Source organism: Shinella sp. M27, from assembly GCF_049199905.1.
GTDB lineage: Bacteria > Pseudomonadota > Alphaproteobacteria > Rhizobiales > Rhizobiaceae > Shinella.
The window spans coordinates 1-57,671 of the sequence record NZ_JBLZPK010000012.1; the positions used below are offsets into that span (position 1 = coordinate 1).

Genomic DNA, 57,671 nt, shown 5'->3' on the forward strand with positions numbered 1-57,671 from the left:
CAGGAAAGGCCCTTCGTTGACCATCTGGTATCGCGTCGGCATGACGGCAACGGTGCGATAGCCACAGGTACCCATCGCCAGCGGCAGCGAATTCTTGATGTGCCCTTCCATGAAGATCGGCAGATACGGCCGCATCCAGCCAAAATCCGTCGCCGGCAGGCCCGTCATCAATGAGAGGGTTGTGGTCCAGGATGCGCCCGCGAAGGTCTCGACGCGCAGAGGCTTCCAGCTCGCGGTTTCGCGCCCGAGGTAGCCGTCCGGTCCGCCGTATTTCCAATCGGGATAGAGCGATAGCGCAAACATCGATTCCATATGAACGACATAGAGATCCGGTGCCGAGGTCATGTCACCACAGTTCTGCGCGGGGTCATATTTCGTGGACACCTTCCGAGCGGCGACTTCGCGATTTAGGTCGATATCTTCGAACAGGAATGAGACGTCGGAAAGGGAGACGAACAGAGACGAAGCGAAATGGCCCCCCATGTAATAGCCATGGTCGTTCGGCGCACGAGGATAAGTCAGCGGCAGCAGGGGGAGGGTTGCGGCAAGTCCTGCCAGCCGCCAACCACCAGCAAGATGCAGCGGCTTTTCAGCACGAAAAAGGCCCCGCACGACCCAACCTGTCAGCAGGAGCGCGACCGGTAGCGGGATAAGCGTCTTCCAGTAATTCCCCAATACGAAAAGCATGCTTTCGCCGTCGCCGGCAAATGCCAGTAAGTCGAAGATATGCGCGTTGAAGCCCATCAGCCGCTGTTTTGTCAAAGACACTGCGGCAACGAGGAAGGCGACGTACCACGACATCAACACTGATGCAGCGGCCCGCCGTGTGAAACTGAAAAACAATGAGGCCATTGTCAGCACAACGGCAATTGCAAAAGGAACGCTCGTAGGGTCGCGTTCGAGGACGTAAAGCGCGCCAACTCCCAGAGAAGATAGAGCGAAAACAACGGGCGTGCGCGTCAAGAAATGGAACATTTTGGGATGTTCTTCCGTATGTAATATTCAGAATCTATACATTACAGAAATTTTCTAAATTTTCGAATCTATTATATTCTAGGTTAATCTCGGAAATTGCGCACAAATTTGAATGATTTCTACATTAGTATTTTCAAAAAATACTCATGCAGCGCAACTGCCTCCTGGGCATCCGGGGGCCGCATAGTTCCTTCGCAATAGGCTTCGCTTTCTCCCGAAAAGTGCATTTACTATGTTGATTCGACGTGATTCGGCAGTATCTAGTGCAACTAGGTCCTCCGGTTCGTCATCAGTCATACCGGCATGCAGTCTGGCCTTGCCGAGCGATTTCGCAGCATCCTGAACATTCTGCAAAACGGTGGGGAACTCTCAACTAAACTCATCCAGACACGTTGCCAGCGCGGCGCCGAGATCGCTCGACAGATGCGGTTTTCGGAAGGAGTAGCCCAGGGAATCCTTGCACTCGACGAGCATTGGAACGGGGGCGGAAAGCCGGATGGGCTCGCCGGCGACCAGATACCTCTGTTTTCGCGCATCACTCTTCTGGCTCAGGTGATCGACATATTTCATGTCAGTGGCGGCCGGAAAAGTGCGCTCACTGAAATCAAGAAGCGCAAGGGCGATTGGTTCGATCCCTCCTTGGTCAAGGCCTTTCTCAGCGTCTCAGAGAACCGCGTTTTCTGGCATGCCTTGTCATCCTCCGATTTGGAGGCAATCGTATTGGTCTCCGAACCGGGGCAACATGCCATTATGGCTGATGACGACTATCTCGATGACATTGCCGCCGGCTTCGCCAAGGTGATCGACGCCAAGAGCCCTTACACGTCCGGCCACAGTGATCGTGTGGCGCTCTTCACCGATCTGATCGCGGAGGAAATGGGCATCGGTTTCGAGGCCCGCCGGCTTCTCAAGCGGGCTGCCTTGCTGCACGAAATTGGCAAGCTCGGTGTCAGCAACAGCGTACTCGACAAGCCCGGCAAGCTTGACGAGGATGAATGGCTCAAGATGAAGAGGCATGCCGAATTTTCAGAGCATATCCTGTCTACCGTCGGGGCGTTCTCCGAGGCGGCACTTATCGGGGGTGCACACCATGAACGGCTGGACGGGAAAGGCTATCCGCGTGGTTTAGTGGCGGACATTATTCCGATGAAGGTCCGAATCGTTTCGACGGCGGGTGTCTTCGATACTCTGACCGCAGATCGACTCTACAGAGCCGCTATGCCGATCACCAAGGCACTTGCGATCTTGTGGAAGGACGCAGGCAGGTCGCACAACCCCATCTGCATCGAGGCCCTTGAGCGTGCGTTGGCCAGGGTTGAGTTGGGAGGCTGAAGCGATCCGTCTGGTTCGGAGCCGTTGCGCACTAAGTCGCGTGCTGCGTAGCTGCTTACATAGACTAAGCTCGGCTCGGGGCTTGTATCTGCCGTTCCAGAGAAGCGATGTGTTCATCTCGTAAAGGTGTCAGTCTCATCAGCCATCACCGCAAAACCTCGGATGGGTCATTCCATACCGGACGAAGCGCTCATTCTAGATCGTTGCGCCGTTTCAGTTTGGCGTCCGCGCAGCCAAAAGTTTCAGAGATTTAGCTGGCAGTTTCTTGAGAATGGTTCGCTTGCTTGGCAAGCATACAATGGGAGCCTAGACAAAGCCGGGAACTCGATACAGCAAGAACGGCCTCGGCTCGTCTGCCTTCGTGATCGACAAGCCTACGTGATTTCCCAGTTAATGTTCGTTGCCAGTTCATCAGTAGGGTGTGCTGGTCTTTCTGCCTGATGTCGCGCGGTGGTACCGTCTGGACAGAACGAAACCAGCTTTCGAAGTAGCTTGCCACAAAACTTCGAAATATGTCAGTCATGGCAATTTGTAGCGGCTGTGGCGTTCAAAGGTCATGAGAAATGGCATTTGCATACCGCACTAAGCAAGCTGTCGGATGATTGACAGTCTCAGAGCGCGCCATGGTGTCGGGCCTTTGGGGCACATTCGGCGCGGCTGGTGCTGCCATGGGCCCTTTGATCGGAGGGTCTTGCTTGAGCACCTCTGATGGCGACGGGTCAAGGTTCCGGGAACTACCAGGGAACTGTCGCATTAGAGGCATGCCCGTAGTTGGGGAGGACCCGATGGACAACAAGGACCGACTGATCCTAGCACTGGCTGCTTTGCTTCGCGCCGAACGCGAGACGCGCGGCGCGCTGATGGAAGCTCTGGAGGAGGACGCCATCTCGCGTGAAACGCTGCTTGCCATTCTCTCCGACCCCATCCCCATCGTCACGCAGGAGGACATCGCGTTCGCGGAACGCTTCGCCTTGTCGAAACACCTGCCGCTCGAAAGGAAGGGCTGATGGCGCCGCGCGCGTTCTGGAAAGGTTATCTCAAGCTCTCGCTGGTGACGTGCCCCGTCGCCATGTCGCCGGCGATCTCGCAGGAGGACAAGGTGCGTTTCCGCACACTCAACGGCAAGACGGGCAACCCCGTTGTCAGCCGCTATGTCGACGCCGTCACCGGCAAGGCGGTGGATGAGGACGACGAGGTGAAGGGCTATCCGCGCGGTGAGGACGACTATGTGATGCTCGAGGACGACGAAATCGAGGCGGTGGCGCTGGAAAGCACGCGCACGATCGATATCGAGACCTTCGTGCCGCGTGAAAGCATAGAATGGATCTGGTACGACTCCCCACACTACCTGGTGCCGAACGACACGGTCGGCGAGGAGGCGTTTTCCGTCATCCGGGAAGCCATGGCCTCGACGGGCACTGTCGGCATCTCCCGGCTGGTGCTCTACCGCCGCGAGCGGGCCGTGATGCTGGAGCCGCGCGGCAAGGGCATCGTGCTGTGGACGTTGCGCTATGGCGACGAGGTGCGCGACGAGAAAGATTATTTTGCCGGTCTCAAGCAGGTGAAACCGGATTCGAAGGCTCTGGGCCTGGTCAAGACGCTGATTAAGGAACGCACGAAGGCGTGGAACCCGACGATGGCGGGCGATCCGGTGCAGGATCGGTTGCTCGACATCATCGCCGCCAAGAAGAAGGGCCGCAGGCGTCCCGCCAAGGCCAAGACACCGCCGCCGACCTCGGGCAATGTCATCAACATCATGGATGCGTTGCGCAAGAGCATCAAGGCGGAAGACAAAGGGAAATAGCTCAGCTCTTAGCCTTGGGGGTCTTCAGCGGCGCTGCCGATTTCTGGAAATCCGCCCAGGGATCGGCGGCCAGCGCCTGCAGGCGTGTCGGTGTATTGTCCACCGTGAAATAGGCAGGGCCGATATCGGCGCTGAGCTCGCTCCAGGCGAGCGGCATGGAGACGGCCGCACCCGGCCGGGCGCGGGTGGAGTAGGGTGCCACCGCCGTCATGCCGCGTTGGTTTCGCAGGTAATCGATGAGGATCTTCCCGCGGCGCTTCGACTTGGTGATGGTCGAGACATATTTGTCGGGGCTGTCCTTAGCCATCGCATCGGCGACGGCCTTGCAGAAAGTCTTGACCGCCGGCCAGCGTGCCGAAGGTTTCAGCGGCGCGCAGACATGCAGGCCCTTGCCGCCCGAGGTCTTGACGAAAGCCTCAAGCCCGGCTGCTTCCAGGCGCTTGCGCGTTTCCTCGGCCGCGTCGATGATCGCCTGCCATTCGACGCCCTCGCCGGGGTCGAGGTCCATGATGATGCGGTCCGGCCGCTCCCAGTCGGCAAGCGTCGAGCCCCAGGGGTGAATTTCCAGCACGGCCGACTGCACGAGGCTTATCAGGCCATCCAGATCGTTGATGGCGACATAGGGCTCGTCATCCTTTTCGGCGGGGTCCTGTACTTCAATGATCTTGGCGTTGATGCCTTTCCAGGCGTGTTTCTGAAAGAAGGTCTGGCCGTCGATGCCGCTGGGCGCGCGCAAAAGCGCAAGCGGCCGACCGACAATATGCGGGGCGATATAGCGCCAGACCTCGGTGTAGTAGTCGGCAAGCCCTTCCTTGGTGACGCCCGCGTCGGGCCAGTAGAGCCGGTCCGGATGGGTGAGGCGCACGGTGCGGCGCGGCGGCTTTTCGCTTGTCGGTTCGCTGGCTGACTTACGTTTTGGCATCTCGGCAACGACCTCCTTTGCGGGCTTGTCCTCCCTGAGACCGCGGAAGGAAGCATGGCGCAAATGCCCGTCGGCCGTCCAGGCGCGGAATTCCACTTCGGCAACCAGCTCCGGCCGCACGTAGCGCGCCTGCCGTGCTTCCTCGGCCGTTAATTTCCGGCCGAATGGGCTCTCGTCCGTCCGTATGCGCGAGAGGCGCTTGAAGAGATCGGCGGCGACGGGGGCGGAAAAGCCCGTGCCGACGCGGCCGACGGGCTCGAGCTTGCCGTTCTTGTAGGCGCCGAGCACGAGCGAGCCGATGGCCTGGCGCGAGACGGTGGACGGGGCGTAGCCGCCGATGACGAATTCCTGCCGGGCCGAGCACTTCGACTTGATCCAGCTCTTGCTGCGGCCCTCCCGATAGGGCGCATCGCGCAGCTTCGACACGACGCCTTCGAGGCTGAGGCGGCAGGCATGGCGCAGCACCAGCGCGCCGTTTTCGTCGAAATGGCCGCTATAGCGCAGAATCCCGTCTGTCCCCGGCACCAGTTTTTCGAGCAGCGCCTTGCGTGCGTCCAGAGGAAGGCGCGTCAGGTCATAGCCGTCGAGATGGAGCAGGTCGAAGAGGTAGAAGGTGAAGCGGTCGTCGCGCCTTTCGCTGAGATCGGCCTGAAGGGCGGAAAAGTCGGATGCGCCGGCGCCCGTCTCGACCACGAGCTCGCCGTCGAGCAGCGCCGTGCCGACAGGCAGGGCGGCGAGGGCGGCGATCACGGCCTTGCCGAACTTCTTCGTCCAGTCCAGCCCGCTGCGGGTGAGGAGTTTGACCCGGCCGGCCTCGATGCGGGCCTGCAGCCGGTAGCCGTCGAACTTGATCTCGTGCAGCCAGCGCTCGCCGGCCGGCGGCGTCGTCGCGAGTGTCGCCAGCATCGGGGGCAGAAAATCCGGCAGCTTCGCCTTGCGCGCGCCCTTGATGTCAGAGGGATCGGGCGCCTTCACGGCCGGCTCCTCCTGCTTTTGCGCCTTCGGCTCGGTTTTTTTCTTCGCGGATTTGCGGATGGGGCCTGTCTTCGAAGACCTGCCGGGCTCTTCCCCGGCGACGTCGGCAATCTCCCGGCCCGTCTTCACCGATTCCGGCCGCTCGTCGAGCAGATCGTCCTCGCCTTCCGGCATCGCAAATTCGTCGTCGCCCTTGATCAGCAGCCAGTTCTCCCGCTTTTCGCCGGGCTTGCCGTGCATGCGCACGAGATGCCAGCGACCGTGCAGTTTCTCGCCGTCGAGCGTGAATTCCAGATGCCCCTTGGCATAGGCTTTTCGCGCGTCGCCGATCGGTTCCCAACTGCCGCGGTCCCAGACGATGACGGTGCCGCCGCCATATTCGCCCTTGGGGATCGTGCCCTCGAAATCCCCATAGGCCAGCGGATGATCCTCCACGTGCACGGCCAGCCGCTTTTCGCTCGGCACCAGGCTGGGGCCGCGCGTCACCGCCCAGCTCTTGAGCACGCCGTCCATTTCGAGGCGGAAATCGTAGTGCAGGCGTGTTGCGTCGTGTTTCTGAATGACGAAACTCTGGCCGCTCTTGCGCGCCTTGCGACCGCGTGGCTCAGAGGTGGACTTGAAGTTCCGTTTCTGCCGGTAAGTGTCCAGCGTCGCCATGCTCATCCTGCCTTGCGGCGGCCCGCCGCCGTCCTGCTTGCCGCCGCGGGTTTCTTCGCCTTGCGCCTGGCGGGCTTCTCATCCTTGCCGGCGCTCTGGCGCAGGGCCTCCATGAGGTCGACGACCTTGCCCTCGGCCTTCGGCTTGACGGGCTTGATCTTCCGGCCCTCGATCTTGGCCTTCACCACCTCGGCCAGTGCCGCGTCGTAGCGGTCGTCGAACGTCTTCGGGTCGAAGCGGCCGCTTTTCGTCTTGATGATGTGTTCGGCAAGCTCCAGCATCTCGCCCTTGAGCGTGATGGCGGGGATGTCTGCGAAGGCCTCCTCGACAGAACGGACCTCGTAATCGTAATTGAGCGTGGTGGCAATGAGACCCTCGCCTTCCGGGCGTATGAGGAGGGTGCGCACCCGCCGGAAAAGCACGGTCTGGGCTACTGCCGCCACCTTTTTCGTCTTCATGCCCTCGCGGATCAGCGAGAAGGCGTCCGCGCCATGCCGGTCGGAAGGCGCGAGATAATAGGGCTTGTCGAAATAGAGGTCGTCGATCTCGTCGCAGGCGATGAAGGCGTCTATCTCCAGAGTCTTGTCGCTTTCGGGCACGGCGGCGGCGATTTCCTCGGGATCGAGCGCGATATAGTCGTTCTCGCCCGCCTCGTAGCCCTTCACCTGGTCTTCACGCTCCACCACTTTGCCCGTCTCGCTGTCGACGAACTCCCGGTGCAGCCGGTGGCCGGTCCTGCGGTTGAGCATGTGGAAGGCGATGCGTTCGCTGGTCGATGCGGCGGTATAGAGGGCAACCGGGCACACCAGTTCACCCACCTTCAGGAAACCTTTCCAGTTTGCTCTCGGCGCCACGCTCGTTCTCCCGCTTCAACGCGGAGGCAATGCCGGCCGTCGCCAAATGTTCCGATGCCGGCGCGAGATAGGGAACCAAAGCCAGTGCCGCGAATTTCCGCGCTGCAGAGGCAAACCAGACAAGGCGGCAGACAGTGCGAAACGAAGGATCCCCGTTGCTCGTTCCGGATATTGATACAAATGCCCCGATCATCCGGCCCGGCCAAAACGCCTGGCGCACGGCAACGGCGAGCCGCCTCGACGTGCTCGTCGACGGGCAGGCCTATTTCCAGATACTGGAGGGCGTCCTTGAACAGGCGCGCCGGGAGGTCTGGATCGTCGGCTGGGATTTCAATCCGGATATTCCGATGCAACCCGGAATGCCGCGGTCCCCGACGCTCGGCGCCTTTCTGCTCAGGCTTGTGGAGGAGCGGCCGGACCTGACGATCCGCGTGCTCGTCTGGGGCATGGGGCCGGTTTATTCCGGCAAGTCGCTGAAGATGTTCCGCAAGCGGCGCTGGTCCTCCCATCCGCGCATCGTGCTCGCCTTCGATAATCGTCACCCGATCCGCGGCTCGCATCACCAGAAGTTCGTCGTGGTGGACGATGCGGTCGCCTTCGTCGGCGGCATCGATCTCACCGCCAAGCGTTGGGATACGAGCGATCATCTTGTCGACGATCCCAGGCGCAAGCTCCCTTCCGGCAAGCCCTACGAACCGGTGCACGACATGCAGGTGGCGCTGAAGGGCGAGGCGGCGCGGCTTGCGGGCGATATTGCCCGCCGCCGCTGGCTCTTCGCCACGGACGAAACCATCCCTGCAATGACGACGCCCGCCGAAATCCATCTCGGCGGCACAGCGGGCATGATGAGGAATGTGGAGATCGCCTTCGCACGCACGGAGCCGGCAATCCGTGGCCGTACCGCCGTGACGGAGGCTATGGACCTCACCGTCGCGGCGCTCAAGGCGGCGCGGCGCCAGATCTATATCGAGAGCCAGTATTTCGCCTCGAACCGGGTCTGCGACGTGCTGTGCGAGCGGCTTTCCGAGCCGTACGGGCCGGAGGTCGTCATCATTTCGACGCTGAGTTCGCACGGGACCATCGAGCGCCTCGTGCTCGGCGCGAACCGCGACCGTTTCATCCGTCGCCTCGGCCAGTGCGACAAGCATGGCCGCATGCGGGCCTTCTATCCCGTCGTGCCGAAGTCCGATGGAACGGAGCAGGAGATCGTCATCCACTCCAAGTTGGTGATCGTGGATGATGTTTTCCTGCGCATCGGCTCTTCCAACCTCAACCAGCGCAGCGAGGGTCTGGATACCGAGCTCGACATCGCCATCGAGGCGCGTACCGATGCCGAGCGCCACGGCATTCTCGCGCTGCGGGATCGCCTGCTCGCCGAACACCTTGAGACCGATCCGGCGACCTTCGCGGCTGCGGTTCGCACGGAAGGGGCGCTTGGCCGAGCGATCGATGCGTTCAACACGCGTCAGCGCGGGCTGCGGCCGTTCCGGGATGCGGCGGGCGAGGGCGCGATCGCCCCTGTCATGGGAACCGGCATCGTCGATCCGATCGCCCCCTGGTGGCCGATCTCGGCCTGGGCGGGGGCTGCGCGGAGATTTCTGCGCCATCAGCTTGCGCCCTTGCGCAAACCGGCATCGGCGTTCGAGCCGAGCAAGGTTTCGCTGGCGAGCAGCGAGACCAGCCCGAGCGGCAGCGGAATGAAGAAATAGACGAGGCGGAAGGCGATCAGCGCGCCGATGGAGGCCGAGCCGCCGAGCAGGAATCCGATCGTCGCCTCCAGCACGCCGAGCCCGCCCGGTACATGGCTGACCAGCGCCGTGAGATTGCCCACCACATAGGCGGCGGTCGTTTCCATGTAGCCCGCTTCTCCGTTCAGAAGCTGGTGCAGGCAGGCGGCGACGCAGGCGAAGTTGACCGTTCCGACGAGGATCTGCAAGGCGGCAAGGCGCAGCGTCGGCAGTGCGAAACGCCAGTTGCGGACCTTCAACTCGCCGCGCACGAAGGCGGCAAGCGCCAGATAGCCGGCTCCGAGTCCAAGGCAAGCCATGCCGAGCGTGATGGAGGCGGCGGCTCCAAGCCCGGCGATCTTTCCCGCGGTGCCGGGAAGCAGGATGAGGCAGAGCCCGGCCAGCGTGATCAGTCCAAGCCCCACGGTCACGCCGCAAAAGAGGATCAGCTTGGCTATCTCCTCCGCATCGAGGCCCCAGCGGGAATAGAAACGATAGCGCACCGCACCGCTGCTGAGGGCCGCGACGCCCACATTGTGACCGATGGCAAGGCTGGTGAAGGAGGCAAGCGCGGCGCGCGGATAGGAGAGCGGCTTGCCGACATAGTGCAAGGCCAGAAAGTCGAAGACCGTGAGGCAGAGATAGGAGCAGGCCGCGAAGGCGAGTGCCAGGGCGAAATTCCTCTTGGGAATAGCGGCGACGGAGTCGCGGATCTCGTCCCAGGAATATTGCGCCAGCGTCCGGTAGAGCAGCCAACCCGCGACGAGCACCGCAAGGGCGATGAGCGCGTGGAGGATATGGGTACGTTTCATGCGGCAGGTCCTTCCCGGTCTGTCGGGCCCGTCTGTCGGGGTGGAACGAAAACCGGGCTTTTGTGTTCCCGAGACTGCAGACATGACAAGAGGAAGGCATGGGCAGGCGGCTGAGGATCATGACATACAATGTGCACAGTTGCTTCGGCACGGACCGGAAGCTCGATCCCGGCCGCATCGCCGAGGTGATCGCCGAATGCGAAGCCGACATCGTCGCGTTGCAGGAGGTGGACGTCGCGCGGGCGCGCAGCAACAGCATCGACCAGGCGCAGACCATCGCCAACCATCTCAACATGGCCTCGCACTTCCATCCGGCGCTGCATCTGGAGGAGGAGCGTTATGGCGACGCGTTGCTGACGGCATTGCCGACGCGCCTCGTCAAGGCCGATGGGCTTCCCTCGCGCGGCGAGCCGCGGGGCGCGCTGTGGGTGGAGGTGCCCGTCGATGACGTCATGTTGCAGGTTTTCGTCACCCATCTCGGCCTGTTCGGCGCCGAGCGCGTGCGCCAGACCGAAGCCCTGATCGGGCCGGGCTGGCTCGGGGCGCCGATGCCTGACAATGCACGCATCATCCTTGCCGGCGACCTCAACGCCATCTCCCGCTCGCCATCCTATCGCATGCTCGCGCGCCGCCTTCGGGATGCGCAGGCCGATGCCGGCGGGCGGCCTGCTGCGACCTTTCCCTCCCGCCTGCCGCTGCTGCGCATCGACCACATCTTCATTGGCGAGGGAATTTCCGCCAGCCGCACCTTCGTTCATGACACGCCGCTCGCCCGCCGGGCATCCGACCATCTGCCGCTCTGTGCGGACCTGGAGATCGTGTGATGTGGCAGAACGGGCCTTTCATCGCAACGGCGGCCTGGTCGATCCCGAAGACGGTCGCCGCCCGCTTTCCCGAGATGGGCAGCGGTCTCGAACGCTATGCCGCCGTCTTCAACGGCGTGGAGATCAACTCGACCTTCTATCGCCATCACCAGGAGAAGACGTTCGAGCGCTGGGCAAGCGCGGTGCCGGCGCATTTCCGTTTCGCGGCGAAGATACCGCGCGAAATCACGCACGGGGCGCGCCTGCAAAACATCGGCCCGCTCTTCGATGTCTTCATGGATGAGATCTCGGCGCTGGACGACAAGCTTGGTCCCTTGCTGTGCCAGTTGCCGCCGAGCCTCAAATTCGATGCCGCCGTAGCCGAGGAGGCTTTGGCAGCCATTCGCCGCGTTTTTTCGGGCACCCTCGTGATCGAACCGCGCCACAAAAGCTGGGCGTTGCAGCCCGCACACGCGCTTCTGCAGGAATATGCCGTCGATCGTGTTCTGGCCGATCCCGCACCCGTCTGGCCCATGTCCGGTTTTCGTGAAACGCCCCGATATATCCGGTTGCACGGCACACCTAAGATTTATTACTCCCGTTACAGCGATGCCGAAATCCGCGCTTTCGCGGAGCGCCTCGGTGAAGAGAGCTGGTGCGTCTTCGACAACACGGCCTCCGGCGCCGCCATCGAAAATGCGCTGACGATGCGGGATCACATAGCGGGCCGGCAGGATGGATGAACGTTTCTTCGCGCGCGACGTGGTTGCCGTCGCGACGGATCTTCTCGGAGCCCGCCTGCTGGTCGATGGCGTCGGCGGGCTTGTCGTCGAAACCGAGGCCTACCGGCAGGACGACGAGGCATCGCACAGTTTTCGCGGGCGGACGGCTGGAAACGCGGTGATGTTCGGGGAGCCGGGCCGGGCCTATGTCTATCGTTCCTATGGCCTGCACTGGTGCTTCAATATCGTGTGCGAGCGCGGCAGCGCCGTGCTCATCCGCGCGCTGGAGCCGACGCACGGGCTCGACACGATGATGGCGCGTCGGGCGGCAGGCGAGGGGCGCAAACTGTGTGCCGGGCCGGGCAATCTGTGCAAGGCGCTCGCCATCACCGGGGACATGAATGGATTGTCGGTTCTCGCCGACCCCTTTTCCCTGGAGTCGCCATCCGAAGTGCCGGCGTCGGCAAGCGGCGTGCGCATCGGCATCAGCAAGGCTGCCGAACGCCCGTGGCGCTTCGCCGTCAGGGGATCACGCTATCTGAGCCGGCCGATCTGACCCGTGCGGCTCAACGATCTCCAACTCGGCGGTGAAGGTCGTTCCATCGCTTCCGTCGAAGGTGTGGGTGCCGTTCAACTGGTTGACGACGCCCCGGATCAGGCGGCTTCCCATGCCTTGCTGGATGGTCTGCGGGTTGAAGCCGACGCCGTTGTCGCGCACGGTGAGCCGGGCGCGGCGCTCTCCGATGGTCTCGAGTGCAATGGAAATTTTTCCTTCGCGGCCATCGGTAAAGGCATATTTCAGGATATTGGTCAGAAGTTCGCTCACCAGCAGGGCGAGCGGGGTCGCATTGTCGGTCGAGACGGCGATCTCTTCGATATCGTAGTCCACAGTCACGGCCGCGCCATAGGCGCTCACCAGCTTCTCGACGACGGAGGTGAGGAGATCCCGCGCGCAGAGGCGGGAGAATTCATCGTGCAGGTAGATCTGCTCGTGCACGGCGACCATGGAGGAGATGCGGTCGGCCAGCGACTGCTGGATTTCCGCAGGCAGGCGCTGAAGCTGAATGATGCTCTGGACGGCCTGCAGGTTGTTCTTGACGCGGTGGTGGATCTCGCGAAGCAGCAGCTGATTGTCCGCAAGGGCGTTGCGCAGCAGCTGGGATTGCGCCGCGTCGCGCTGCCGGAGGTGGCGGATCCACTGGCCGGCGGCGAGCAGGCTGACGCCTGCCAGGACTAACACCGAGATCGCCACCGTCATATCCCGCCAGAAGCGCTTGATGCCGAAATCATAGTCCGCCGATGCGAGCGCGATCAGCCCCGTGCCATCGACGGCTCGATAGGCGACGATGCGATGGGCGCCGTCGACGGGCGAAATGGCCTCGTAGGTGCCCTCCGGTGCCTTGGGCAGGTAATCCGTGAACAGCACGTATTTGCTCATGTCGAGCGGCCCGTCGGCGAGCGGATAGCGCGCGACGAGCTGGCCGTCGGCGCGGACGAAGCTGACCGTGGAATTCGGGCCGAGATCGACGGCTTCCCAGACGTCGGCGAGCACCCTGACCTCGAAGGAAACGACGGCCGCGCCGGCAAACCGGCCATTCCGTTCCAGCCTGCGGCTGAAGGCAAAGATCTGCTCGCCGTTGAGGCGGCTGATCAGGAGGCTTGAAACGTATTGCTTGGCGCCCTTTGCCAGCTCAGAGAAATACGGCCGGTCGACAATGCTGATCGGTTTCACCATCGGATCGGTCGAATAGAGCGTCAGCCCCGCTTCATCCACGACATAGGCCTTGACCTGGCCGGGCAGGTCCGCGACCGCCTCGTTGATGTTCGCCACCTTGGCGGAAGCGGGCGGCACGATGTTCTCACCCAGCGTATCGTCGATGCGCTGAAGGGCCTGATGCGCCAGGGAATCGAGCAGGGATACATTGCTTGCGACGATCTTGGAGGCCGCGATGGCCCGCTCCTCGGTGCGGCGGACCGCATCCCGATAGCTCGTGTTGAGCCATAGGCCGAGCATGAGGACAAGCGAGACGAACATCGCAACGATGATCATCGCAGCCGCTCTTGCCAGCGTGAAGTGCACGTTCAGCCTGCGCAGCACTGCTATCCCCCAAGTGCGTTGGAAGACTTTAACCAGAAGGATGCGTCATGTCGCTCGTTTTCGTCAAATCCACCGCGATCGGTCATCTACCGGATCTATCGCCTTGATTGATGGGCATCGCCAGATAGCGCCCATTTGATGATATCCTCCAACTGCGCGTGCTTCCGGCGGCAGTTCGGAGTAACCTGTGGCGAGCACGATGGGGATGCCAGACCAAGGTTCGCGCACGACATCGGCAAGCTTCGGACCGGTCATCTGCGGCATGGCCTGATCGGTGACGATAAGGTCGATCGCCCGTTCGGCGTGAAATGCTAGAGCCTTGGTGCCCGAGCCGGCCTCGCAGACGGTATGGCCCGTGCCTTCCCGATGCCCTTTGTTGTGAAGAAAGGCGAGATGGCGTTTTTCAGCGTGTCCGGGTCCACGCCATGCCCCTCATTCTGAATATAGAGGCAGAGATAGTCCTTCTCCTGTCGCTCGGGATGGGCCTTTCCCGCCTCGGTCTCCAGCCGCGCGCCCTGCGGTGGCTCTCTGCGCCAGCGGGGAACATCATACGAGATATCTAGTTGGTATGAGGAACCCATTGCGAGGAGAACGAGATGACCGAAAACGATGTTCGCCGTCCGTTACCGCCACAACCGGCGCAGGAGCAAGTTCCGCCTGGTTTGACGAAGGTAATGGAACCGGTTCCCGACCATGGCGAGGAGAGCTACCGTGGTGCAGATCGCCTGAAAGGCAAAGTGGCTCTGATCACCGGTGCGGATTCCGGTATCGGCCGGGCGGTTGCCATCGCCTTTGCACGCGAGGGCGCTGATATCGCGATTTCCTATCTGAGTGAAGATCAGGACGCCAACGAGACCGCTCGCTGGGTGGAAGAGGCGGGCCGCAAGGCTGTCATCCTTCCAGGGGATATAACAAGCGAGGGTCACTGTCGGCATCTCGTGCGTCAATGCCTGGAAAATTTTGGCCAGCTCGACATCCTCGTCAACAACGCCGCTTTCCAGCGGACTTACGCCGATATCGGCGATATCAGTTCCGAAGAGTGGGACATCACCTTCCGGACCAATATCTATGCACCGTTTTTCCTTTCGCGTGCGGCGATTGCACATATGAAGCCCGGCAGCTCCATTATAAACACGACCTCGATCCAGTCCCGCCAGCCGTCGCCTCATCTCCTCGCCTATGCAGCGACGAAGGGAGCGATTTCGAACTTCACCGCGGGTCTTGCCGAAATGGTCGCCGAAAAGGGCATTCGCGTGAATGCCGTTGCGCCGGGACCGATCTGGACGCCGCTCATTCCCTCCACCATGCCACCGGAGAAAACGAAGGATTTCGGCAAGCAGGCCCTACTCGGTCGCGCCGGCCAACCGGCCGAACTCGCGGGGGCCTATGTTCTGCTTGCCTCCGATCTCGGCAGCTACATGACCGGTGCCGTGATCCCCGTCACCGGCGGCGACATTATGATCTGAGGGAGAGCGCGATGACCTACATTCGCAAACACGGTTTCGAGAGCGATGCGCAATGGCGCGAGTATCAGCACGAGATCGAGGAGGCGACTGGCCCAACCCGTCTTTCGTCGATCAACGATCAACGCGTTCTGGATGAACTGGCGGGTCTGCGTGCTGAAATCGTGGCGCTGCGAGAACAAATCCGCCTACGCCGGACTCAAGACAGCATGACGCGTTGGCAGAGGGTCGGAGGCGCAATGACCTGTCTGCTGCTCGTCTCGATGGTTGGCAGATAAGAAAAGCATCGGCGCTTCGTAGGGGCTTTGCGGTTGCTCGCTCCGCGGAAAAGCGAGGGGACAGTCACTCAAACGTCCCGCTTGCCCTACATCACGGTCTCTCGCCTCGGAGTGGCTGAGTTCGAACTTCTGTTCTTTTGTTGGGATATGGTAATCCTCGTCTGGGTTGGCTGAACGAAGCTCCTATGGTCCCCCGCCATTTGGGTCGTCATCGTGCAGTGGCTGTCCTCGGCGCTCGGTGGCTATCTCACCGGGCGGTTGCACACGAAATAGGCCGGCATTTCCACCGACGAAGTGTGCTTCCGGGATACGGGGCATGGTTTCCGGAGCTGGGCGTTGGCTAGTGTTGTGGTGGTCGGGCTCGCGGTGTCCGCGTTCATCTCGCTAATTGGAAGCGGCGTGCAGTCGATGTTGTCCGTTGTTGCGGCTCCCGGCGCGACTGGTGGTTTCGAACAGGCCGTTCACGATCATGTCCGCAATCGGGATCGCCGACGTAGCGGCGGGCGAAGGCGCGTTGCAGACGTGGAGCATGCGGTCGGTTTGGGCGAAGAGGAAATCGTGGATGAGGGTGCCGTCGCGGTGGACGGCCTGGGCGCGGATGCCTGCCTCGTGCGGCAGAAGGTCGGAAAGGGTGAGGCTTGGGCAGTATTTCCGGCATTCCTCTAGGTAGCCGCGTTTCCAGAGCGAGTTGCGGAGCTCGGTCATGGCGGATTTGCGGTGGGCGAGGACGGTTTTCCAGAAGCCGGGAAACCGGGCATAGTCGGCCATGTCGGACAGATTGACGGAGAGCCGGGGATAGCCCTCGCGGGCAAAGCCGATCACGGCGTTCGGGCCGACCGTCACGCTGCCGTCGATCATGCGCGTCAGGTGGACGCCGAGGAAGGGCAGGTCGGGGTCGGGGATCGGGTAGATGAGGTGGCGCACGATTTGGTTCTTGTCCGCCGGCAGGCGGTAATATTCGCCGCGGAAGGGGACGATGCGGTGCTCGATCGCAAGGCCGGCAAGGAGCGCCAGCCGGTCCGATTGCAGCCCGGCGCAGGCCACCAGCTTTTTCGCCTGCCAACTATCACCGTCTGTCGCGATGTCGACGGTATCGACCGTTTCGCGAAGGCCGGTGACGCGCGTCGAGAGGCGGATCTCGCCGCCGAGCGCCGCGATGCGCCGACCCATGGCCCGGCAGACTTCGGCATAGCTGACGATGCCTGTGGACGGGACGAAGAGCGCGCCGCGGCCGCGGATATAGGGCTCCCGTTCCTTCAGGTCTCCCTCGCTGAGGCGATGAACCTCGATCGTGTTCTGCTTGGAGCGTTCGTAGAGGGCATCCATACGCTGCATCTCAAGATCGGACGTGGCAACGAGCAGCTTGCCACAGACTTCGAAGCGGATGTTATTTTCCGCGCAGAACGCCTTGGTGGCCTCCGCGCCATTGCGGCATAGCTCTGCTTTCAGGCTGCCGGGCGGATAATAGATGCCGGCATGGATGACGCCGCTGTTGTGGCCCGTCTGGTGCCGGCCGAGCGCGTCTTCCTTTTCCAGAAGGAGGAGGCTGCTGCCGGGATAGGTTTCGAGCAGCCGCATGGCCGTTGCCAGGCCCACGATGCCGCCGCCGATGACGCAATGGTCGTAAATCATGCCGAACTCTGGTTGCCGCGATTGGGCGCTCTGCGCGAGGAGGATGACGGTAACCTTTTCGTGTACCGAAAGCCACGTTGCCGCCTTCGGCCAAAGGGAGGAGAGGGGGGTGGAAAGGGGGTAGACGAAGGTGGGCAGTTTGATGAAATTCGCCTTTCGCGCCAGTCGCTTGAGCCTTTTGCCCAAATGGTCGGAGCGGCGAATCAAACGCTATGCTTGCATCGTCGCCCATGCAACCTGACCGCTGACGGTAAGGGCATCGGCGCGATTGCAGGGGCGTCAGATGATCTTCTTGCTGCTCGAAAGTTCGGCGTCTCTCGCGCTGAGCGCCTTTTTCGTCGTCCTGTTGCGCTGGCTGTCGGTGCCGCTTCATCTCCTCGATCTGCCGGACCACCGGAAGATCCATGAGGGCGCCGTTCCGCTGTGCGGCGGGATCGCCATCTTCCTGGCCTTTTCCGGCGTGAGCCTGCTCACCGCGAACGCGATGGATGTCGGACCGGGCTTCTGGTCGGCGACGCTGCTCGTCGTCACGCTCGGGGTCGTCGACGATCGCTTTGCCCTGCCCGCGCGCTTCCGGTTCGCCGCCCAGGTGCTGATCGCCGTGGCGCTGATCGCCGCGGAAGGCCTGGGGCAGATTTCGCTCGGCGACATGCTGCCGGTCGCGGGCTTCGGCGGCCATGCGGTCCTCCTCGTCGTCTCCGTCGCCTTCGTCGTCGGGCTGATCAACGCCTGGAACATGGTTGACGGGGTCGACGGCCTTGCCGGCGGCAGTGCTGCGGCCACGCTCGTCTGGATTCTTCTCCTGGTGCTGCATGCCGGCGAGGACGGGCTCGTCTTTCCGGTTGCAGCCCTGCTGGCGGCGGTCGGCGGCTTCCTCCTCTTCAACCTGCGCAGCCCCTGGCGCGCCCGCGCGTCCGTCTATCTCGGCGATGCCGGCAGCACGGCGCTGGGCGCGATCATCGCCTATCTCATCCTGCGCCTGTCGGATGGCGCAGAGGGCCTGCCTTTCCCCTCCCTGCTCTGGCTGGTGATCCTTCCGGTGATCGACACGCTGAGCCTCATGGTGCGCCGCCTGCTCGATCATCGCAGCCCCATGTCAGCGGACCGCCGGCACCTGCACCATCTGCTGATCGATGCCGGCCTCTCGCCGGCGGCCACCAGCTACGTCATCGTCCTCATTTCCTTCCTGTGCGGCGGCATCGGCTATCTCGGGCTGCTGTTCGACGTGCCGGCGCCGGTGATGGTGGTCGGCCTGCTGCTCGTCGCGGCCGTTCACAGCGCCTTCGTGCTTGCCGTCGAAAGCGCCACGCACCGGCGGGGCCATCGGGCTGCACGTCCGTCCGTCAAGCTGCAGGTGTAGGGAGGACCGCGATGTCGATTTCCGTGCTGATCATGACGTTGAACGAGGAGAAGAACCTTCCCGCCTGCCTTGCCTCGCTGGACTGGTGCGACGATATCGTGGTGCTCGATTCCTATTCCACCGACGCGACGGTCGAGATCGCGCGGGCTGCTGGCGCGCGCGTCTACCAGCGGGTGCACGACACGGAATCGCACCAGCGCACCTACGGGCTGAAGGAGATCGAGTACAAATACGCCTGGGTCTATACACCCGATGCCGACGAGGTGACGCCGCCGGACCTGCGCGACGAGATGCTGGCGATCGCGAGGGATCACACGCGGCCCGAAAGCGCCTTCCGCATCCGCTACAAGAACATGTTCATGGGGCGCTGGATCAAGCACAGCAGCCTCTACCCGACCTGGATCACGCGGCTCGTGCGGCCCGATCGCGTGCGCTACGAGCGCGACGCCCATTCGCGCTGCCTGACCGAAGGCCCGGAAGGGCGGCTTGACGCGCATTTCATCCACTACAGCTTCAACAAGGGCATGAACGCCTGGTACGACAAGCACAACCGCTACTCCTCGTCGGAGGCGCGCGAGACGGTGATCAGCCTGCGCGAGAAGCGCGTGCCGTGGCGCGACGTCCTGAGCGGCGTGCCGGAGGTGCGCCGGCGGGCGCTGAAGGAACTGTCCATGCGCCTGCCGTTCCGGCCGGCCGCCCGCTTCCTCTACATGTATGTGCTGCGCGGCGGCTTCCTCGACGGGAAGGAAGGCTACCACTACTGCCGCCTGCTCGCGGCCTACGAATACATGATCGTCATCAAGACCGAGGAGCTGCGCCGCCGCGAGGAAGGCTTGCCGGTCTGATCGTTCGTCGCGGGCGGCAATCGCCTTCCTGCGACCGCCGTCGGGAGCGGGGAGACACGAGGCTTCCCCTTCCGGCGGTTGATCTTTTCGCGCACCCGCTTTCGGAAAGGAGGCCCGCCCGTGAACCTGCTGTTGACCTGCCTCCTCTGCCTGACGGTCGCGCTGCTCCTGCTGTGGGGCATGCTGGCGCCGGGGCGGATCTACCAGCTTCCCTTCCTCATCGGCGTCATGGCCGTGAGTTTTCTGCTACCGCAGCTCCCCGGCCTGATGGACGACCGGTTCCTGCCGCGCGGCGCCTACGAGCGAATGGCGGCGTTCACGATCCTGTGCCTTGCGGCGGCCTGGCTCGGCTGGTCCTCCACGCAAAAGCCGGTCGCCTTCCTGCGCCGGAATTTCGGCGAGCGGCGCCTGCTGATCGTCTCCGCCGTGCTGTCGGTCATCGGCGCCTATTTTTATTTCAAGCTGAGCCGCCTGCCGGGCGACATGGTCGTCGGCGTGCAGATGAGCGGTGTGCCGGTGATCTACCTTTTCGTCGCACGGCTCATGACCTATGGGCTCGCGCTCGGTGTTCTCTGCCTTGCGAGACGGACGTCGCTCTTCGCCTTCTCCATCGTCGCCTTCGATCTCGTCTTCTATCTCGACCGCATCGTCGTCACCGGCAAGCGGGCGGAAGCCATCGAGCTCGTGGCGATCTTCGCCGTCGCCTTCTGGTTCCATAGGGGATGGCTGGCGCCGCGGACGATCGCGCTTGCCGGCGTGCTGCTGGGGACTTTCCTCATGAACAGCATGGGCGACTACCGGGCGATCACGCGGGCGAATTCCGGCCCGATCTGGCAGGACATCGGCCAGATCGACGTCTCCGCGAATTTCCGGGCGACGTTGCAGGAGGGCGGGCTGGAGGTGCGCAATGCGATCCTGCGCATCGACCATGCCGCGACCTCGCTGGAATTCGACTACGGCAAGTTCCACTGGAACCGGCTGGTGTTCAACTACGTCCCCTCCCAGCTGGTCGGCGAGGCGGCAAAGCGCTCCCTGATGCTGAAAACACCGCCCATGGCGCGGGACTACAACGCGCTGACCGGGACGACGGAGACCGGCATGGCCGATGCGTTCCAGTCCTTCTGGTATTTCGGCGCGGCGAAGTTCTTCCTGATCGCCTATCTGCTGGCGCGGCTCTGGGCCAGTGCCAAGGAAGGGCAGGCGGCGGGCCAGCTCGTCTATATGCTGTCCGTCGTGCCGGCGATGCATGTCGTTTCCCACCAGACCGACTGGGTGATCATGGCCTGGGTGCATATGGTGCTGTTCCTCGTGCCCTCGCTGGCGCTGGCGGTCGTCCCCATCAGGCGCCTCCATGCCGATCCGCTTGCACCAGGGGGGCTCGTCCATCCATGAAATCGCGCTATGACGATCCCGCTTTCAACGCCGCCGGCCTGGCAACGCCGCTGCTCGGCGGCCCGACCTTCGCGCTGCGGTTTCGGCTGATGCGGCTCGCCTGGCTCATCACCTGGCGGTGCCTTGCAGCCTGGACGCCGTCGCCCTTCCATCCCTGGCGCAACCTCCTGCTGCGCCTGTTCGGTGCGAAACTCGATCCGACCGCCATCGTGCATGGCAGCACGGTCATCTGGTGGCCGGGCAATCTCGTGATGGGGCGCAACGCCTCGATGGGGCCGGGCGTGATCTGCTACAATGTGGCGCCGGTGACGCTCGAAGCTCTGGCAATCGTCTCGCAGCGCGCGCATCTGTGCACCGGCACGCATGATATCCAGCAGGCATCCTTCCCGCTGGTGGCTCGGCCGATCGTGCTGCGCCGCAAGGCCTGGGTCGCCGCCGAAGCCTTCGTCGGGCCGGGAACGGAGGTGGGAGAGGGTGCGGTGCTCGGCGCGCGCGGCGTGGCGGTCAAGGCGCTGGAGCCCTGGACGGTCTATGCCGGCAACCCGGCGCGTGCCGTTGCCAGCCGCCGGTCGGGCGACACCTGACCGGTTCAGGGGCAGCTATCGTTGGCGGCGGTCAGGCCGATGCTCGCGGTTGCCGGCCGATAGGCCTCGTAGAGGCCGACCGTCAGATGGGCGATGCGTGGCCAGGTGTAGTTCTCGAACACCAGCCGGCGGCCGTTATATCCCATGGCCGTGGCTGCGAGAGGATGCAGAAGCACGTCGATCATGGCCGTGGCGATGTCCATCGGATCGAGGCTCACGACCGCGCCCGCGCCGGCGGTCGCGACTTCCGGAAAATGACACGCATCGCTGATGACGACGGGCGTGCCGCAGGCAAGCGCCTCGGTGATGGCGATGCTGAACCCTTCCTGCCGGCTGGGCAGGCAGAAGCAGGCGGCGGATACGAAGGCCTGCAGCTTGGTCTCGCCATAGATCGGCCCGACCATGAAGACCCGCCTTTCGAGGCCGAAACGGCGCACGAGATCGCGGAAATCGTCCTCCGCGCCGCCATCCGGCCCCGCGACGACGAGATCGACGTCGGGGCATTGCCGTGCCACCAGCTGGAACGCTTTCGCCAGAAGATCGAGCCCCTTCTTGTAGTGCAGCCGCGAGAGGAAGAGCACGAAGCGCCGCTCCACCGGCAGGCCGATCAGCGCGGGAAAATCCGCGGTGGACGGAAGGCGTTCGAATTCCTCGACGAAGATGCCGTTGGGGATGATCTCGGCCGGCGCCTTCAGGTGAAGCGGGCGCATCAGCTTCACCTCGTCGTGGTTGAGCGCGTGGAGGAAGGCCGCGCCGTCGAGCATCCGGCGGCAGCCCATGGCCAGCGCGAGGCGCTTTTTCCAGGGCTTTTGCGCAAGGCTCCAGGTGTCGAGCATGCCGGCGGGGCAGACGCAATAGGGCACGCCGTTGCGCGCGGCGATGGTCGCCGCGCAGGCGAGGATCGGTTCCCACACGCCATGCAGATGCACATGCTGGGTGTCGGCGAGAATCCGCGTCAGGAACGGGCGTGCCTTGAGACACAGGATGGCCTCCACCACGCCCGGCGGCGGCAGGATGTGCCAGACGACCTGCGCAAAGCCGGGGATCGCCGCGCCGAGCCGGGCGACGCGGGCAAGTGTGCGATCGTCGGCCTGGCTCACCACGCGGACATCGTGGCCAAGGTTCGCCTGCGCGGCGGCGAGCCGCATGATCACGGCCTGCGGCCCGCCGCTGTCCGGATCGATCGAGGTGATGACGTGGACGATCTTCATGGGGGGGATCCACGCAGCCCCGAGAGAACACCGAGCAGGCGGGCGCCATATTTGTCGACGGTGTATTCCCTGGCCCGAAGCCGGGCATTCGCCGCCATGGTCGCGCGCAGATATTCGTTCTCCGCAAGGTAACGCACCGCATCGACGATCGCCTGCGGATCGCGCTCCGGCACGATCAGGCCCTCCACGCCGTCGCGCACGACGCTTCCCGTGCTGTAGGTGGTGATGACCGGAAGGCCCGAGGCCAGCGCCTCGTAAACGACGGTCGCCGATCCCTCGCAGAGCGACGGCAGCAGGAAGACGTCCGCCCAGCGGTATTCCTCGGCAATGGCCGCGCGTGGCACGATGCCGCGAAGCTCGATAGAGCGGCTTAGCCGACGATGGACCGACGGGGGAAGCCGGTCGGGGCCGGCCATGCGCATGCGAACGGCGGTGCCGAGGCGTTCGGCGGCTTGCAGCACATAGGGCGAGCCCTTGCGCAGGCCGATCTCGCCGATCGTCAAGATGCGTAGCGGCCCCGGTGCGCGCAGCGTCGCGCCGGAGCGGTCCTTTGCATCGACGCCATAGGGCACCACGACGCAACGCTCCGCCGGCCCGCCCTCCGCCACGACATGGTCGCGCACGAATTCGGACGGGCAGACGATGCAGTCGGCCAATGCCCATTCGGCGCGCTCGCGGTCCGCGAATATCCCGGCATGGGGATTGGGCAGCGGCGGGCCGGCCCAGTCCGGAAAGTGCCGCATCTCCTCGGCGAGAATGCTCTCCACGACGGCGCGCGGCGCGATCATCTGCTCGACGGCGACCCACAGGCCCTGCCGCTTGGCTGCCCGCATCTGCTCCAGCGCATCGCCGCTATAGGCGTAGAGGCCGGCGGCGTTGTGGAAGCCGCGCGCGGCGACGAGCGTCGAGAACCGGCTGCCGGCCCAGACGGCGTGAGACGTCTCTTCTGCGGCATCCTCGATGCGCAGGCGACGGATGGCGGAACGCACGCCGAAAAGCGGAAAATCCGTGATCAGTTCCGGCGGCACGCCGCTCGGAACCCGCCCGACCAGCCGCTGCACCGGACGCGGCAGCAGCGTGGGGGGCAGTCTGCGTAGCAGCGCGGGCCAGCTCTTCGTGCCGCAGATATCGGTGAAGAAATGGCCGAGCCGGCCTTCCTTCGCCAGGATGCGGGCGACGGCGTAGTGCATGCGGGCGCCGAGCTGGCTGACGACGACGGTTTCACTCATGACGGTCGTTGCTCCAGCAGAACGGCGCCTGAGGGAACGCGGTCGCGTTCGGCAAGCTCGGCGAGAAGGGTGCTCCAGGTGGCGAGCGCGCGGTCATAGGCATAGCCGGCTTCGAGCGCCGCCCTTGCGGCCACCCCCATCGCCGCGACCCGGTCGGGAGCGGCGGCGAGATTCGATACCGTGCGGGCAAGCGTCTCCGCTTGCCCGATCTCGATGGTCACGCCGCATTGCTCGGCGGCGACGACCGTCGCGACGCTGCCTTTGGGATCGCCGATGAAAAGCGTGGGCTTGCCGGCGGCGAGGATGCCGTAGAACTTGCTCGGGATGATGCAGTGTTCGAGACAGGGCAGCAGGGAGACGACGTGCACGTCCGGCACGCCGAGGCTTTCGGCAAGGTTCCTTGCCGGTTGCAGCGGTTTGAAGACGACGTTGGTAAGCCCGCGCTCCTGCACCGCGCTTTTGACGGATTGAAGCCTGTAGCCGCCTCCGACCATGAGGAAGCGGATGTCCGGGTGGTCCTTCAAGAGGGTTGCCGCCTCGATCAGCGTGGCGAATTCATGGGCGCGGCCGAAATTGCCGGAATAGCCGACGACGAACTTGCCCGCATAGCCCCAGTCGATGCGCAGGTGGTTGTCGTCTTTCGGTACGGGGCGGATCTCGGCGGCGTCGGACCAGTGGTGCAGCACGCGCAAACGTTCCGCCGGAACGCCCCGCGCCAGCAGATAATCCGCCATCCGCTCCGTCGGGCAGACGGTCAGCCGCGACCGCGCAATCGACCGGTCGCGCAACCACGCCGCAAGCCGCCCGAGAAACGGCGCCTTGCCGAGGAACCCGAGTTCGACGGCGGTTTCAGGAAACAGATCCATGATCCAGTTGACCATCCGTCCGCCGCGCAGCCGGATCGGCAGTGCGCAGGCAAGCGAGATCAGCGGCGGATCGGTACACACCACGACGACATCGCCCCGCCGAATGTTCCGGGAGAGCCAGCCAAAAGCCGCAAGATGGAAGGACAGGTAATCGGCGGCGCGGCCAGGCAGGGTGCCCCGGCCGAAACGCGAGGTGGAAAGCCGCACGACCTCAACGCCGGAACAGGTTTCACGGCCGGCGAGCGGGGAGGCGCTGCCATCATGGAAGGCGCGGCTGGCGAGGACCGTGACCGCGCCGCCCTGCCGGGCGAGGCCGAAGGCCAGCGCCGACACCATGCGGCTCGTCGCCGACTGGTCGGGATGGAAATACCGGTTGACGAAGATCGTCCGCATGGAGCTGCCCCGCATCGTTAGTCTTCAACGTGCGATCCTGCCAGCCGGCGGGCGGGCGGCAAGCTCTCCAAAGGCGCTAGGAGGAATGCCGCCTCACCACCCTGCCTACGCCTTCCGCCCGAACGGCATGGACCTTCGGCGTAGGGGACGACGGCGTCGCCCGGCCGGCCGGCGGCGGATCGCCTCCCGTCCCCCGAACGGCCACCTTGCCGGTCGGCTCCTCCCATCGCTAACTCTCGGGCCGACGGGGTACGAAGCGTCGTGCCCGGCGTCTCCTCGTGCGAAAGCGGACCCATGTCTGAGAAAACTGCCTTGATCATCGGCGTGACGGGCCAGGACGGCTCCTACCTGACGGAGCTGCTGCTCGCCAAGGGATACCGGGTGCATGGCCTCAAGCGGCGCTCGTCATCCTTCAACACTGCCCGCGTCGACCACCTCTATGTCGACCCGCGTTCGCCGGATGTGCGGTTCCACATGCATTTCGGCGACCTGACGGATGGCACGAACCTCTGCCGGGTGATCCAGGAGGTCTGCCCGGACGAGATTTACAATCTCGGCGCCCAGAGCCATGTGCAGGTGAGCTTCGAGACGCCGGAATATACCGCAAATACCGACGCGCTCGGCACGTTGCGGCTGCTGGAGGCCATGCGTCTCCTGAAGGTGGGCGATCGCTGCCGTTTCTACCAGGCATCGACCTCGGAACTGTTCGGCGGCATCGGCGAGACGCCGCAGCGGGAGGAAACGCCCTTCCATCCACGCAGCCCCTACGCCGCCGCCAAGCTCTATGCCTACTGGATGACGGTCAACTATCGCGAGGCCTACGGCTTCCACGCCTCCAACGGCATCCTCTTCAACCACGAAAGCCCGCGGCGGGGGGAAACCTTCGTCACGCGCAAGATCACGCGGGCCGTCGCGGCGATCGAATGGGGACTTCAGGACAAGCTTTATCTCGGCAATCTCGACGCCCGGCGCGACTGGGGGCATGCGCGCGATTATGTCGAGGGCATGTGGCGGATACTCCAGCAGGAGGTGCCGGACGACTATGTGCTGGCCACTGGCGAGGCCCATACCGTCCGGGAATTCGTCGAGCGCGCCTTCGAGGTCGTCGGCAAGTCCATCGAATGGGACGGTACGGGTGTCGACGAGATCGGCTACGAGCGCAAGAGCGGCCGCGCGCTGATCCAGATCGATCCGCGCTATTTCCGGCCGGCGGAGGTGGACATTCTGCTGGGCGACGCGCGCAAGGCGCGTGACCGGCTCGGCTGGCGCCAGACCGTATCCTTCGAGGACCTCGTCTCGGAAATGGTGGAATCGGACCTGCGCGTCATCACGAGGGAGGAAGGCCGCAATGATCTCCACGGCTGAAAAGGCCACGATATCGTACGACCTGCGCGGCAAGCGCGTCTGGGTCGCCGGACATTCCGGCATGGTCGGCTCGGCGCTCCTGCGCCGGCTGAAACGGGAGCGTTGCGATATACAGACGATATCGCACGGGGAGGTCGATCTGACGCGCCAGTTCGATACCGAAAACTGGATGCGCAAGGCGCGGCCGGAGGCGATCTTCATCGCCGCCGCGCGGGTCGGCGGCATCGGGGCAAATGCGCGCTATCCGGCGGAATTCCTGTCCGAGAACATGCTGATCCTCGTCAATGTCATCAAGACCGCGTCGGAACTCGGTGTCGAGAAGCTGATGTGCCTGGGATCGAGCTGCATCTATCCCAAGCATGCCGACCAGCCCATCCATGAGGACGCTCTGCTGACGGGCAGCCTGGAGCCGACCAACGAAGCCTACGCGCTCGCCAAGATCGCCGGGATCAAGCTCGCCGCCGCCTATGCGGAGCAGCACGGTTGCCGCTTCATCTCCGTCATGCCGACGAACCTCTACGGGCAGAACGACAATTTCGACCTCGACCATTCCCATGTCATCCCGGCCCTGATCCGCAAGATGCACGATGCAAGGGTCACGCATCGCGACAGCGTCGTCGTCTGGGGAACGGGCACGCCGAAACGGGAATTCCTGCATGTCGATGACCTTGCCGACGCCTGCGTGTTCCTGATGAAGGAATATGAGAGCCCCAAACCGATCAATGTCGGCTCGGGGGAGGAGATCTCCATCGGCGAGCTCGCCTTCCTGATCGCCGATATCGTCGATTTTCGCGGCCATATCGTCTTCGACGCCTTCAAGCCGGACGGCACACCCCGCAAGCTCTTGGACAGTTCCCGTCTGCGCGCACTCGGGTGGTCGCACGAGACCGAGCTTCGCACGGGAATCCGGGACCTGTATCATCGCTGGCGGGATAGCGACCGCAAGCCGACCGGGCAGCAGGATTATCCCTGAACGTCTGCTTGATCGCTTTCCGCCAGCACCACCAGCCGCGCGAGCGCCGGCAGGGAGCCGACCTGCATCCGCCGCATGATCGCGGCCCGATGCGCTTCTACCGTGCGTTGGCTGACATCAAGATCCTGCGCGATCACCTTGCTGGGCTGGCCGGCAAGAACACGGTCGAGGATTTCCCGCTGGCGTCCCGTCAGGCGCGCCAGCCGCGCCCTTGCCTCCCGCTGCCGCGTGTCCTGCATGCCCGTGTTATGGTTGCGCGCCAGCGCGTTCGAAACGCTCGCCAGCAGATCGGACGGCCCGATCGGTTTCTCGATGAAATCGGATGCGCCCGCCTTCATCGCCAGGACGGCCGTCGCGACATCGCCGGCGCCCGTGATCATGACGATGGGCAGCCTGACCCCGCGTCTGCGCAGGGTTAGCAGCACGTCCAGGCCGCTTATTCCCGGCAGCTTGACGTCCATGACGAGGCATCCGAGTGAGGTGTCGTCAAAGGTGGCGAGAAAGGTCTCACCGTCGGAAAACGCCTGCACCCGGCGCCCGTCGGCCTCGAAGGTCTCCTGCAAGGCTTCGCGGATCGCGGGGTCGTCGTCGATGATGAAGATCGCCGGCTCGGCGGATAGCAATGCCTGCGGCTCCTGGCGCGCGCCTTCAGGCTCGATCTTGCTGGTGTGCAGCAGGAGCTGGATTGCCCTCAAGAGATCGGCGAGGCTCACGGGCTTGGGCATGTGCAGGCAATCCTCGGCCGAGAGGATGCGCAGCGTCTCCGCTGTGATGTCGCCCGTCAGGATGATCGCGGGGATGTTGCGGCCGAGGATCGCGCGAAGCTCCCTGGTGACATCGATGCCGTTGGTGTCATTTGGGAGGTTGTAGTCGGCGAGGATGAGCGTGGGGACCACGCCGCCGCCGGACACTAGGTCGATCGCGGCCGTGCCATTGTCCGCGGCATAGACCAGATGCTGTTCGTCACGCAGCGCGATCTCGATCAGGTTGCGGATCTTCTGGTCGTCCTCCACGACGAGCACGGTGCCGCGCACTGGCGCCACCTCCGGGTTTTTCTCGATCGGCGCCCGGTCCTGTTGAGGATCCTCCTTGCCAAGCGCCACATGGATCGAGAAAACCGAACCTTTGCCGGGGACCGAGCGGACCTGGATCCGGTGTCCGAGCAATGCGCTGAGGCGTTTGACGATGGACAGGCCGAGGCCAAGGCCGAGTTCGGCCTCGGCCCCGTCATTGGTCGCTTGATGGTATTCGTCGAAAATAGCCTGGAGTTCGTGGGTTGCGATGCCGACGCCACTATCCCAGACCTCGATGGTGAGCGCATCCTTGTGCCGTCGGCAGCCGAGCAGGATCTTGCCTTCTCGCGTGTATTTGAGCGCATTCGCCAGAAGGTTTCGAACCATCTGTTCCAGAAGGCTCGGATCGGTCCGCACCAGCAGACTGCACGGCACGAAGCGGAGAGAAAGGCCTTTCTCCAAGGCGCTGTAGCCGAATTCGTCGTTCAGGCGTTGCAGCACATCATTGACTTTGCACGTCACGATGCGGGGATAGACCGTGCCCGCCTCTATCTGGTTGATGTCGAGGAGAGCATTGAGCATTTCGGACATGGAGCCGAGCGTATCGCGGAAGCTCCTGACCAGCTTCTGGGGCTTCTCGCCGTCCACCGATTTCTCCAGCAGGCCCTGGAGCAGCACCAGCGATTGCAGGGGCTGGCGCAGATCGTGGCTTGCCGTGGCGAGGAAGCGGGATTTTGCGGCATTGGCGCGTTCGGCTGCCCGTTTCGCCCGGTCGAGCGCTTCATGGGCACGGTGCTGGGTGGACACGTCGGCAAAGGTGATGACCACGCCTTCCGTGCCGCCCTCCTGGGTTCGGTAGGGCATGACGCGGCGCATGTACCAGGTGCCGTTCCCGGTCCTGACTTCCCGCTCCTTGGTGGTGCTGCCTTTCAGGACGGCGGCGGCGTCGCCGAGCAGCGTCGGATCGGGCACGCGCGCATTGAGGTCCGCCAGCGGCCTGCCGATATCGCCCATTATGACGTTGAAGATCGAGCGGGTCGCCGGTGTGAAATAGCGGATGTTCAATCCCGGATCGAGGAAGATCGTGGCGACATCGGTGCTGTACAGCACGTTCTCGAGATCGTTCGCCGTTGCGCGCTGGCGTTCCAGCGCCTCCTGAAGCTGGGCGTTGAGCGCGGTCAGCTCCTCGTTCAGCGATTGAAGCTCTTCCTTGGAGGTCAGCAGCTCCTCGTTGGCGGATTGATATTCCTCGTTGAGTGACAGGGTCTCCGCATTGATCGTCTTTTGCTCTTCCGCTGCATTCTCCAGGTCCCGGATGGCGGCCTGGAGTTCCGTGCGGGTGGCTGCCAACTCCCGCTCCAGCGTGCCCGACCGGTCGTCCTGGCTGGGCTCCGGGGGATCGCCCGCTTGGGTGGGCTGGGCGACGTCGAGGAAGCTGACGAGAAACAGCTCCTCGCCTTCGCTCGTGACCGGCTGCACCGCGATCTCGTAGCGCGACAGGGTATCGGCTGCATCGTGGTAGAGACCGATCGCCACGGTGCGGACCTTCTCCTGCTGGGCGCGGTGGAGCGCCGAGCGGAGCTTGGTGTGCACGCTGCGCGGCGTCATCGTGAAGAGGTCCTGCGTCGGATAGCCGGGCGCGATGCGCAGGTAGCGCTGCACGGGACCGAGCGAATAAAGATATTCGTATTTCCGGTTGATCAGCACCGTGGCCGGGGCGTAGCCGTCCAGGATCGTCCGGCGGCTGAGCTCGGCGAGCGCGGCCTGGCGTCCTGGGACTTGCCCTTGCTGCGCCGGCACCCGGACATTGTCCGATGCATTGACGGCAAAGCCGTAGCGGCCGCGCTGGCCCTTGCGGCGGAAGATTCGCGCGGACTTGTCGATCACGTCGAAGCGGTTGGTTGCCGCCCCCACCGTTTCCGTATTGCCCAGCAGCAGGATACCGTTGTCGTTGAGGGCGAAATGGAAAAGCCCGATGACCTTCGCCTGCGCCTCCGGCCCGAGGTAGATCAGGAGGTTGCGGCACGAGATGAGATCGATATTGGAGAAGGGCGGATCGCCGAGCACGTTCTGGACCGCGAAGATGATCGACGACCGAAGCTCCGAGGCAATCCGGTAGCCGTGCTCTTCCTGGGTGAAGAAGCGTTGCAGTCGCTCGGGCGACACGTCCGTCTTGATCGTCATCGGATAGACGCCGTCGCGCGCAAACGCGACCGCTTCCTCATCCGCATCGGATGCGAAAATCTGCATCCGGATATCGCGCCTGGTTTGCGAAATACATTCCTGGACGAGCATGCCCAACGAATAGGCTTCCTCGCCGGTGCTGCATCCCGCGACCCACAAGCGCAGCGTCCGCCCGGGCGGATGGTTCGCGACGAGGTCCGGCACGATTTTTGTGCGCAACCGCTCGAAGACCTCGGGGTCGCGGAAGAAGTTCGTGACGTTGATCAGGATATCTGCCGCAAGCTGAGACAGTTCCAGCGGATTTTCCTCGAGAAAGCTGAGATAGCGGGCCGTGTCGGAGGAGGCGATGCCGGCCATGGCCATACGCCGTTCCAGCCGGCGATGGAGGGTTCCCTGCTTGTAGAGGGCAAAATCCTTGCCTGCCGATACGCGCAGCATGGTCAGGATCCTGTCCACGATCGCCTGTTTCGAGAGCGGGCCGGCATCGCCAGTTGCGGACGGCGGCCTGTGCAGGGCCTGCGCGATGGCCGCGAGCGGCATGACATGTTCGGCCATTCCTGAATCGATCGCGCTCTTTGGCATCCCGTCATAGTCGGCTTCATCGGGATCCTGCACATAGACCCGGCCGCCCGCCTCGCGGATAAGCCGGATGCCGATGCTTCCATCGGTCCCGGTGCCGGACAGGACGACGGCCGTCGCGCGCGCGCCGTACTCCGCGGCGAGCGAGCTCAGGAGGAAATCATAGGGCATGCGCATGCCATGGCGGACGGGCGGCACGGTGAGACGGATCGTGTCGTCCTGCACCGCGATGTAGCAGCCGGGCGGAATGATGAAGAGGTGATCCGGCTCCAGTCGTCGGCCGTCCTCGGCCTGCACGACCGTCATGGTCGTGTGGCTGGAGAGGAGTTCGGCCAGCAGGCTCTCATGAACAGGATCGAGATGCTGGACGAGGATGAAAATGTTGCCGCCGCCCGACGGCATGGCCTCGAGAAGGGCGCGGCAGGCCTCGAGCCCGCCTGCCGACGCGCCGATCGCAATGACGCGACCGACAGCGCTGCCGGAGCTATTATCAAAACCCGACGAAGCGCGCGAAAAGGGATGGCTCGAAGTCATGGATGCAATCTCAGGGATTCTGCACACATTTTGAGCGGTCAATATGCATGTGCGGGTTCTGGCACAGTATAGGCATCCCTGTCATGATTGCATACCCTCGGCTGTACGTATTTTCCGAGTCTGTTCGCGGGCAAATTTTTTGATATAGATTTACGATTGCAAAAAAGTATCGATAAAAAAATGGCTGTTGTTTTGGACATCTCTACAAACGAAACCACGATGTGAAGTATTTTATGCGGAATTATTCGTTGTGACGGAAATAATGTTTCCTGTTGTTAACCGTTAATTCTAGGGGCTCCTGCTGTGGTCGAGGTCAGAGGAATAAACGGGTTGAGCCGCGGGAGGGTCTTGAACGGGATCGCGCGGCTGCCAGCTTTCAAGCCCGTCAATCCGGCAAAGACTGCTTTGGCAAATACGCGGATACTGGACATGATCGACGAACGGACACTAGATCGCGAGTGTCTTTCCCAAAGTCTTGTCTCGCACGGTCTCGACATGACGATCGTGCTCTTCAACTCCATCGAAGCCTGGATGTCGAAATATGCCGAGGCATCGAGCGGCGTGCTGATCAATGTCGGCAGCCGCGACTGCACCGAGCCGCGCATCGAAAACGACCTCCGCATGCTCGTTTCGCGGTTCCCGGATCTGCCGGTCATCATCCTTTCCGACAACCATGACCTGCGACAGGTCCTGACGGCGCTCGATCTCGGCGTCAGAGGGTTCATTCCCTCGGCCGTGGGCATTTCAGTCTGCGTGAAGGCGATCTCGCTTGCACTTTCGGGCGGCGTTTTCATCTCCACCGAGAGCTTGCCCGAACTGCGCAGGCTGATATCGGCCGCCGACCAGCAGGAGCGCAAGCGGGCCGAAATCTTCACCTGCCGCGAAGAGGACGTCATCGCGATGCTCAAGCTCGGCAAGGCCAACAAGATCATCGCTTACGAGCTCGACCTGCGCGAAAGCACGGTCAAGGTTCACATCCGCAACATCATGAAGAAGCTCAAGGTCCGCAACCGGACGGAAGTGATCTTCAAGCTCAACGACCTCTACGACTGACCCCCTACGCCTATCGGTCATACCCCATCCACCAAGAGCGCGGATGCGCGCGCCGCGGAGGGGGCGATAGTGCCCGAAAGGGCCGGAAGGCAGAGGAGATTGCGATGGACGCCTTCATTCAGGACTTCGAGAACTCCGACAGGCTGCGCCGGCGTGCGCACCAGATCATTCCGGGCGGCGCGCATACCTATGCCAAGGGCGACGACCAGTATCCGGTCCTGTCGCCGGGCTTCATCGTTAACGGCTACGGCTGTCACGTGTGGGACGTCGACGGCAATGCCTATATCGAATACGGCATGGGCAACCGTGCGGTCGGTCTCGGCCATGCCTATCGCCATGTCGTGGAGGCCGTGGCGCGCCAGCTGGAATTCGGCTGCAACTTCACGCGGCCTGCGCGCATCGAGATCGAATGCGCCGCGACCTTCCTGCAGATGGTTCCGGGCGCCGACATGGTCAAGTTCTGCAAGGACGGCTCGGATGCGACCTCGGCGGCGGTGCGTCTTGCGCGGGCGGCAACGGGCAGGGACCTTGTCGCGCGCTGCCGGGACCACCCGTTTTTTTCGACCGACGACTGGTTCATCGGCACGACCGAGATGAATGCGGGCATTCCCGAGGCCGTCCGCGACCTGACGCTCGACTTCCGCTACAACGACCTCGACGACGCGCGCGATCTGTTCGCCCGCCATCCGGGAAGGATCGCCGCCCTCATTCTCGAAGCCTCGCGCGGCGACGAGCCGGCGGAGGGTTACCTGCAGGATCTGCAGGCGCTCTGCCACCGCAACGGCGCGCTGTTCATTCTCGACGAGATGATCACCGGCTTCCGATGGGCGCGCGGCGGCGCGCAGGACTATTACGGGCTGCGGCCGGATCTCTCCTGCTTCGGCAAGGCGCTCGGCAACGGCTTCGCCATCTCGGCGCTCGCCGGCAAGCGCGAATTCATGGCGCTCGGCGGCATTGAGCAGACCGAGAGGCCGCGCGTCTTCCTGCTGTCGACCACCCATGGCGCCGAAACCCATGCCATGGCGGCGGCGATCGCGACCATGCATGTCTATGCGCAGGAGCCGGTCATCCCGCATCTGCGTAGCCAGGGGCTAAGACTCAAGGCCGGCATCGAGCAGGCGATCGCCCGGCACGGCCTCCAGCGCTTCGTCGGTGTCACGGGCCATCCCGCCTGCCTGTCCTATTTCACCAAGGACAGGACCGGCTTGCCCTCGCAGGCGTTCCGGACGCTCCTGTTGCAGGAAACCATCCGCCGCGGCGTGCTCGCGCCGTCGCTCGTGGTGAGCTACACGCACGGCAACGACGAGATCGACCAGACGGTAGAGGCCTTCGACGGCGCGCTCGGCGTCTATCGCCTCGCCCTCGACCACGGCATCGAGACCTACCTGGTCGGACGCCCCTCCGGCGTCGTCTTCCGCCGCTACAACACCGCGCCCGAACCGTGCACCGGCGAGCCGGTGGCGAAGGCGAAGACCGCCTGACCTGTCCGAAAGCGGTAGGGCGGGCTGTCGATACGCCTTTCGGGTAAGTGCCGCCGTCTTTGTCGTCAATCGTGGTCCGCCCTGCCGCGCCGTAGCATCTCTTTCAGCAACGAAGCCGGGAGATGCGGACATGAAGGTGCTTGTGACGGGACACCAGGGTTATATCGGCGCCGTGATGGTGCCGATCCTCCTGCGGGCGGGGCACGAGGTGCATGGCTATGACGCCAGGCTTTACCGGCGCTGCGCCTATGCGCCGGGCGGGCCGATGACCGAGGTTCCCTCCACCCTGAAGGATGTCAGGGACATCACGCCCCAGGATCTCGAAGGCTTCGATGCCGTCATCCATCTCGCGGCGCTGTCGAACGATCCGCTGAGCAATCTCGATCCCGACGTCACCTACGACATCAACCACAAGGGCAGCGTGCGCGTCGCGCGGGCGGCCAAGGAGGCGGGCGTCGGCCGCTTTCTCTTCGCCTCCTCCTGCAGCAACTATGGCCTGGCCGGCGAAGACCTCGTTGCCGAGGGTGCGCCGCTCAATCCGGTATCGGCCTATGGCCGCTCCAAGGTGATGGCGGAGGCCGACATTGCCGGGCTGGCGGATGCGAGCTTTTGCCCGGTGTTCCTGCGGCCGGCGACGGCCTACGGCCTTTCGCCCATGCTGCGCTTCGACATCGTCTTGAACAACCTCGTCGCCTGGGCCGTCACGCGCGGCGTCATCCTCTTGAAGTCGGACGGCACGCCCTGGCGGCCGATCGTCCATGTCGAGGATATTTCCGGCGCCTTCCTGGCAGCCCTCGAAGCGCCGTCGGAAGCGGTCTTCGCCGAGGCGTTCAATGTCGGCCGCACGGAACACAACTACCAAGTCCGCGACATCGCCGACGTCGTGGCGCGCACCGTGCCGGGCTGCCGGCTGGAATATGCCAGCGAGGCCGGGCCGGATGCGCGCTCCTACCGCGTCGATTTCGGCAAGATCGCGCGGACCCTCCCGGCCTTCCGCCCGAAATGGGACGTGGTGGCCGGGGCCGAGCAGCTCCATGACGCCTATCGCGGCGCCGGCCTCACGCTTCAGGAATTCGAAGGCCCACGCTACCAGCGCATCGGCCATATCCGCGCGCTTCTCGCCAGCAACACGATCGACCGGCACCTCAGGTGGCGGCCGGTGGCCAAGGCCCCGGCGGACATGCTGGCGGCGCGCGCCTGAGGGATGGCAATGAACGAGGCGGCCCGGATTTCCCCATCGGTGGACGGCGCGGCCGATATCGGCGACGAACTCCATGCGCTCGTCTCCCGGCTCTTTCCGATCGGCCGCAGCATCACCGGAGAGGGCGTGCGCCGCACGCTTGCGATCCTGTCGGAACACGTCGATCTCGCGGTCCGTGAAGTGCCCACGGGCACGGAGGTCTTCGACTGGACGGTGCCGCAGGAGTGGACGGTGCGCGATGCCTATGTCCGCGCGGCGAATGGTAAGGTCGTGGTCGATCTCGCCGCATCCAACCTGCATCTCGTCGGCTACAGCGAGCCGGTGGCGCGCCGCATGCCGCTTTCCGAGCTTCGCAGCCATATCCATACGCTGCCGGACCAGTCGGACCTCATTCCCTACCGGACCAGCTACTACAGCCGGAGCTGGGGCTTCTGCATGGCGCACCGCGACTATCTGGCACTGAAGGAGGGGGACTACGACGTCTTCATCGACACCACGCTCGCCGACGGGGCGCTCAGCTATGGCGAGGCATTTCTGCCGGGCGAAACCGGGCGCGAGGTGCTGCTGACCGCCCATATCTGCCACCCGTCGCTCGCCAACGACAACTGCTCCGGCCTTGCGGTGCTCGCGCTCGTCGCCACGGCGCTTGGCCGGCGCCGCAACCGGTTCGGCTACCGTTTCCTCTTCGCGCCGGGCACGATCGGCGCGCTCTGCTGGCTTGCCAGCAATGAAGAGCGGCTTTCGCGCATCGATCACGGCCTCGTCGTCTCCTGCGTAGGCGACGGCGGCGGACCGGTCTATAAGCGCAGCCGCCGCGGCGATGCGACGATCGACCGAGCCATGGAGGCCGTGCGGTGTGATGGCCGGACGGTGACGATGCTCGATTTCAGCCCCTTCGGCTATGACGAGCGGCAATTCTGCTCGCCGGGCTTCGACCTGCCGGTCGGCCTGCTCCAGCGCAGCGCCTTCGGAACCTTTCCCGAATATCATACCTCGGCGGATAATCTCGATTTCGTGCGGCCGGAGCATCTTGCCTCCTCCTTTCGCATGATCATGGACATCATCGATGTAATCGAAACCGACCGCGTACCCCTGAACCTCTCGCCGAAGGGGGAGCCGCAGCTCGGACGGCGGGGTCTCTACTCGGCGACCGGCGGCCACAAGACGACGTCGGATATCACCATGGCCTATCTCTGGGTGCTGAACCTTGCCGACGGCCGCCATTCGCTGCTCGATATCGCACGCCGCTCCGGCCTGCCGTTCTCGGCTATCGCCGCTGCCGCCACGCGGCTTGAGGATTGCGGGCTGCTCGGCGACGCCTAGGCATAATGGTCGGATTCCGCAAGGAGCGGCCAATTCCCGTCCTTTTCCGACATCACCGCCGGTTTTGCCGGCCAGTCTATCGCAAGGGCGGGATCGTCATGGCGCACACCGGCCGCGGCCGCCGGCTCGTAACGCGCGGATATGAGGTAGCCGACGACGGCATCCTCAGTCAGCGACAGGAAGCCGTGGGCGAAGCCTTCCGGAATATAGAGCTGGCGCATGTTGTCGGCGCTGAGTTCCGCCGCCGTCCAGCGGCAATAGCTGCGCGATTGCGGGCGCAGATCGACGGCCACGTCCCAGATCGCCCCCTTCAGGCAGGACACCAGCTTGACCTCCTGGTGCGGTGCGCGCTGGAAATGCAGGCCGCGAAGCGTGTGCTTCTTGACCGAACGGGAAAGGCTGTGCTGGACGAAACGATGTTCGAGGGCCAGCGCTTCCATTTCGTCGATACAGAAGGTCCTGGCGAAGGAGCCCCGCTCGTCTGTTATCGGCGACGCTTCGATCAGCCACACGCCGTCGAGATCGGTCCTGCTGAACAGCATCGGTTTGTCCTTTCCTGCCTTCCCCCGATCCTGACGGATGCAACCCGTCTGCCAAGTGCGGTTTCCGGCGTATTGCAAAGGCCCGGGCGGTAGGATGGTGAACGTTCGCTTACGCGCGTTTCATAGTGCTACGCCTTTCGGACAGGTTCGGTGTTCGCAAAGTAGTATGGCAGGCTTCGTATTCCGCGCCTAATCTGGCACCCACGTCGAGAAACGGTCCCTTTACGGATAGGCTATCTTCGATCGCCTCCTCCTTCGGTCTGGACCGAGTATCTCCTTGGAGGCGTTGCCATGAGTTTTCAGGCCAGCCATTCACTTTCGCAATCTCACAGCCTGTCGCTCAGGCCCGCTTGCCGGCTGTGCGGCAGAACCTTGAAGCACACCGTCGTCGATCTCGGCATGTCGCCGCCGTGCGAAAGCTTTCGCCAGGAAAGCGAACTCGGCCTGATGGAGGCATATTATCCATTGCATGTGCGCGTGTGTGAGGAATGTTTGCTGGTGCAGCTGGAGGAATATGTCAGCCGGGAGAGCATCTTTGAGGAGTATGCCTACTTCTCCTCCTACTCCACGAGCTGGGTGGCGCATGCGGAGCGCTATTGCGACCGCATGATCGATCGCTTTGCCCTCCACGCACACAGCTTCGTGGTCGAGATCGCCAGCAATGACGGCTATCTCCTGCAGCATTTTGTGGCGCGGGGCATTCCCGTGCTCGGTATCGAGCCGGCGATCAATGTCGCGGAGGTGGCGATTGCCCGCAACATACCGACGAAGACCGCCTTCTTCGGCAAGCGAATTGCCGGCGACATGGCGGCAGCCGGCCAGAAGGCCGACCTGATCGTCGCCAACAACGTGCTGGCGCAGGTCCCCGACCTCAATGATTTCGTGGGCGGCATGAAGCGCATCCTCAAGCCCGAGGGTGTCGTGACGCTGGAGTTCCCCCATGTCGCGACGCTGATCGCGCAGAACCAGTTCGATACCATCTACCACGAGCACTTCTCGTATTTTTCCCTGTTCACGGTGCAGGTCGCCGCCCGGCTGCACGGCCTGGAGATCTTCGACGTCGAGGAACTGCCGACCCACGGCGGGTCGCTGCGTGTCTATCTCGGCCATGCCGGACGCTCGGGCGTGATCAGCCCTGATGTCGCGGCGCTCCTGGAACGGGAACGCCGGTCCGGTCTGCATGGCGTAGAGGCCTATACGTCGTTTGCCGCGCGCGCCCGCCAAGCCAAGCGCAACCTCCTCTATTTCCTCATCAGCGTGAAGGAGAGGGGGGCGAGCATCTGCGGCTACGGCGCGCCCGGCAAGGGCAACACGCTTTTGAACTATTGCGGGATCGGCACGGATTTCCTCGATTTCACCGTGGACCGCAATCCCTACAAGCACGGCCGGTTCACGCCGGGCATGCACATCCCCATCCTGCCCGTCGAGGCGATCGATCGCCACCGGCCGGATTACATCCTGATCCTGCCCTGGAACCTCAAGGCCGAGATCGTTGCCCAGATGCGCCATGTCGGCGAATGGGGTGCCAAGTTCGTCGTTCCCATTCCCGAGGTCGCCATCCTCGATCCGCTGGAGGATTTGTCATGAAGGTCGTGCTCTTCTGCGGCGGGCGGGGAACGCGCATCCGCGAATATTCGGAAGCCGTGCCCAAGCCCATGATCCCGCTCGGCGCGCAGCCGATCCTGAGGCATGTCATGCAGTACTACGCCTCCTACGGCCACGACGACTTCACGCTCTGCCTCGGTTACAAGGCGAATGTGATCAAGGACTTCTTCCTGAACTGCCGGCCGCAGACGTTCTCGGATTGCATCGTCTCCGGCGAGGGGCGGGTCGAGCTGCTCGGCGAGGCGCAGGAGCATTGGCGCATCGCGCTGATCGATACCGGCATCTGGCGCAATATCGGCGAACGGCTGTGGGCCGTGCGGGAACAGGTGCGGGGGGAGCGCATCTTCCTGGCCAATTACAGCGACGGCCTGACCGACGTCGACCTCGACGACATGGTCGCCCGCTTCGAGGCGAGCGGCAAGCTCGCCTGTTTCCTCGCGGTCCGGCCGCCGCTCACCTATCACCTCGCCGATATCGACGATGCGGGACGGGTGCGGGAATTCCGCTCGTCGGACACGTCGGAGATCTGGATCAACGGCGGCTATTTCCTGATGCGCAACGAGATCTTCGACTACATGCGCGAGGGCGAGGAGCTGGTGCTCGAACCCTTCGAGCGGCTGATCAAGGACGACATGCTGATGGCCTACAAGCACGAAGGCTTCTGGCGCTCCATGGACACGCTGCGCGACTGGCAGATGCTGGAGGAAATGGTCGAGCGTGGCGAGATGCCGTGGGTCCGCCAGACGGAGGGAGAGCGCATATCCAGGCTGCGCAGGGTCGGCCGGCCATGAAGACGCTGCCCCTCGCTTCCGTCGGACATCGTTTGCGGGTCCTCTGCCTCGGCGCGCATGCCGACGATATCGAGATCGGCGCGGGCGGCACGATCCTTGGCCTGATCGCGGCCGGCGTGAAACTGGAGGTCCATTGGTGCGTCATGAGCGCGACGCCGGAGCGGGCCGCCGAAACGCGCCAGGCTGCCGCCGCCTTCCTCGCAGGTGCCATCTCCACCACGGTCGAGGTCTGCGGGTTCGAGGACAGCTACTTTCCCAGCCAGAGCCGCGAGATAAAGACTTTCATGCTGGCATTGCGTGATAGGGTCGAGCCGGACGTCATCTTCACCCACAGCCGTCGCGATGCCCATCAGGATCATCGGGAGCTCAATAAGCTCACAACGAATATATTCCGGGACCACTTCGTCTTAGAATATGAAATCCCGAAATGGGATGGCGACATCACGGAGCGCAATGCCTACGTGCCGCTGCCTCCGGATGTCATCGATCGCAAGATCGATCTGCTCATGGAGCATTTTGCGACGCAACGGTCCAAGGACTGGTTCCACGCGGATGTCTTCCGGGGATTAGCCCGCATGCGCGGCATGGAGTGCCGATCGCCCTCGCTTTTCGCGGAGGCTTTCACGGTGCGCAAGATGGCCCTCGCATAGGGCAGACAGCACGGATCGACGCAGACCCAGACTCGTAATTCTGACCAGGAAATTAGTGAGGGGTACCATGGCGAGAGACGACGAAGCGGATTTCGACGAGGAGTCGATCGATATTTTCCGGACAAGGAATTCGATCGGCAGCGACCCGCGCGCCGAGTCCAGGGAGTACATCGACCGGCAGCAGCCTCAGCAATATGCCGCAAGCGACTATGTCGCGATCTTCGACAAGCGGAACCTCGACCGGGAATGTCTCGCCAACAGCCTGCATTCGCATCGGATCGGTATCAGCGTCTTCACCTTTTCAGGGCTTGCCGCCTGGCAGCAGGGCAAGGCCAACCTCGGCACCCTTCGCGCCAGCCTCATCAATATCGGCAGCAGGAATGTCTCCGAGCCTGATCTCAGGGATGAAATCACGCAGCTCCTGACGACGCTGGAGCCGGTGCCGGTGGTGGTGCTGTCCGACAACCAGACGCTCGACCATGTTCTCGAGGTCATCGACCTCGGCGTGCACGGCTTCATTCCAAGCTCCGTCGATATCGATATCTGCATCGAGGCGATCGGGCTTGCCATTGCCGGCGGGCAGTTCGTTCCGGCCAGCAGCGTGCTTGCGATGCGCGGCCTTCTCGGCAGCTATCCGCAAAAGGTCTGCGGCCGATCCGCCTTCACGGTGCGCCAGGCCGCGGTCGCCGAGGCGCTGCGCCGCGGCAAGGCGAACAAGATCATCGCCCGCGAACTCAACCTCTGTGAAAGCACGGTGAAGGTTCACATCCGCAACATCATGAAGAAGCTCGGCGCGACCAACCGCACGGAGGTCGCCTGCAAGGTCGGCGAGATCATGTCCGACGAGATCTATCAGAACAGCCGGGCGTGACCCGGCTCCCATAACAGGAATTCAGTCATGATCTGGTCAGAGAAACCGGCCGCCCCGGAGGAGTTCGTCCTTCCCCGGGTCCTTACCGTCATTGTCGAACGCCGGTGGCCCATTCTGGCCTGCCTTGTCGCGGGTGTAGTGATTGCGACCATCGGCTATCTCGACCAGCCGTCGCGCTACGGTGCCGAGGCGGTGCTGGCGCTGGACGTGCGCAAGTTCCAGGCCTTGCCGACGGAATCCGTCGTTTCGCCGCTGCCGCAGGAAAGCCCGGTGCTGCGCACCGAGGTCGATATCATCAGCTCCCGCTCCATGGCCGAGAGGGTTCTGGCCGATTTACAGGCGGAGGGTATCGATGCCGCCAAGGGTTTTGGCCTGACGACGGAAAACGGGGCCGGCCAGGCGGCGCTGTCCGACCGTATGAACCGTGCCGGCACCGATCGGCGTGTCCTTCTCGACAGCCTCATCTCCGGCGTCCGCGTCACCAATGACGGCCGTTCCTACACGATCTATGTCGCCTTCAGCGGCATGGAGCCCGAATTTACCGCCGCGGTCGCCAATGCCTATGCTGAGGCCTATATCAACTATCAGGTCGATGTGCAGACGACGGCGACGCGGCGGGTCAGCGACTGGCTTGGAACGCGCCTCGTCAGTCTGCGCAGCGAACTGGAGCGTTCTGAACATGCCGCGACATTGTTCCGCGAGAAATCCGGTATTGCCAAGTCGAACGGCACGACCCTGCTGTCCCAGCAGATCGCCGGCCTGAACACCGAGCTGGCGCGGCTGAGGGCTCAGCTTGCGGGGTCGGTTGCGCGTCTTGCGACTGCGGTCGACATGTCGGATGGAAAAACTGGCCTTGCTCTTCCGGAGGTGCTGAATTCAGTGGCGATCCAGCAGCTGCGTACCGAGGAAGCCCGTCTCAAGCGCCAGCTTGCCGCGATCAGCGAAAGCGGCGCGGTTAAGAACCCGCAAATTCCGGAGCTGACCTCGCAGTTGGAGACGATCCAGGCGCAGATCGGCGCGGAGGTGGAGCAGATCGTCGATAGCCTGCGCACGGAAATCGAGGTCACGCGACGCCAGCAGACCGGCCTGGAGGCGAGCCTGAAGCAGTTGCAGGCGGAGATGTCGAACGCCAACGAGGCGATCGTGCAGGCCGACCAGCTCGACCGCGAGGCCAGTGCAAACCGGGCGATCTACGAGAGCTATCTCACGCGCTACAAGCAGACGATCGAGCAGGACGGCATCGCGATGGCGGAGGCGCGCATCATTTCGCGCGCGGTGCCATCCGGATCGCCATCGAGCCCAAGCGCCTCCGCCTGGCTCATTGGTGGGCTGGTGTTCGGCCTCGCGGCCGGTGCGGTTGCGGCGCTGCTTCTCGAGTTGCGCGCCAGCTTCCAGCGCCGTCCCCATCCGGGCGAAAGCCGTGCCGTCATCCCGCACGATCTTGGAATGCCGGAACGTCGTCCCTTCATCGCCGACTATCCCGGCCCGGCGTCCGAGGTCAGGAAACGTATGGAAACGCCTGTCGACAGGCCCTCTATCGTCGGGATGTAAGGTAAAAGCACCATGGCACGCATCCAAGCCAATCATCTGGCCCAACGGCGTATTCTACGCCCAGCCGTTTTTGCCTGCCTCCTGCCGCTGGCGGTTTCGGTTGCGCCGGCAAGCGCCCAGAACCAGGGCTACACGGTGGCCAGTGGCGACGTGTTGCGCGTCACGGTCTATGGCGATCCGGGATTGAGCGGGTCCTTTCCCATCGGCACGGACGGCACGATCGGCTATCCGCTGCTCGGCAACGTCGCCGTGACCGGCAAGGGCGTCGACGAGGTCCGCCAGGCCATTGATGCCGGGCTGAAGGAGCATATCGCCAATCTGTCGGTCGCGGTCGTCGTGGAGGCCTATGCGCCGGTCTTCGTCGTGGGCGAAGTCCAGAAGCCCGGGCGCTACGAGTTCCGTCCCGGCATGATCGCGCTCGAGCTTTTCGCGCTGGGTGGCGGGCAGAAAGAGGTGTTGGCGCAGGGCGACAATGCCGGCATGCGGCTTGCCGGACTGCGGCAGGACTATGCCGATCTCGGCGTGCAGCTTCTCGGGCAGGACGTGAAACGGGTTCGCCTCGAGGCGGAGCTGAACGGCCAGCCCTTCACCTATCTGCCGAGTGAGGAGATCGGCACCCCGGACCCGCGCATCGTCCGCCAGGTCGTGGATGCCGAGCGCACGCTGTTCGAGCTGCGCCGTGCGGCGCTCGACGCCGAGCTGAAAAGTCTGGAGCAGCAGAAGCTCGGCTATCTCGACGAGATCGACACGCTGGAGAAGAGCGGCAAGCTGCGCGACGGCGAGCTCACCTTGCTGGACGAGGACGTCAAGCTCGCCCAGAGCATGGTGGAGCGCGGTTTGACGCCGAAGACGCAGCTGCGTGACAAGCAGCGGGAGATATCGGCGACCAACCGCGACGTGCTGGAATTCGGCTCCTTCCTCGCCCGCGCCCGGCAGAACCTGACGGTGATCGACGGCCGTCTCAAGTCGCTGCGCGGGCAGCGCCGCGGCGAGGTGGCGGCGGAGTTGCGCGAATTGAACATCGATATCCTGCGTCTTCGCCGCAAGATGACCTACAGCCTGCAGGCGATGGCCGAGGCTGGCATCGCCTTTGACAAGAAGGACGGAACGCGACAGGCGGCCTATCGCTTCTCCGCCGTGCGGATGGTGGATGGAAAGTACAGCGAAGTCACGGTCGGCCAGACCGACCCGGTGCGCGCCGGCGACATCCTGCGGGTGAGCCTTGTCCTTGACGAAGGTGACGTTGCGGCGCGCTGAGGCTATCGCAGGACCTTTGTGAGAAGGGAGCGCATGCGCGGCACCGTATCGGGCCGGTGCAGCAGATAGCCGAGCGGCGGCAGCAAGGCGGTGGCCGGCGCCATGCGGAAGGCGAGCATCAGCAGCTTCCACGCCTCCCTGTTTCCCCGGAGCGCATGCGACACAGCCGACCAATAGGCGCGCTCGGCAATGCCGCGCCGGGCGCGGCGGCGCAACGTCTCCGCCCCGTCGAGCCACCGTCCCTCATGGTAGAAGAAACTCTCGGCCGCCTCCGCCGTATGGCGGATGTGCAGGGTCTGGTGCGCCCAAAGGTCCGTCGACCGGTTCGCATCGTGCGAACGGATGCCCGCCTGGATGCAATCCAGTTCGGCGACGGTTCCGTGCAAGGCAAGCCGCAGCCAGAGTTCGTAATCGTCGCTGTGCGGCAGGGCCGGCCGATAGTGGCCGGCGCGTTTCTGCACGCTCGTGCGCACGACGATGGACGGTCCGGGAATCTGGAAGACGCCGAGGCGGCAGAAACGCTCGATGAAGGCCCGCCCCGTCATCAGCGTCACCGGCGGGGCGGCGGGCTGCGCTTCGATGTCGGGGATCGGCACGTCGCCCCGGATCGCCACGTCGCGGCCGTAGGAGAAGGCGATGCCGCGGTCCCGTTCCATGACGGAGGTTGCCCGGCGCAGCGCGCCCGGCACCAGGAAATCGTCGGCGAAGAGCAGGAGAAAGTAATCGGCCCGCGCCCAGTCGATCCCCGCATTGAAAGAGGCATGTGGCCCGAGGTTTTCCGGCCGCAGCAGCAGCTCCACCCGCGGGTCGCAAAATGCGAGCCGCTCGGCGACCGCGACGCTGTCGTCCGTCGAGGCATTGTCGACGATCAGGACGCGCACATCGTGCATGTCCTGCGAGAGCACGCTTTTCACGCAGGCTTCGAGATAACGGCCGTAATTGTAGTTCGGAATGACGACGTCGACGCTCGGCATGGCTCAGGCCCCCGATGCGACGAGAAACCGGCGCAGGCGGCGGGCATGGTCGCGGCCGGCGGCGAACAGGATGTGCAGTTCGACGAGGAACGGGTGGCGCGTGGCGAGCAGCCCGATCAGCCAGCCGATGCCGGCAAGGAGGATCGCGGCGCAAAAGCCAGGCAGGCCCGCGTCTGGATGTCCGGGCAGTGCCAGCAGCACGACCGGCCCTGCCAGCGAGAAACCGGTGACGACGGCGCTCGGCATCAGCGCCGTGAGAAGGCCAAGCAGGGAAAAGCGAACGTGGCGATGCACGAAGACGAGCGCGACCAGCATCTGGAGGGGAAGCGAGACGAACTGGCTGAGCGCCATTGCCATCACACCGTAGAGGCTGGCGGCGCAAAGGATGCCGGCGGCAAAGCAGCGCGAGACAAGGCTTGCGAGGAACGCGTCCCGGTTCCGGCCGAGCGCCAGGAGAAGCGGCCCCGTCACGATGACGGGCAGCCAGAAGACGGCGGCAAGCGCCAGAACGCGCACGACCGGCACGGCCTGCGCCCATTGCGGGCCGAGCACGATGCCCACGATCGACGGCGCGAGAAGCGAGATCAGCGCCGCACCCGGCCAGTAGAGAACCGACAGATAGGCGAGCACGCCGAGATAGGTCTTCTCGATGTCGCGCCCCTCCCGCACGCGGCTTGCCAGCGCCGGAAAGGCCATGCTGTGGAAGGCCGACATGATGATGCGGTCGGGTATGCCGCACAGGGCATTCGATCGGTTGTAGAGCGCGACCGATGTCATCGAGGCGATGCGGCCGAGGATCAGCTGCGGCACGGTCTCGTGGATGCGCTCCACCACGAGTGCGGCCCCCTTGAACAGGCCGAAGGCCAGCACCTCGCGCCAGCGCGCAAGGCCGGGGCGGAAGATCGCCCCTGCGGGGAACGGCGAACAGGCAACGGCCAGCACCGCGAGCGTGAGCGACCCCGCAAGCATGCCCCATGCGAAACTGACGGGACCGAAGCCGAGGATGGCGAGCGCGATCGTGGCAAGCGCGGTCGTCAGCGAAACCGCCGTGCGGATGCAGGCGAGCGCGCCAAAACCCATCTCGCGCCGGAGCAGGGCGATGACGGGCTGGGCGAGGGACTCGGCGAGCCCCGCTGCCGCAGCGAGCAAAAGGAAGAAGGAGAGGTCCGGCGCGGCATAGAAGCGGGCAACGAGGCCCGACAGGGCGACGAGGGCGGCCGCGATCACCGCGCTGACGGCGACCTGAAGCGTCAGCGCGGTGCGCAGCGCCTCGGCATCGACGGTGTTGCGCTGGATAAGGAATTCCGGCGTGACGAATTCGCGGGCGGAGAAGGCGACGACGGCGATTGCCAGACCCGTCACCGCCTCGCCGATTTCGCCCGGCGTCAGGATGCGGGCCATGATCACCAGCACCGTGAAATTGATGAGCAGCGCGAAATACTGCTCCAGCGATGCCATCACATAAGCGCGTCGGACCATGCTGCTCACGCTTTCGGGAAAGGGCTGGGGGCTTCTGGTTTCTGGGGCATGGGCTTCACTCCGCAGGTTGCAACGAGGATAGGCGCATGGCGGACGGTGGCCACTTGTCCATTCAGCGTAGGGCATCCTGTGCAAGGGGTAGGTTTTTCCCGCCGCGAGCGACCAGCACCTGTGCTAGAAGCAGGTCCTGCTGGCGGACAAGCTCCGAGCGGATCGCCGCGTTGCGGCGGGCAATCGCGCTTTCGGCGGCGGCAAGGTCGGCGAGCACGGTGTCCACCTGCCGCAGGACCTCACCGACGTCGAAGGTCTCGATATGCTGGCAGAAATCGGCTCGGCCGAATTCGGTCATGAGCTCGTCGCTCTTTTCCGCATAGCCGAGCGACAGCGCCGGCCGGTCGAGCTTGAGGGTGCAGAGCAGGTTGTGAAAGCGCGAGACGATGGCGAGATCGACCTTCAGGATCTCATCCATGACCGCATGCAGCGAGACGGTGCGGGCGGCCGAAAGGTGGCCGTGGGTGCCGTTTTCCGGGAGGGCGGCGAGGATATCGTCGAGGGCCCGCTCATCGGATGTGTCGCCCATGAAGAGGCGCACGTCATGCCCGTCGTCGAGCAGCCGGCGCGCGATCGCCGCGATCTTGTCCACATAGGTGCGGTAGATGGCGTCGCCGTCCGCATGGTCGCGCTCCCATCCCCGATACCGCATGACGCCGATGCCGATCGTCGCGGGTTTTTGCCGGCGCAGCTTGTCGTCGGAGCGGACGGGCTCGCGCAATCCGAAGGCGAGGTCGGGGAAACGGTGGTCCGAAGCGGTGTCGATGCCCAGGCCCTGGACGTACCGGAGGGAAAAGTCGTCGCGGTAGGAGCGGTAGCTGGCCATTCGCGCCGCGGATGTGAGGAACCATCGGCTGAGCGCGCCACGGATCGGGCCGGCGCCGATGCTGACGAAGGCGATGCGGGCGCCGCGCAGCCGTGCGGCAAGGCACCACCAATAGATGATGAACGGCCAGCCGAACGGCGTCTCCTGGAAATCGTCGAGGATGCCCGTCCCGGGGACGACCATCACATCGACGCCGCCGAGCACCCGCAGGACCGACACGAGGCCGGCGATCCGCCCATGGATCCGCCCGAGCCTTCTATCGAACCAGCGCAGCAACGGGTGGACGAAGGCCGCGCCGCGAAGGCCGGTCACCTCAAGCGCGAAGCGCTCGCCGATCGCCACGGGATTGGAGCAGATGCACAGCAGGGCCGCATCGGGGCACGCACGGCGCAGGAAGACGAGCATTGCTTCCAGCGAGCCGTCATTTCCCGAGTTTCCGGACCCGAACTGCCCGAGCAAGGCGATCTTCATGGAATGTCCACCGCTGTCGATTGGGATCTGAAGGGATTGCCAAAGCGGCCGCACTATCGCGCCGTGACGCGGTGCGGAAAACGCGGATATTCGGCGACCAGGCCTCCGCCGAAAGCGGTAGGGAACCGACCGCCTCCTGCAAAGGGCCGCTTGCGCCCTCCAAGGCCCAGCTTCCGCGACGGCGCATCCGGTTGGACAAGGGAGGCAGAGGGCCGCCCATGAAGATCGCCTATTTCGTCCTGCCGCATCTCGGCGGCACCTATACCGTGTTCCGGCACCTGCGCGCCGGCCTGGCGCCTGATGGCATCGAGCTTTGCTGGCTCGGCCTGACGCCCGCCGGGCAAGGCCTTCCCGCCGGAATGGAGCGGGAAGCCGCGTTCGGCACGCTCGTCGAGGCAACCGCTTCGGACGATGGCAAGAGCACCGCCCGCCTGATGGAGCGGGCAATCCTGGCCGGCGGCTTCGACGGCGTCGTCGTCAACGTGCTCAGCGACCGTGTGCAGACCAATATCGTGCGCTATCTTCCCCCCTATCTCCTGCGCCTTATGGTCGTGCACAACATCACGCCGGGAACCTATGCGGCGGCGGCGGCGATCCGGCCCTATGTGCATGCGACGGTCTGCGTCTCGCAGCGCTGCCGCGACGACCTCGTAAAACGCCATCATTTCCCCGCCGGGCGCACCTTCGTCATTGCGAACGCCGTTTCCCTGGACGCCTTTCCCGCAACCGACCGGCCGGCGCGGCCGATCGGGCAGGGGCTTCGCCTCCTGTTCCTCGGGCGGATCGAGGATGCCTCGAAAGGGATCCTGTGGCTGCCCGGTATCCTGGAGCGGCTGCCTGCGTCATCGACATTGACGATCGCCGGCGATGGCCCGGATATCAAGCGGCTGAAGGCCGTCATGCCGGGGGTGACGCCGCGCGTCGTCTATGCCGGGGCCGTCGCGGCGGATGCCGTGCCGGCGCTGCTGGCCGCCCACGACATCTTCCTCATGCCGTCCCGTTACGAGGGCCTGCCGATGGCACTGGTGGAAGCCATGGCCGCCGGATGCGTGCCTGTCGCCTCGGCGCTTCGCGGCGTCACCGACATGATCGTGGAGAATGGACGGGACGGGTTGCTCTTTCCGGTCGGCGACACGGCAAGGGCCGCCGCTCTCGTCCGTGCGCTGGACAAGGATCGCGCGCAGCTTCACGGCCTTTCGCTCGGCGCGCGCCGCAAGGTCGCGGGCGCCTTCACGGTGGAACGCATGGCGGCGCAGTATGCGGCGGTGCTGCGCGATATCGCGGCAAACCCGCCGCCGCTGGCGGCCCCCCTTGCGCTGGACGGTTGGTCGATGCCGCGCGGCCTGCGGGCCGGCCTGCGCACCTTCCTGCCACGACCCCTGAAGAACTGGCTGCGGGGCGTTCGGGAGCGGCTTTGAGCCGCGGTGCCGGCCAAAGGAGCGGATACGATGCGAACCATTGCCTTTTCCATGCGGCTCTGCCTCGTGCTGCTTGCCTTGCTGGCCGGCCCTGCCGCGCCCGCCAGCGCCGAGGTACGCTTTCCGCTGCGCATCGCCGCCGCAGGCACCTATCTGGAGGACGCGGCCGGAAAGCCCTTCCTCATCACCGGCGATGCGGCCTGGTCGCTGATCTCGGACCTGCCGGCCGAAGAGGCCGACATCTACATCGCCGATCGCAAGGCGCGCGGCTTCAACACCATCTTGGTCTCGCTGATCGAGCATGAATTCGCCCGCAACGCGCCGAACAATGCCGCGGATATTCCCCCGTTCCTGGTGCCCGGCGATTTTACGCGGCCGAACGACCGCTATTTCTCCGATGCCGAACATGTGCTCGACGCCGCATTCCGGGCCGGCATGCTGGTCCTGCTGGCGCCCGCCTATGCCGGCGCGAACGGTGGGCCGCAGGGCTGGTATGCCGAGATGGCGGCCGCCGGTCCCGATGCGCTGCGCGCCTACGGGCGCTATGTTGGCAAACGCTATGCCCGCTATCCCAATATCGTCTGGGTGCAGGGCGGCGATTACGATCCGCCGGACCGCGCGCTGGTCGAGGCGCTGGCGGAAGGCATCGCGGAGGGTGCTCCCGGTGCGATGCAGACCGTGCACGGCAACCGCGACACGACGACTGCCGCCTACTGGCCCGATGCCGGATGGCTGGCGCTCGATACGGTCTATACCTACGAGGACGTCGCCGCCGCCGTGCAGGCGCGCTATCGCGCCGGCCCGCATCGGCCTTTCTTCCTGATCGAAGCGCGCTACGAAGGCGAGCACGGGGTGGAGGCGGCCGAGATCCGCAAGATCGCTTATGGCGCCCTCCTGTCGGGCGCGAGCGGCCAGGTCTTCGGTAACAATCCCGTCTGGCATTTCGGCGGTCCCGCGCTTTACGACACGCCCGCGGGGTGGCGTGAGGCGCTTGCCAGCCCGGGGGCTGAGAGCATCGGCCATCTGGCGGACCTGTTCGCACGTTTCGACTGGTGGAAGCTGAAGCCCGATGACGGGCGGTTCGTGCGCCATGTCGAAGGTGCGGCATCCGCCACCGCCATAACGGCCGTCGCGGGCGACGGAACCTTCGCGGTCGCTTACATCGACGGTGCCGCCGCGATCGACCTTGATCCGTCGGTTCTTACCGCACCGGCTGGGACCATCGAATGGTACGATCCCTCGACCGGAGCTAAGCTACGGTCGGAGCCCGAAGCCGATTTGCGACGAGTGGTGGTTCCTGCATTGTCGAATGCGTCGGATGTTGAAGATTGGCTTGTAGTTTTGCGGGCGGGAAAGCGGTCGCGGAGCGAATAGAATATTCGTCTGCCCTGCATTTTTAAAGAAAGTTTCTGCCGTCTGTTCGCTCGGTCTTCGATGTGGGAGAAGGAGTGGCTTTGCCTCACAACGATACTCGCACCACCGTGTATAGTTGCAGTTTGTCGTTCAGAAGGCCGTGAAGCTGCTGTTTAATGATCGGCTCGATCGTGTTTGAAGATAGCCGCTACCGGATGCCCTTGACGTCTACCTCGTTAGGGGGCGACGCGTAATAACGATAAAGACAACCGTGGTTCTGCGTCTCGGAAAGTAGCAAGCTGCGGCCCCTGTCATCGCAGAGCAGTCGCCCTAGCAGATGTCGATCTCGAGTGTTCGTGGCGGAGCGCCTGTTTGGCGACTGGGTTGCTGGAGCGGCTGGCATCTGGTGAAAGAGTTCGCCGTCATAACGGCCGGCGATTTATGGGGTGGCGGGTGCGCCGGACTTCGGGATTTCAACATCGCGCGCCAATGCCTCATCAATTTCCGCCGCCGACACCTGCAAGAACTGCCGCTTGGCAATCTTCACCGCGATTGCGGGAATCTCAAGGTGGGTACCCACTCTCCGGTAAGACGCGAAGCTCAGGCCTTCGATCAACTCCTCGTCCACGACGAGACGGTAGGTGCCGGCTTCCAGCGGTTCAACCAGGGAATTTAGGTTGAACGGGTGCATGAAAGTAATTTCGGTTTCTGTGGTTCTTTCGGTCATTTCCGTTGATTTCCAATTTGAGCCGAACCTGGAACAAGCGATCTGCCGGGTTCTGGCGGGGATATGTGCGTGAAGACCCGCATAGGCAGGCGCCTATTCCAGGCGATTTGGGTTCGCCGATCCGCCCTCATTTTCCCAGACGTCGAGACCGTTGTTACGGTTCTTGTGCAGGGATGCCTGCGAAAGAGGATATCTATCGGTGCAGATCATCGCCCCTTGTATCAGGCGAACCAGATGACGGGCTTCTCTATTCTCTACGCCAGACTTGGCGGGAAGGTTCCGGGTCTCATAGTTTGCGTCCTTGAGGATTTGCCGCAAAGCGGTTCGCTGGCGGTTTGCATCCGTCAAGGCGCCTTTGAAGACAAGGATCACCATACCCATCCCTCGATCAGGATATAGAGTATCATCGCAAGACTTGCGGCGGAGAGAGCGTATCCGATGAGGTCGGCGAAACGATGCTTGTTCTGCTGGCGGAAGATGGAAGACATGATGTCCTCCTCGCATTGGGGCCAGGGCAATCAACCCTTAAACAGCAGCGCCCGTAAGATGGCTGCTGGAACAATCACAGTGAGCTGCCTCCTCTCTATTAGCAAGGAATCAATTGCGTTCGTTTGGTGGCATCCGTTGAGACTGTTGCGGTCCGGTGACGCGGTCATCTCGCTAAGTTAATGAAAATCCGTGCGGATTTGTTTTCGCCTTGGTGCTTCGATTGGAAGCGAAACCATAGATGAAATCCAGAGATATTTTTTATTTAAAAATACAAGCCAGCATTCTCATTTCTGTGCTATAGTGATTTTAAATTTAGAGCTCCACGTGTGCGCAATTTCGATGGAAATTTGCAATTACGAGCTTTGTTTTTCTCTTGATTTCAGAAGAATATGCCGTTTTTAACGGCGATTCGTAGTTTTTTATTTTTTTGACATGGCGAAGCTTCTCGCAGATCGGGGCCGAAATCTCCGCGTCGGAGAGGCGCGCAATTCACATATCGCAAGGAGTTGTCATGAGTCTCAGTTTTCCAAACCAAAGCCGAAGCTATGAAGAGGCTGGCAAGCGTATCCGCTTCATTGGTCATGATGGCATGTTCGAGATCCCGTTCTTCGCGGGGTCGGACCTATTCCCGGGAGTGACATCCGAAGCCGGTTATCTCAGGGCTTTCGACGATGCCCGCGTCTCTGTCTACAATGCCGCCCGCCGCGCCTATTCCGCCGCCCGCAAGCCGGCCTACGTCCTGACGCGCGCCGATTTCGGCTGAGAGCGCCGAACACCGGAGCAGAGCTTCGGCGACCCTTCACATCCCCAGAACGATTGCCGGTTTCGCCCGGCCGGCTGCCTGGCCGCATCCGGGCAAAGGAATGATTATGGCCAGAGGCCAAGAGCGTGGCGTGGAAGACATCGGCAACTCGGAAACCGCTGTTGTCGAAAGAACCGTGGCCGAACGGATCCTCCACCCCGAGGCGGGTTCCAGACCGCCGCCGGAGCCGAAAGCGGTTGCGGACGGGAAAGGCGACGGCGACCGTCCGTCGTCCGGCTTTGGTTTCCGCCGCACGCCGGGCGGGCCGTGGAACGATCCCGTGCCGGTACGGGAGGAACTTTTCGGCATCGAACGGCTTGAGCAGCACGCGGCAACGCTTGCGCTTGCCCAGCCGGTAACGAAGCGGCCGCCGTCCGTCCAATCCCTGCACAAGCGCCTGAAGAGCAACGCGGCGGTCCTGCTTGCCGCCTATCGTGCCAGCGCCCTGGAGGTGGAGAACGAGCGCGGCGTCGTGCCGGCGGCCGAATGGCTGCTGGACAATTACCATCTGGTCGAGGAGCAGATCCGCGAGATCCATGACGACCTGCCGCCCAACTATTACAGGCAGCTGCCAAAACTCGCCGAGGGGCCTTTCGCCGGATATCCACGCGTCTTCGGCATTGCCTGGGCCTTCGTCGCGCACACCGACAGCCATTTCGATCCAGAGACGCTCGTCCGCTTCATCGCTGCCTATCAAAAGGTTCAGCCGCTGACGATCGGCGAGTTGTGGGCAGTGGCGATCACCCTGCGCATCGTGCTCGTCGAGAACCTGCGCAGGCTTGCCGACCAGATCACGGCCGGGCGCCGCATGCGTGCCGAGGCGGATGCGCTGGCCGACCGGCTCTTGGCGAACGAGGGTCGCGGCAGCGCGCTTGAAAAGGTCTCCGCCGACCCCCTGCCCGAGCTCTTCGCGGCCCAGCTTGCCAAACGGCTGCGCGACCAGGACCCCAGCACGACGCCGGCGCATGGCTGGCTGGAGGCGCGGCTGGCAAGGCAGGACAGCTCGGTGGATGCCGTGGTGCGGCATGCCCAGCAGCGCCAGGGCGCGTCGAATGTCACGATCAGGAACATCATCACCAGCATGCGGCTGATCAGCGATGTCGACTGGGCCGATCTTTTTGAAAAGGTCAGCCTCGTCGATGCCCGCCTTTCGGCCGACGGCAGCTTCGCCCGCATGGATTTCGCCACGCGCAACCTCTACCGCAGCGCCATCGAAGACCTCGCCCGCGGCTCGGACCTGTCGGAACTCGACATTGCAGGGCAGGCGGTGAAAGCGGCACGGGCGGCACCGGTCACGGGCGACACCGCCTCGCAGGCCGAACGTGTCGGCGATCCGGGCTACCATCTGATCGCGGAAGGGCGGCCGGCCTTGGAGCGCACGATCGGGTTCCGCCCGCCCCGGCATCTGATCGCCGGGCGGCTGGCGGCGCGCACGGGCATTGCCGGTTATGTCGGGGCGATCGGGCTCGTGACGGCGATGCTTCTGGCCCTTGCGCTATGGCTGCTGTCCATCGCCGGTCTTTCCGCGCCCGGCATGATCGTCTTCGCCGTGCTGGCGCTGCTGCCGGCGAGCGATATCGCGACGGCACTCGTCAACCGCTTCGTGAGCTGGAGCCATGGCGCGACCGGCCTGCCGGGGCTGGAACTCGCGCAGGGCGTCCCACCGTCGTCGCGCACGCTCGTCGTCGTGCCGACGCTCCTGAGCAATCGTGCCGACCTGCTGGAGCAGATCGAGCGGCTGGAAGTTCATCATCTCTCGGGCGCGGGCGGCGACCTGAGCTTCGCTTTGCTGACCGACGGGAAGGATGCCTCGCAGGAGACCGTCGAGGGCGATGGTGCGCTTCTCGCGCTCGCTGTCGAGGCCATGGCCGACCTCAACCACCGGCACGGGCCGGGTCCTTCCGGCGACCGCTTCCTGCTTTTGCACCGCAAGCGCCGGTTCAATGCAGGCGAGAACGTCTGGATGGGCTGGGAGCGAAAGCGCGGCAAGCTGCACGAGCTCAACCGCCTGCTGCGCGGCGCCACCGACACCAGCTTCATGGCGCTTGGCGGAAAGCCGCCGACGGTGCCGCCGGATGTGCGCTATGTCATCACCCTCGACGCGGATACAAGACTGCCGCGCGACACGGTCCTGCGGCTGATCGGCAAGATGGCGCACCCCCTCAACCGGCCGCGTTTCGATGCCGGGCAGCAGCGGGTGGTCGATGGCTATGCGATCATCCAGCCGCGCGTCACCCCGTCGCTTCCCATCGGCCGCGAAGGCTCGCTCTACCAGCGGGTCTTTTCCGCGCCCGGCGGCATGGATCCCTATGCGGCGGCCGTTTCCGACGTCTATCAGGATCTGTTCGATGAGGGTTCCTATACCGGCAAGGGCATCTATGACGTCGATGCCTTCGAGGCGGCGCTGGCCGGGCGCATACCCGAGAATACCCTTCTCAGCCACGACCTTTTCGAGGGTACCTTCGCGCGGGCGGGGCTTGCCTCCGATGTCGAGGTGGTCGACGATTTTCCGTCGCGTTACGACGTCGCCGCCCGGCGCCAGCACCGCTGGACGCGCGGTGACTGGCAGCTGCTGCCGTGGATATTCGGGCGGCGGGCACTTCCCGCCCTCGGCCGCTGGAAGATGCTGGACAATCTGCGCCGCACCCTCATCGCGCCGTCGACATTCATGGCGCTCGTGGCCTGTTGCGTGATGCCGTTGCAGGCGGGCGTGACCGCGGCGCTGCTGGTCGCGTCCTGCATCGCCCTTCCCGCCTTCCTGCCGGTGGCCTTCGCCATCCTGCCGCGCCGCAGCGGCCTGCAACTGAGCAGCCATGCCGTCAGGCTTGCCGGCGATATCAAGCTCGCCGCGATGCAGGCGGCGCTCGGCCTGTCCTTCCTGCCCGATCAGGCCTGGCGCAATTGCGATGCCGTGCTCAGAACCGCCGGCCGGCTGCTGGTGACGCGCAGGAAACTCTTGGAGTGGACGACCGCCGCGACATCTGGAAACCGGAGGCGGCTGACGCTTGCCGGCTTCTACCGTGACATGGCGGGCGGCACCGTCGTCGGGCTGGTCCTCCTGGCCGCTGCCGTCGCGTTTTCACCGGCCGCCTGGCCTTTGGCGCTGTTGCTGGCACTCCTCTGGTCGGCCGCCCCCGCCGTCGCGCTCTGGGTCAGCCGGTCGCCGACGGCACGGCCGGGCAGGGCGCTTTCGGATGCCGATGCGGTGGAGCTCCGGCTCGTTGCGCGGCGCACATGGCGGTTCTTCGAAACCTTCGTCACCCCGCTGGAAAACATGCTGCCGCCGGACAATTTCCAGGAAACCCCGCTGCCCGCCATCGCCCACCGCACCTCGCCGACCAATATCGGCCTCTATCTTCTCTCGACGGTCGCCGCGCGCGACTTCGGCTGGGTGGGAACCCTTGAAGCGCTCGAACGGCTGGAAGCGACTTTTTCGACGCTCAAGCGGCTCGACCGGTTCAACGGGCATTTCTTCAACTGGTACGATACACGCGATCTGAGAACCCTTGCTCCCCCCTATGTCTCCTCCGTCGACAGCGGCAATCTCGCCGGCCACCTGATCGCGCTGGCGAATGCCTGCGAGGAGTGGGCCGAGATACCGCCGGCGGAAGACGGCCAGGGTTTCGGCGATACGCTGGCGCTCGCCCGCATGGCCCTTGGTGAGACGGCCGGCAATCCCGGTGCCAGCCTGGCAGCCATTCTTGACGAGGCGGAAACCCTCGTGCGCGGCCCGCAATCCATCGAGGCCGCAACACCCGCATTGATGCGGCTTCTGGACAAGGCCTTGAAACTGGCCGAACAGGCAGGACCTACCGATGACGGCACGGCCGCCGATCTGACCTTCTGGATAGGCGCGCTCGCCCGATCCGTCACACAGGCCGCGCGCGACCGGCAGGTCTTCCGCGACGATGCCGCCTCCGTGAAAGCCCGGCTTCAGGCGCTTGCGGACACAGCCCGCACCATGGCGCTCGACATGGATTTCGCCTTTCTGTTCGATCCCGACAGGAAGCTCCTGTCCATCGGCTATTCGCTCGCCGATAACGGGCTCGACCCGAACTGCTACGACCTTCTTGCTTCGGAAGCCCGGCTTGCGAGCTTCTTCGCCATCGCAAAGGGCGATGTCAGCACGCGCCATTGGTTCCGCCTCGGCCGGGCGGCGACGCCGCTCGGCAGCGGCTCGGCGCTGATCTCCTGGTCGGGCTCGATGTTCGAATATCTCATGCCGTCGCTCGTGATGCGCGCACCGGCGGGAAGCCTGCTCGACGATACGAACCGGCTGATCGTGGCGCGGCAGGAGGCCTATGGGCGGTCGCGGCATGTGCCCTGGGGCATATCGGAATCCGCCTTCAATGCGCGCGATATCGAGTTCACCTATCAATATTCCAACTTCGGCGTGCCGGGGCTCGGCCTCAAGCGCGGGCTGTCGGGCAACATGGTCGTCGCCCCCTATGCCACCGGCTTGGCCGCCATGGTCGATCCCCATGCCGCGCTCGAAAACTATAGGCATCTCGAATCCCTCGGCGCACGCGGCGTTCACGGCTTCTACGAGGCGCTGGACTTCACCCGCGCCCGCCTGCCCGAAGACGCGCGCGTCGAGATCATCCGCAGCTACATGGCCCATCACCAGGGCATGACCATCGTCGCTATCGCCGTCCTCCTGCAGGACGGGCGCATGCGGGCGCGGTTCCACCGCGAACCCATGATCATGGCCAGCGAACTCCTGCTGTCGGAGCGCATGCCGCGCGACGTGGCGATCGCCCGTCCGCGCGCCGAGGAGGTCAAGGCATCCGCCGGCATTTCGCTGAACCCGGCGCCGTCGGTGCGCCGGCTGGCGCTGCCCGTTGCCGGCACGCCGGTCACGCATCTCCTGTCCAACGGGCGCTATGCGGTCATGCTGACGGCCTCGGGCGGTGGCTACAGCCGCTGGCGCGATATCGCCGTCACGCGCTGGCGCGAGGATGCGACCCGCGACGATTGCGGCGCCTTCCTCTTTCTTAGGGACATGCAGACCGGTACGGTCTTCTCGCCCAGCCTCCCGGCGGCGGGCGACAGGGCCGAGGCCTCGGTGGTCTTCGGCGAGGACCACGCACAATATATCCGCCATGACGAGACGCTGACGACGGAGATGGATGTCATCGTCTCCGGCGAGGACGACGGCGAGGTGCGCCGCATCT

43 protein-coding genes and 3 pseudogenes (1 of these 46 running past the window's edge) are annotated in these 57,671 nt (G+C 64.1%); 29 read left to right on the forward strand and 17 right to left on the reverse strand.

Annotation, left to right across the window (positions count from 1 at the left end):
- Positions 1-975: pseudogene (locus ACOZK4_RS04490) on the reverse strand (hypothetical protein); the annotation flags it as partial.
- Between the two features lie 273 nt (positions 976-1,248).
- Here ACOZK4_RS04490 and ACOZK4_RS04495 point away from each other — a divergent pair.
- The 3 genes and pseudogenes from ACOZK4_RS04495 to ACOZK4_RS04505 all read left to right on the forward strand — a co-directional run.
- Positions 1,249-2,307: pseudogene (locus ACOZK4_RS04495) on the forward strand (HD-GYP domain-containing protein); the annotation flags it as partial.
- Between the two features lie 785 nt (positions 2,308-3,092).
- Positions 3,093-3,314, forward strand: a complete 222-nt coding sequence (locus tag ACOZK4_RS04500) for a hypothetical protein (protein WP_313528163.1) — start codon at positions 3,093-3,095, stop codon at positions 3,312-3,314.
- Positions 3,314-4,111 (forward strand): Ku protein, encoded by a 798-nt coding sequence (locus ACOZK4_RS04505; protein ID WP_421590675.1) that lies wholly within the window; start codon positions 3,314-3,316, stop codon positions 4,109-4,111. Before ACOZK4_RS04500 ends, ACOZK4_RS04505 begins: the two co-directional genes overlap by 1 nt.
- A gap of 1 nt (position 4,112) precedes the next feature.
- On the opposite strand, the gene ligD is transcribed toward ACOZK4_RS04505, so the two are convergent.
- Positions 4,113-6,665 carry a DNA ligase D gene (gene ligD / locus ACOZK4_RS04510; protein WP_421590677.1) on the reverse strand — a complete coding sequence of 851 codons (2,553 nt, stop codon included), beginning with the start codon at positions 6,663-6,665 and terminating at the stop codon, positions 4,113-4,115.
- A gap of 2 nt (positions 6,666-6,667) precedes the next feature.
- Positions 6,668-7,519, reverse strand: a complete 852-nt coding sequence (locus ACOZK4_RS04515) for a Ku protein (RefSeq protein WP_313528157.1) — start codon at positions 7,517-7,519, stop codon at positions 6,668-6,670.
- Between the two features lie 155 nt (positions 7,520-7,674).
- Between ACOZK4_RS04515 and ACOZK4_RS04520 the strand changes: the two genes are divergently transcribed.
- Entirely contained in the window at positions 7,675-9,228 is a 1,554-nt protein-coding gene (locus tag ACOZK4_RS04520) for a phospholipase D-like domain-containing protein (protein ID WP_421590678.1), read from the forward strand.
- Here ACOZK4_RS04520 and ACOZK4_RS04525 read toward each other — a convergent pair.
- A complete protein-coding gene (locus tag ACOZK4_RS04525; RefSeq protein WP_421590679.1) occupies positions 9,126-10,058 on the reverse strand; it encodes a lysylphosphatidylglycerol synthase domain-containing protein in 933 nt (310 codons plus the stop codon). The two genes, ACOZK4_RS04520 and ACOZK4_RS04525, sit on opposite strands and share 103 nt — an antisense overlap.
- Positions 10,059-10,156: 98 nt before the next feature.
- On the opposite strand from ACOZK4_RS04525, the gene ACOZK4_RS04530 reads away from it, so the two are divergent.
- The 3 genes from ACOZK4_RS04530 to ACOZK4_RS04540 are packed head-to-tail and all read left to right on the forward strand — an operon-like array spanning position 10,157 to position 12,139.
- Positions 10,157-10,882, forward strand: coding sequence for an endonuclease/exonuclease/phosphatase family protein (locus ACOZK4_RS04530; RefSeq protein ID WP_421590680.1), 726 nt, complete (start codon positions 10,157-10,159; stop codon positions 10,880-10,882).
- Entirely contained in the window at positions 10,882-11,604 is a 723-nt protein-coding gene (locus tag ACOZK4_RS04535; protein WP_421590681.1) for a DUF72 domain-containing protein, read from the forward strand. The genes ACOZK4_RS04530 and ACOZK4_RS04535 overlap by 1 nt, the downstream gene beginning before the upstream one ends.
- Entirely contained in the window at positions 11,597-12,139 is a 543-nt protein-coding gene (locus ACOZK4_RS04540; RefSeq protein WP_421590683.1) for a DNA-3-methyladenine glycosylase, read from the forward strand. Before ACOZK4_RS04535 ends, ACOZK4_RS04540 begins: the two co-directional genes overlap by 8 nt.
- Here the strand turns inward: ACOZK4_RS04540 and ACOZK4_RS04545 are convergent.
- Both ACOZK4_RS04545 and ACOZK4_RS04550 read right to left on the reverse strand, forming a co-directional pair.
- Positions 12,113-13,681 (reverse strand): sensor histidine kinase, encoded by a 1,569-nt coding sequence (locus tag ACOZK4_RS04545; RefSeq protein WP_421590684.1) that lies wholly within the window; start codon positions 13,679-13,681, stop codon positions 12,113-12,115. The two genes, ACOZK4_RS04540 and ACOZK4_RS04545, sit on opposite strands and share 27 nt — an antisense overlap.
- Before the next feature lie 63 nt (positions 13,682-13,744).
- Positions 13,745-14,026: pseudogene (locus ACOZK4_RS04550) on the reverse strand (response regulator); the annotation flags it as partial.
- Between the two features lie 251 nt (positions 14,027-14,277).
- On the opposite strand from ACOZK4_RS04550, the gene ACOZK4_RS04555 reads away from it, so the two are divergent.
- On the forward strand, positions 14,278-15,147 hold the full coding sequence (locus ACOZK4_RS04555; protein WP_421590685.1) for an SDR family oxidoreductase: 870 nt from the start codon (positions 14,278-14,280) through the stop codon (positions 15,145-15,147).
- 11 nt (positions 15,148-15,158) lie between these two features.
- A complete protein-coding gene (locus ACOZK4_RS04560) occupies positions 15,159-15,422 on the forward strand; it encodes a hypothetical protein (protein ID WP_421590687.1) in 264 nt (87 codons plus the stop codon).
- A 384-nt stretch (positions 15,423-15,806) separates the two neighbouring features.
- Here the strand turns inward: ACOZK4_RS04560 and lhgO are convergent, their stop codons facing one another.
- Positions 15,807-17,051, reverse strand: a complete 1,245-nt coding sequence (gene lhgO / locus ACOZK4_RS04565; protein ID WP_421590743.1) for an L-2-hydroxyglutarate oxidase — start codon at positions 17,049-17,051, stop codon at positions 15,807-15,809.
- A 286-nt stretch (positions 17,052-17,337) separates the two neighbouring features.
- Here lhgO and ACOZK4_RS04570 point away from each other — a divergent pair, with 286 nt between their 5' ends.
- The 4 genes from ACOZK4_RS04570 (at position 17,338) to ACOZK4_RS04585 (ending at position 21,235) form a co-directional block, all read left to right on the forward strand.
- Entirely contained in the window at positions 17,338-18,414 is a 1,077-nt protein-coding gene (locus tag ACOZK4_RS04570) for an MraY family glycosyltransferase (RefSeq protein ID WP_421590688.1), read from the forward strand.
- Between the two features lie 11 nt (positions 18,415-18,425).
- Entirely contained in the window at positions 18,426-19,259 is an 834-nt protein-coding gene (locus ACOZK4_RS04575; RefSeq protein ID WP_421590689.1) for a glycosyltransferase family 2 protein, read from the forward strand.
- A 120-nt stretch (positions 19,260-19,379) separates the two neighbouring features.
- Complete coding sequence (locus ACOZK4_RS04580; RefSeq protein WP_421590690.1) at positions 19,380-20,651, forward strand: hypothetical protein; 1,272 nt, start codon at positions 19,380-19,382, stop codon at positions 20,649-20,651.
- Positions 20,648-21,235 carry a putative colanic acid biosynthesis acetyltransferase gene (locus ACOZK4_RS04585; protein ID WP_421590692.1) on the forward strand — a complete coding sequence of 196 codons (588 nt, stop codon included), beginning with the start codon at positions 20,648-20,650 and terminating at the stop codon, positions 21,233-21,235. Before ACOZK4_RS04580 ends, ACOZK4_RS04585 begins: the two co-directional genes overlap by 4 nt.
- 5 nt (positions 21,236-21,240) lie before the next feature.
- Here the strand turns inward: ACOZK4_RS04585 and ACOZK4_RS04590 are convergent, their stop codons facing one another.
- Genes ACOZK4_RS04590 through ACOZK4_RS04600 form a run of 3 tightly spaced genes read right to left on the reverse strand, consistent with a single transcriptional unit; the run spans position 21,241 to position 24,934 of the window.
- On the reverse strand, positions 21,241-22,446 hold the full coding sequence (locus ACOZK4_RS04590) for a glycosyltransferase (RefSeq protein WP_421590693.1): 1,206 nt from the start codon (positions 22,444-22,446) through the stop codon (positions 21,241-21,243).
- A complete protein-coding gene (locus ACOZK4_RS04595) occupies positions 22,443-23,675 on the reverse strand; it encodes a glycosyltransferase family 4 protein (protein ID WP_421590694.1) in 1,233 nt (410 codons plus the stop codon). The genes ACOZK4_RS04590 and ACOZK4_RS04595 overlap by 4 nt, the downstream gene beginning before the upstream one ends.
- A complete protein-coding gene (locus ACOZK4_RS04600; protein WP_421590695.1) occupies positions 23,672-24,934 on the reverse strand; it encodes a glycosyltransferase family 4 protein in 1,263 nt (420 codons plus the stop codon). The genes ACOZK4_RS04595 and ACOZK4_RS04600 overlap by 4 nt, the downstream gene beginning before the upstream one ends.
- A 294-nt stretch (positions 24,935-25,228) precedes the next feature.
- On the opposite strand from ACOZK4_RS04600, the gene gmd reads away from it, so the two are divergent.
- Together gmd and ACOZK4_RS04610 are read left to right on the forward strand one after the other, a co-directional pair.
- Positions 25,229-26,299, forward strand: a complete 1,071-nt coding sequence (gene gmd, locus ACOZK4_RS04605; protein WP_421590696.1) for a GDP-mannose 4,6-dehydratase — start codon at positions 25,229-25,231, stop codon at positions 26,297-26,299.
- The gene (locus ACOZK4_RS04610; RefSeq protein WP_421590697.1) at positions 26,283-27,272 is read left to right on the forward strand and encodes a GDP-L-fucose synthase family protein; all 990 of its coding nucleotides are present in this window, start codon (positions 26,283-26,285) and stop codon (positions 27,270-27,272) included. Before gmd ends, ACOZK4_RS04610 begins: the two co-directional genes overlap by 17 nt.
- On the opposite strand, the gene ACOZK4_RS04615 is transcribed toward ACOZK4_RS04610, so the two are convergent.
- Positions 27,263-31,582 (reverse strand): chemotaxis protein CheB, encoded by a 4,320-nt coding sequence (locus ACOZK4_RS04615; protein WP_421590698.1) that lies wholly within the window; start codon positions 31,580-31,582, stop codon positions 27,263-27,265. The two genes, ACOZK4_RS04610 and ACOZK4_RS04615, sit on opposite strands and share 10 nt — an antisense overlap.
- 429 nt (positions 31,583-32,011) lie before the next feature.
- Here ACOZK4_RS04615 and ACOZK4_RS04620 point away from each other — a divergent pair, with 429 nt between their 5' ends.
- The 4 genes from ACOZK4_RS04620 (at position 32,012) to ACOZK4_RS04635 (ending at position 36,640) form a co-directional block, all read left to right on the forward strand.
- On the forward strand, positions 32,012-32,635 hold the full coding sequence (locus ACOZK4_RS04620; RefSeq protein ID WP_313528121.1) for a response regulator transcription factor: 624 nt from the start codon (positions 32,012-32,014) through the stop codon (positions 32,633-32,635).
- A gap of 104 nt (positions 32,636-32,739) precedes the next feature.
- A complete protein-coding gene (locus tag ACOZK4_RS04625) occupies positions 32,740-34,116 on the forward strand; it encodes a glutamate-1-semialdehyde 2,1-aminomutase (RefSeq protein ID WP_421590700.1) in 1,377 nt (458 codons plus the stop codon).
- A gap of 130 nt (positions 34,117-34,246) precedes the next feature.
- Positions 34,247-35,317 carry an NAD-dependent epimerase/dehydratase family protein gene (locus tag ACOZK4_RS04630; RefSeq protein ID WP_421590701.1) on the forward strand — a complete coding sequence of 357 codons (1,071 nt, stop codon included), beginning with the start codon at positions 34,247-34,249 and terminating at the stop codon, positions 35,315-35,317.
- 9 nt (positions 35,318-35,326) lie between these two features.
- Positions 35,327-36,640 carry a DUF4910 domain-containing protein gene (locus tag ACOZK4_RS04635; RefSeq protein ID WP_421590703.1) on the forward strand — a complete coding sequence of 438 codons (1,314 nt, stop codon included), beginning with the start codon at positions 35,327-35,329 and terminating at the stop codon, positions 36,638-36,640.
- Here the strand turns inward: ACOZK4_RS04635 and rfbC are convergent.
- Complete coding sequence (rfbC, locus tag ACOZK4_RS04640; RefSeq protein WP_421590704.1) at positions 36,637-37,182, reverse strand: dTDP-4-dehydrorhamnose 3,5-epimerase; 546 nt, start codon at positions 37,180-37,182, stop codon at positions 36,637-36,639. The two genes, ACOZK4_RS04635 and rfbC, sit on opposite strands and share 4 nt — an antisense overlap.
- Before the next feature lie 291 nt (positions 37,183-37,473).
- Between rfbC and ACOZK4_RS04645 the strand changes: the two genes are divergently transcribed.
- The 6 genes from ACOZK4_RS04645 to ACOZK4_RS04670 all read left to right on the forward strand — a co-directional run bounded on the left by ACOZK4_RS04645 (position 37,474) and on the right by ACOZK4_RS04670 (position 43,907).
- On the forward strand, positions 37,474-38,769 hold the full coding sequence (locus ACOZK4_RS04645; RefSeq protein ID WP_421590706.1) for a methyltransferase domain-containing protein: 1,296 nt from the start codon (positions 37,474-37,476) through the stop codon (positions 38,767-38,769).
- Positions 38,766-39,578, forward strand: coding sequence for a glucose-1-phosphate cytidylyltransferase (locus tag ACOZK4_RS04650; RefSeq protein ID WP_313528109.1), 813 nt, complete (start codon positions 38,766-38,768; stop codon positions 39,576-39,578). The genes ACOZK4_RS04645 and ACOZK4_RS04650 overlap by 4 nt, the downstream gene beginning before the upstream one ends.
- Positions 39,575-40,228, forward strand: a complete 654-nt coding sequence (locus ACOZK4_RS04655; protein WP_421590707.1) for a PIG-L deacetylase family protein — start codon at positions 39,575-39,577, stop codon at positions 40,226-40,228. Before ACOZK4_RS04650 ends, ACOZK4_RS04655 begins: the two co-directional genes overlap by 4 nt.
- Positions 40,229-40,295: 67 nt before the next feature.
- Positions 40,296-41,099, forward strand: coding sequence for a helix-turn-helix transcriptional regulator (locus tag ACOZK4_RS04660; RefSeq protein ID WP_421590708.1), 804 nt, complete (start codon positions 40,296-40,298; stop codon positions 41,097-41,099).
- Between the two features lie 27 nt (positions 41,100-41,126).
- Positions 41,127-42,650: a GumC family protein gene (locus tag ACOZK4_RS04665; protein WP_421590710.1), complete on the forward strand. Its 1,524-nt coding sequence runs from the start codon at positions 41,127-41,129 to the stop codon at positions 42,648-42,650.
- A 12-nt stretch (positions 42,651-42,662) separates the two neighbouring features.
- A complete protein-coding gene (locus ACOZK4_RS04670) occupies positions 42,663-43,907 on the forward strand; it encodes a polysaccharide biosynthesis/export family protein (protein WP_421590711.1) in 1,245 nt (414 codons plus the stop codon).
- Between the two features lie 2 nt (positions 43,908-43,909).
- On the opposite strand, the gene ACOZK4_RS04675 is transcribed toward ACOZK4_RS04670, so the two are convergent.
- From ACOZK4_RS04675 to ACOZK4_RS04685, 3 genes are all read right to left on the reverse strand, one after another.
- Positions 43,910-44,881: a glycosyltransferase family 2 protein gene (locus ACOZK4_RS04675; RefSeq protein WP_421590713.1), complete on the reverse strand. Its 972-nt coding sequence runs from the start codon at positions 44,879-44,881 to the stop codon at positions 43,910-43,912.
- 3 nt (positions 44,882-44,884) lie between these two features.
- Positions 44,885-46,360: an oligosaccharide flippase family protein gene (locus ACOZK4_RS04680; RefSeq protein WP_421590714.1), complete on the reverse strand. Its 1,476-nt coding sequence runs from the start codon at positions 46,358-46,360 to the stop codon at positions 44,885-44,887.
- Between the two features lie 112 nt (positions 46,361-46,472).
- Positions 46,473-47,708 (reverse strand): polysaccharide pyruvyl transferase family protein, encoded by a 1,236-nt coding sequence (locus ACOZK4_RS04685; protein ID WP_421590716.1) that lies wholly within the window; start codon positions 47,706-47,708, stop codon positions 46,473-46,475.
- Positions 47,709-47,926: 218 nt separating this feature from the next.
- On the opposite strand from ACOZK4_RS04685, the gene ACOZK4_RS04690 reads away from it, so the two are divergent.
- Complete coding sequence (locus ACOZK4_RS04690) at positions 47,927-49,126, forward strand: glycosyltransferase family 4 protein (protein WP_421590718.1); 1,200 nt, start codon at positions 47,927-47,929, stop codon at positions 49,124-49,126.
- A gap of 30 nt (positions 49,127-49,156) precedes the next feature.
- Positions 49,157-50,500, forward strand: coding sequence for a DUF4038 domain-containing protein (locus ACOZK4_RS04695; protein WP_421590720.1), 1,344 nt, complete (start codon positions 49,157-49,159; stop codon positions 50,498-50,500).
- Positions 50,501-50,918: 418 nt separating this feature from the next.
- Here the strand turns inward: ACOZK4_RS04695 and ACOZK4_RS04700 are convergent, their stop codons facing one another.
- Together ACOZK4_RS04700 and ACOZK4_RS04705 are read right to left on the reverse strand one after the other, a co-directional pair.
- The gene (locus ACOZK4_RS04700) at positions 50,919-51,206 is read right to left on the reverse strand and encodes a hypothetical protein (protein WP_313532575.1); all 288 of its coding nucleotides are present in this window, start codon (positions 51,204-51,206) and stop codon (positions 50,919-50,921) included.
- A gap of 93 nt (positions 51,207-51,299) precedes the next feature.
- Entirely contained in the window at positions 51,300-51,581 is a 282-nt protein-coding gene (locus ACOZK4_RS04705; RefSeq protein ID WP_421590722.1) for a hypothetical protein, read from the reverse strand.
- A gap of 625 nt (positions 51,582-52,206) precedes the next feature.
- Between ACOZK4_RS04705 and ACOZK4_RS04710 the strand changes: the two genes are divergently transcribed.
- Positions 52,207-52,458 carry a DUF1488 family protein gene (locus tag ACOZK4_RS04710; protein WP_313532573.1) on the forward strand — a complete coding sequence of 84 codons (252 nt, stop codon included), beginning with the start codon at positions 52,207-52,209 and terminating at the stop codon, positions 52,456-52,458.
- A gap of 106 nt (positions 52,459-52,564) precedes the next feature.
- Positions 52,565-57,671, forward strand: the 5' portion of a protein-coding gene (locus tag ACOZK4_RS04715; protein WP_421590724.1) for a GH36-type glycosyl hydrolase domain-containing protein. Its footprint extends 3,515 nt past the window's final position; only the first 5,107 of its 8,622 coding nucleotides appear in the window; its start codon is at positions 52,565-52,567; its stop codon lies off the right edge, out of view.

Excerpts from the sequence above, each read along its gene's own strand:
- ACOZK4_RS04705 (WP_421590722.1), bottom strand. The coding sequence starts at position 51,581 with ATGGTGATCCTTGTCTTCAAAGGCGCCTTGACGGATGCAAACCGCCAG.
- ACOZK4_RS04600 (WP_421590695.1), bottom strand. The coding sequence starts at position 24,934 with ATGCGGACGATCTTCGTCAACCGGTATTTCCATCCCGACCAGTCGGCG.
- ACOZK4_RS04680 (WP_421590714.1), bottom strand. The coding sequence starts at position 46,360 with ATGGTCCGACGCGCTTATGTGATGGCATCGCTGGAGCAGTATTTCGCG.
- ACOZK4_RS04595 (WP_421590694.1), bottom strand. The coding sequence starts at position 23,675 with ATGAGTGAAACCGTCGTCGTCAGCCAGCTCGGCGCCCGCATGCACTAC.
- ACOZK4_RS04570 (WP_421590688.1), top strand. The coding sequence starts at position 17,338 with ATGATCTTCTTGCTGCTCGAAAGTTCGGCGTCTCTCGCGCTGAGCGCC.
- ACOZK4_RS04625 (WP_421590700.1), top strand. The coding sequence starts at position 32,740 with ATGGACGCCTTCATTCAGGACTTCGAGAACTCCGACAGGCTGCGCCGG.
- ACOZK4_RS04630 (WP_421590701.1), top strand. The coding sequence starts at position 34,247 with ATGAAGGTGCTTGTGACGGGACACCAGGGTTATATCGGCGCCGTGATG.
- ACOZK4_RS04655 (WP_421590707.1), top strand. The coding sequence starts at position 39,575 with ATGAAGACGCTGCCCCTCGCTTCCGTCGGACATCGTTTGCGGGTCCTC.
- ACOZK4_RS04685 (WP_421590716.1), bottom strand. The coding sequence starts at position 47,708 with ATGAAGATCGCCTTGCTCGGGCAGTTCGGGTCCGGAAACTCGGGAAAT.
- ACOZK4_RS04650 (WP_313528109.1), top strand. The coding sequence starts at position 38,766 with ATGAAGGTCGTGCTCTTCTGCGGCGGGCGGGGAACGCGCATCCGCGAA.
- ACOZK4_RS04535 (WP_421590681.1), top strand. The coding sequence starts at position 10,882 with ATGTGGCAGAACGGGCCTTTCATCGCAACGGCGGCCTGGTCGATCCCG.
- ACOZK4_RS04665 (WP_421590710.1), top strand. The coding sequence starts at position 41,127 with ATGATCTGGTCAGAGAAACCGGCCGCCCCGGAGGAGTTCGTCCTTCCC.
- ACOZK4_RS04610 (WP_421590697.1), top strand. The coding sequence starts at position 26,283 with ATGATCTCCACGGCTGAAAAGGCCACGATATCGTACGACCTGCGCGGC.
- ACOZK4_RS04645 (WP_421590706.1), top strand. The coding sequence starts at position 37,474 with ATGAGTTTTCAGGCCAGCCATTCACTTTCGCAATCTCACAGCCTGTCG.
- gmd (WP_421590696.1), top strand. The coding sequence starts at position 25,229 with ATGTCTGAGAAAACTGCCTTGATCATCGGCGTGACGGGCCAGGACGGC.
- ACOZK4_RS04590 (WP_421590693.1), bottom strand. The coding sequence starts at position 22,446 with ATGAAGATCGTCCACGTCATCACCTCGATCGATCCGGACAGCGGCGGG.
- ACOZK4_RS04635 (WP_421590703.1), top strand. The coding sequence starts at position 35,327 with ATGAACGAGGCGGCCCGGATTTCCCCATCGGTGGACGGCGCGGCCGAT.
- ACOZK4_RS04710 (WP_313532573.1), top strand. The coding sequence starts at position 52,207 with ATGAGTCTCAGTTTTCCAAACCAAAGCCGAAGCTATGAAGAGGCTGGC.
- ACOZK4_RS04555 (WP_421590685.1), top strand. The coding sequence starts at position 14,278 with ATGACCGAAAACGATGTTCGCCGTCCGTTACCGCCACAACCGGCGCAG.
- ACOZK4_RS04530 (WP_421590680.1), top strand. The coding sequence starts at position 10,157 with ATGGGCAGGCGGCTGAGGATCATGACATACAATGTGCACAGTTGCTTC.
- ACOZK4_RS04620 (WP_313528121.1), top strand. The coding sequence starts at position 32,012 with ATGATCGACGAACGGACACTAGATCGCGAGTGTCTTTCCCAAAGTCTT.
- ACOZK4_RS04560 (WP_421590687.1), top strand. The coding sequence starts at position 15,159 with ATGACCTACATTCGCAAACACGGTTTCGAGAGCGATGCGCAATGGCGC.
- ACOZK4_RS04670 (WP_421590711.1), top strand. The coding sequence starts at position 42,663 with ATGGCACGCATCCAAGCCAATCATCTGGCCCAACGGCGTATTCTACGC.
- ACOZK4_RS04675 (WP_421590713.1), bottom strand. The coding sequence starts at position 44,881 with ATGCCGAGCGTCGACGTCGTCATTCCGAACTACAATTACGGCCGTTAT.
- ligD (WP_421590677.1), bottom strand. The coding sequence starts at position 6,665 with ATGGCGACGCTGGACACTTACCGGCAGAAACGGAACTTCAAGTCCACC.
- ACOZK4_RS04525 (WP_421590679.1), bottom strand. The coding sequence starts at position 10,058 with ATGAAACGTACCCATATCCTCCACGCGCTCATCGCCCTTGCGGTGCTC.
- ACOZK4_RS04700 (WP_313532575.1), bottom strand. The coding sequence starts at position 51,206 with ATGACCGAAAGAACCACAGAAACCGAAATTACTTTCATGCACCCGTTC.
- ACOZK4_RS04505 (WP_421590675.1), top strand. The coding sequence starts at position 3,314 with ATGGCGCCGCGCGCGTTCTGGAAAGGTTATCTCAAGCTCTCGCTGGTG.
- ACOZK4_RS04585 (WP_421590692.1), top strand. The coding sequence starts at position 20,648 with ATGAAATCGCGCTATGACGATCCCGCTTTCAACGCCGCCGGCCTGGCA.
- ACOZK4_RS04500 (WP_313528163.1), top strand. The coding sequence starts at position 3,093 with ATGGACAACAAGGACCGACTGATCCTAGCACTGGCTGCTTTGCTTCGC.
- ACOZK4_RS04660 (WP_421590708.1), top strand. The coding sequence starts at position 40,296 with ATGGCGAGAGACGACGAAGCGGATTTCGACGAGGAGTCGATCGATATT.
- rfbC (WP_421590704.1), bottom strand. The coding sequence starts at position 37,182 with ATGCTGTTCAGCAGGACCGATCTCGACGGCGTGTGGCTGATCGAAGCG.
- ACOZK4_RS04695 (WP_421590720.1), top strand. The coding sequence starts at position 49,157 with ATGCGAACCATTGCCTTTTCCATGCGGCTCTGCCTCGTGCTGCTTGCC.
- ACOZK4_RS04575 (WP_421590689.1), top strand. The coding sequence starts at position 18,426 with ATGTCGATTTCCGTGCTGATCATGACGTTGAACGAGGAGAAGAACCTT.
- ACOZK4_RS04690 (WP_421590718.1), top strand. The coding sequence starts at position 47,927 with ATGAAGATCGCCTATTTCGTCCTGCCGCATCTCGGCGGCACCTATACC.
- ACOZK4_RS04615 (WP_421590698.1), bottom strand. The coding sequence starts at position 31,582 with ATGACTTCGAGCCATCCCTTTTCGCGCGCTTCGTCGGGTTTTGATAAT.
- ACOZK4_RS04540 (WP_421590683.1), top strand. The coding sequence starts at position 11,597 with ATGGATGAACGTTTCTTCGCGCGCGACGTGGTTGCCGTCGCGACGGAT.